Below are 57,671 nucleotides of genomic sequence, written 5' to 3'. Positions count from 1 at the left end.
GCTTGTCCCGACGCTTCCGATGTCCAGGGGAATGTTCGGTGCGCAAACTTTACCCGCCACCCGGCGTTGTGGATTGCACCAAAAAGGGTGGTCACACTCTCGCCTTGAACCACGGAATTCGTGGAAACGAAAGACCACCGGCCCGATATTCCGGTGAAGTATCGCGCCGTCTTTGCGTACCAGGCTGTGACATAGTCGAGATGGCCGACATTGGAACGCTGCCATGCTGCCCGCAACTCTTCGCCTTGCTCGGGAGTGCGTTCTTTATGGCCAAGGAAGGGAGGATTCCCTGCGATGATCACGTTCTCGGAGGGCGGGAGGATCTCCGACCACTCGACGGTGAGCGCGCTGTGGACAACGATGTGCGCAGATTTTTGGATCGGGAGGCGTTCGGGTGCAACGCCGAAGCGCTCTTTGAGCTTGAGGTCGCACTGTCGATCGATGAGAAACATTGCTGTCTCGGCGATACGTGCCGGCCACTCATCGATCTCGATGCCGTAGAAGTGGTCAAGGGACACCCGAAGTATGCTGGTCCAATCGGTCTCGAGAGTGACTGCGTCCGCTCCGACCTGGAGGGTGGCGAGAGCATCAATGATCCGAAGCTCAAGGTCACGGAGTTCGCGGTAAGCGACGATTATGAAGTTGCCGCAACCACAGGCGGGATCCATGTAGCGGATCTCACCGAGCTTCTTCCAGAGGGCGTTAAGCGCGTTGATCTTCTTTTGATCCGTCTGACGTGTGAAGGCTGCATCAAACTCTGCGCGCAGTTCGTCGAGAAACAATGGGTTCAGCGTCTTGAGGATGTTCTCTTCGGACGTGTAGTGCTCGCCGAGCTCCCGGCGGGTTTGCGCGTCGCGAACGGACTGGAACATCGAGCCGAAGATGGCAGGGCTGATCGTGGACCAGTCCACTGCTGCCGTCGCGAGGACGGCGTCGCGGAAGCTCTTGTCCAGGCTGGGCAAGGTGATGTGTTCGTTGAAGATGCCACCGTTTACGTACGGGAACGCTGCCAGTTGGGCATCGACACCATGCCTGTCGGTTGGTGCAGTGTTGAGGGTGTCAAACAGCGCGTTGAGCCGCTGCGCGATGTCGGATCCCTGACGGTCGGTGTGGTCCTTGATGAAGTCCTGGAACAGTTCCGGTAAAGGCTCGCCAGTTGGCGCCTTCCACATCTCGGTGTCATCGCCGAACAGGAGGAACAGCACGCGCGCGAGAGTCACGGAGATCTCGTGATCGCGAGTATGCCGGTCGAAATTGTCGTGGTAGCCCTTCTCGAGGGCGGCATACATTTGAGCCATGAGCTTCGACGCGCGCTTGGTCTCGTTCTTCGTCTCGACGTCGAAGGCACCACGGATCCGTTGAAGCAGGTCGTTGACGTCGATGCGAGTGTCGGTCGGCAGGCGAATCGCCTCGAGCTTGGCGACGAACTGCGGGTTATGGTCGCCGACCCGGTGGACGTGCCGCGCAGGCCGGGCCACTACACCCGTTCCGCGTGCGGTTCGAGAAGGCCACCGCCACACCTGCTTCTGGTCGTCGCGGAAGATCACCAGGCGGTTCGTCGAGTTCCGGGCGATTGCCTGGTCGACGCGAGCCTCATCTGCCGAACTGAGCAGGGAGGGGACCTCCCAGACGCGAACACCTTGGTAGGTAGAGATGTTCGTGGCGGCTATTTTGCTGCTGTCGCTCAGTTCCACCTCGACCGGTGGGTGGTTTGGCGCTCCCCAGTAGAGATCAAACAGGAACAGGTTGCGGAGTTCGCCCTGCTCGGCCTTGGCAATCAGTGAATCTGTCATCGGGTGGTGACTCCAAGTGAGCACACGATCTTGATTTCATCCTTCTCTGTCGTGCCGATCACGAGTCGTTCCTCGTCGTGGAGCTGTTTGACGAGATCGGCGAGATCCTGGTCGGAGTACTTGCTTCGCCGAGCCTGCCTGAGCCGGATGTTCGCGTACTCGGTCAGGGGGCGGTCGTTCATGGCCTCGACGGCGGCGCTCGCGTCCGCTCCAAAGATTGTCCCACCCAAGCGCTCCACCGCCCACTTCCGAATGCCCTTAAGATTGCCGGCGGTGACGATTTCCGAAGTGATCTTCTCTCGGATGAGTTTCGATTCGCGTTCGAAGTGATCGTCGCGCATTGGTGCTGTCGGGGTGGATTTCTGAGCGCGGAATATTTGAAGTGCCTCAAGTGGCGTGAGGAGTCGTTCGATCGGATCGCTAGGGGCGTTGTCAAAAGAGGCTGCGAAGGCGTCGATCCCAGACGTCGTGCTTGCGAATGTGACGACGCCGGTCCGGCGTTCGTTGCCGTATGCGTCGCGGCTGCTATGGAGCATGTCCTGCATCCGAAGGATCTTCGCGGCGAGGTTAGGGTTCTCGTCCTTGACTCCTGACCAGACGAGCCACGCCTCACTGACCGCGTCGGCCTCGCTCTCGTCGGTCTCGAGGTCGTCCTCCGCGGGGAGCGTCCCCTTGTAGAGGTCGTCGAGCAGGTTGACTTCCTTGTCGTCGCCGAAGAAGCGTTCGTCCGATCCAAACGCCGCAGCGTTGTCGCCGAGCCGTTGGCGGATCCGCTGGCGTAGACGGATCGCCTGTTCTACCTTCTCGTGAGTTATAAGGTAGATATAGACCTTGTCAGACTTCTGCCCGATTCGATCAACGCGGCCTGCACGCTGGATGATGCGGATGATGGCCCATGGAAGGTCATAGTTGACGACGATGTGCGAATCCTGGAGGTTCTGACCTTCCGAGAGGACATCCGTGGCGATGAGTACATCGACGGGGTTGTCTACCGACGTAGGGCCAGACTCACCACCGGGCAGGCGGTTGCTCACCGGCGAGAACCGCCTGGCCAGCGCTGCTGGGTCGTCGGAATCTCCGGTGGCCAGGCCCACGTTCGGGATGCCGGCTGCGTTAAGGGCGCCCGCCACGTACTTGGCTGTGTCCTTGTACTCGGTGAAGACAAGTACTTTCTCGCCAGCATGCTGGCCGCGCAACAAGTCGACGAGTGCGTTGACCTTGGAGTCCTTCGCCGCATCCCACGTACCGAAGCGGTCGAGCAGCTTGTTGATGATGTCGTTGTCGCGTTCGAGGTCCTTCTTCAGGCTCGATTTGAAGATTGTCGAATTGAGCCACTTCGTTGAGGCAGGGAGCCTGTGAACGAGTTCACGATACTGCGACTCAAGGCTGCCATATATCTCCTCGTCGGCCTCCAAGTCCTCGTCGGAGACCATGAACTGGCGGTCGTCGAAGCTACCGAGCGGAATCTGCAGACCCTGATCAATCGCGTAGATGAAGAGCTGGTTGCGTGCTCGCTGCCTCTGGAGACTGACGATGAACGAGTGGCCGGATGAAGACAATCTCTTGAAGAGACCGATGCGCACGAATCCGCTGACGTTACCGCGGCCGGATCTGACGTCGGAGAGGATCTTTGAGTCTTTGTCAGTGCGTGCTGCTCGTGGATTGTCGTATTCTGCGAGCCGGTATCGGGGGAGTGCCAGATCGCGAATCGCGTCGAGGGCGTCGTCATCCTCCATGAGTCGTGCGGGGTCGTCATCGGCGAAATCGTGGCTCAGCGGCTGGGGCACCCGGGTCGGGAAGCGGAACTTCTGACCGTTGGCGAACTGGAGGTACTCGCGCTCTTCGGTGGTGCCGTCCGGCAGCGTGACTGTCTCGGTCTTCGCCGTGCGCTTGACAAAGGACCGTGTTCGGCGCACGAGATGGTCACTCATGAGCCGCTTCCAGTCTTCCGGTTCTTCTGAGCGCCGGAAAGCGGCGAGGGTGGTGATCTTCCCGTCGACCTTGTCAATAAGGGTCGGATCCTTCGCGATTGCGGCTGTGGGTTGGATGCCTAGGTCGTCGTCATCACTAATGTACAGGCCGATCTGGTTAGCGACGTCAGTAAAGGCCAAGTTGTAGGGCGTGGCGGTAAGGAGGAGTACTTTTGAGCTGTTGCGACGCACGTAATCGTAGATTGCCTCCGACACCTTGGTGCTGTTGTTTCGGAGGTTGTGTGATTCGTCGCAGATAACCAGGTGGAAACGCTTCAGTTCGGGGAGCTTCTTGTCTGCGATTGAGTATGGGATGACTCGGGCGCCCACGAGCCCGTACTTCTCCAGGTGTTCTTCCCACATGTGCTGAAGATTCTTTGGGCACAGCACGAGCGTCGTGTAGTCCTCAGCGGCCTCCAGCATGAGTGCTGTGGCTGTCGCAGTGAGCGTCTTGCCGAGGCCTACGACGTCGCCGAGCATGGTGCCGCCCCGCCGGACGATACGCCGGGCGAGGGTCCGAACGGCAGTCTCTTGGTAGTCGAGCAGGAGGTTCTGCATTGAAGGAGGCAGGACGTAGCCCATACCTTCGCGTGCGTCTTCCGACAACGCATGACAGACCTTGAGGTAGACCTCGTACGGTGTCGGTTGGTCTTCAGCGGCCCAGGACTCCTCGATGAGTTCGATAATTTCCTCGGTGATCCGCAGCGAGAAGCGGTCTTCCCACCGATCGGCGAACCACCTCGCGAGCTTTGCGCTGGCGTCGTTGTCGGTGACATCGATGTTCAGTTCAAGATTCCTGAAGTGCCCTGCGTTCGTGAGGTTTGATGAGCCGACGTAGGCGCGGCGCTCGGCGAAGGCGTTGCCGGGCGCATGGAATATGTAGGTCTTGCCGTGCAGTGGAGCGGTCGTGAAGACCTTGATCTCCACGGCGCCGGACTTCAGCTGGGACTTCAACTGCTGGAGAGTGCGCCGTTGGGCCCTAGAGGGCAGGCCGCGCATCAGCTGGGTCCGCAGATGCTTGACGAGCTGCTCCTTAGCAGACAGCGCCTTGCCGATGTCGTTGATGTCCGAGCCGTAGGGGGGTGGCTGGACCAAGTCTTGAAGGGCCGACAGCATCAGCGCTGAGTCTGCTGGCATGACCATGCCCACCAGCACTCGCACGATGGCTGGCGAGCTGAGATTGCGGGTCTGCGTCTTCGTGTCGACGACTTCCGAGAAACCTGCCCAACCGCGCAGGTCGAAGTAACCCGTGGCGACATCGCAGGTGTCGAAGTTCGCGAGTGCGTTCTGAAGGGCCGGCCCGATGGTCGACTCCACCTTCAGGTTGTCGAAGATGTCTGGCACGGGCCCTCCGCTGCTGTCCTGTGGTCGGACTGATCCTACTGGGATGCACTCCATCGCGAGGTGCGATGCGGCCGTGTTCACCCACGTCGCGCGGGTGCGTTTTGGCAGGTAGAGCGGCAGGGTCAATGGTGGATCGGGGTTCGAGTATCGCCCCGGCGCTGACCGGCGGTTCGGCTGTCAACCGTTTGCAACCGATCTCGCGCCCATGGGCGACTGAATGTCCCCCGTCCCGGCTACCGCGGCCGTCACGTGTAGCGCCGGCCGGGCGGCTCGGGCCCGTTGGCCGGCGTGACGGCGGAGGGGGCGTGCAGTGCGAGGAGCCGGGCCTGGCGGAGATCAAGACCGCCGGACGGGGGTCATCCTGATGGTCGTGTGCGACGACCTCAAGGGCTCGGCAGAAACCGTGAACGCAGCCGGAGGCGATCGCGCCGATCCCGCATCGTGATGCACAACAGGTCCGCTGGGCTCCAGCAGCATCGGGGCGCGATCTCCGGGTCCTTAGCCGGTGTTCCAAGCCGCAACTACATTTGAGGCCGAGGAACGGTTCCTAGGATCCCATGGACCCCTCGGGCGGCAGGTTCCCCTTGACAGATCAGGGTGTGTTCCAACGCCGGGCAGAGCTCGTGCCGTTCAGCAGTTCGACCGCGAGATCGGCTGCATCGTGTGCGGTGCCTTCGGCAGCCAGCTCGCGGCCCGCGCTCACAACCAACGACCCGAGTTACACCGAAGACCGGACGGACCCGGCCGAGATGGCGCTCACTACCGGGGTGAGATAGAGACTGTTTCGTCGGCTCCGGGTAGGTACTCGTATACCGTTCCGCCTGGTGCACACACGGAGGTTTCAATGGCTAGCGGCGCGCGGGATGACAAGGCTAAGGTGCCGGTCGAGTGGCTACTTGGTCTCGTCGACAAGGCGCTCACGATCGGGAGCGATGCTGTCGTCGCGGTCCTGAAACGGGCGCGGAAGCAGTGGCCCGACGCCGATCCCGCCACGCTCCTGAAAACGCTTGAGCGCTCCTATTTGGGAAGTATGACCGGTGGCGGCGCCGCGGTTGGCGGCGCCGCTGCCGCGCGCGGTCTCGGAACGGGAGCTTCGATCGCCCTGAGCCTCGGGGAGACGGCCACATTCCTCGAAGCGAGCCTGTTGCTGTCCCTGGCGTCAGCAGAGATCCGCGGTGTCAGTTTCGACGGTCTCGACCAGCGTCGAATGCTTCTCTTTACAATCATGCTTGGCAACTCTGGTTCAAGTTTCGTCGAGTTGATGGCTGCCCGTACCGGTCGGCACTGGGGCCTGAGAATGGCTGAAGGCGTGCCATTGGAGACGATCAAGGCCATTAACAAGGTCCTCGGCCCGCGTTTCGTCACGAGGTACGGAACTCGTCAGGGCATCGTCGTTCTCGGTCGATCGCTTCCGTTCGGCGTCGGCGCCGCAATCGGCGGCGTCGGCAACTACCTCATAGCCCAGACAGTCGTCAGCGCCACGAGGAAGGCCTTCGGGCCCGCCCCGGAGAGCTGGCCCACTCGCCTGTACCTCTCGTCCGACGAACCCGGCGACACGACACCCTAATGACTTGCGGGCCCAGCAACTCTGGAGCATTCGCGGACTACGCCGAGCGTCCGCCGGCGGGTTGACCCGCGCGTCGAGATGAGTGCGGACATCTGGGAACCGGGCCCGAACTTGCCCTTGGGGCCACGGAAAGGCCTGCGTGATGCCGTGCCCTACACACGCTGGGGCTCTCCGGTCGGCGAGCGATCGCTCGTGGACGGGAGCACGTGAGGGCGCACTCGCCGCCCATGGTTGCCAGTACCGACCCACCGTTCTCGCCCGAGCTTCTGACCGTGGGTTTCTATTCACTCACGCCCGAGCTTGCCTGCCTGGTATCGCCGATCAGCTCGATGACCGTGTGCTCGGCCGGTGCCAACCTTCCAGGGGTCCTCAAGGAGTGATCCGCTAGAGCGGTCGGGCCAAGGGGATCGGCCATCGGGACAGTGCAACCCAATTACTTTCGGCCCAGAACTAGCGGCTTGAACTTCTCCCGATGTCCTCATCGTTGTCATCCGCCGACTCGTTGGTCAGTGTCATCGCTGCGTTGGAGAGGATGATCTGCCCCTTCTTGTCCATGACTATCCCGAAGGGGTCACGGAATCGGGTAATCATCGGTGCTTCGGAGTTCGCGTTGGTCACTCGGTAGATGTAGAACCGGGATCGGTGGATAGCGGCCATAACTAACTCGCCACGCGAGATTTCGAACGGGTCGGTCGGACTCGAGCCGATCGTTGCCTTGACTTCGATGTAGATCCGTTGTCCGTCCTCGACACTGGTCATGTCGTACGGCGAGAGTGCGTCGCGCTCCGACACCCAGTCGACGAGTTCGGGGTCCAGCCCGCGGCTGGCGAGGCGAGCGCGCTCGACCTTCCAGACCACCTCCTCACCCCGAGTACCGACATCACGTTTGAGTTGTTCGTTTAGCAGTGACGGGGGTGCAGAATTGCCTCCGCCCGGACGTGCGCCACCGCCCGGTGTGGGTGCCGCCGCTGCAAGGCCGACCGGTTGGGCGTCGACCAGCTCGACCCTGGAGTAGTCAACCGGGGGCAGAGCAGGGACCGAGGCAGATGCGCTCACCTCATCGACAGCTGGCCCCGCCGACGTTGCCGAGATGGAGACCGGTTCGCCAGAGGCTGGCGCCTCGGCGGTTGCACCGCCAGAGACTGACCCGTATGGGGTAGCGCCTGCCTTGCTGTAAGTCGTTTCGGTTGGCAATACCCGGGCGAGCGTGTCGAGTTCATCGTCGTCGAGTTCGGGCGATTGCAAGCGCTGTCGAGCGTCCTCGACATCGCTCCGCTCCACCGAGTGTTGGGCGAGCATGCTCCAGCGGTTCTCGGACGAGGCTGTGAACAGGGTGGCTAGCGCATCCGATAGTCCCGGCACCTCAAGGAACTCGGCTAGCTGACTCGCGAAGGCGTGCCAGTCCGGCCGGTTGCCCGTGTCGTCGGGGAGCAGGCGAAGATAGGCCGTCCCGATTCGTCGATTGGTCCTGCCTTGCCGCTCGACCCGCGAGTCGATGTAGCAGGGAGCATCCGGGCGGGGCATCTGCACGTCTCCGCGTACGTATTGGAGCTCCAACCCTTCGCAAGCGATTAGCTCCAGGGCCCGTAGGCGACTCTCAGCCAGCTCATCGACGTTCTGGTTCTCGGCGCTAATCAACGCCAGGACGAACGGCTTACGCGGTTCGATGTCGTTGCGGATGGCTCTCCACGCCTCGCTGTCGGGGTGATGGATGCCGGTCGCTTGGGGAACGGTCTTGACCGTCCGGTCCAAACTGGTCAGCGAGAGGTAGCGGGCCAGCGAGCGGGGCTGGGTATCCGAGATCAGGATCGGCTCGAGTGCCTCCCACGTGTTCCTGAGCAGGTGGTCTTCGGTGTACGCCGGTTGAGCCACGAACTTCTTGATTCCAGCGTGGCGGGCGAGCAGCCGGACACCTTGCGGCTCAGGGTGGGGATCGACATCGGCGTGGATGTGGTCGTTGAGGCGACGCTGCACCCAGCGAGCAGCGGCCGTCAGGTCGGAGTTCACCTCGCCGGCCTCGTCTGCGTCTGCCGCAAGCCGCCCGAGCAACGTCACCAGGTCGTCGATGCTGGGACGTGCAGCATCCGTAAGGTCGAGCGCCCTGGCGAGGTTGCCACCTGAGCCCTGCAGGAACTGTGCATGGATCCGCGGAATGTGTAGACGGATCTTGCGCGGTGTATCGGGCGCCTCGTACCAAGCGTCAGTAGGCCGAACCAACTCCTCCTCGCCACCACGGGTTACTGGTATCCACGCTCGACTGTGGAGGGTGTAGGCAAGGAAGGAGTCAGTGGGGCGGTCGCGCTCTCCGGTGTGGGCGCTGGCCGTGCATCGGAACATTGCTCGCATCGCGGGCTTGTAGTAGTCCCAGTGCTCGGCAAGTTGTCGCCAGAGCGCGCGCAGTCGGGCAGGGTCTTTGGAATCGAGGATCTCGGGCAGCCGATCGACCTGGTAGGACTCCTTGAGGCGTTGCGATGCCGGATGGCCCGCGGGACAGCCATTGGCGATGGCATTGACTTGAGGTTGCTTGAGCCACTCGAAGAAGAGGGGGCTGGCGTGCGGAAAGCTCCAGTCGAATGTCAGTCCGCCGGGCCGGGCCTGCGCATCGATCCAGGGGCGGCCGTCGACACCGAGCATTTCGTAGAAGCTGCGTGCGGTGGCCAACTCGTCGGGGTCTCGTGGTGGTTCAACATCCAGGAACTCGGTCTCGCCGAAGGGTCCGTAGAGAAGCTCGAGGTCGGGGGACCCGATCCAGGCTGATGGAAAGTACAGGCCACCGCCTGGCCTCAGTTCGTGTTCGCTGTGGTCCACGGTTCGTGCGGGGAGCAGTGTGTCGCCGAGCTCCGGTGGAGTCTCATCTCCACGTCGCTGCTGGTGGTACGCCCGAAGGCTGTTCAGCGCGTGTTCGCGCTGCTCTGGATCGGCACCTGGATCACGCAGGACGACCATGAGGAAGTTCTCGATGATCGGGCGCCACTGGAAGGGCTTGACGCCAAGGTCCTCAATGAACTTCTCGAGTTTGTCGACGCCTTCGGGCACAACGGCGATCGGGACGGGGATGTCGTCCGGGATGTCCACCTCTCCGCGGGTTCGAGGCAGAAACACCGTCGTCGAACCAGGTGCCACCCATTCACCGTGCGTTGTAACGACAGAGGGCACAGCCGTGAGCGCCCGCATGAACGCCTCGCCCGCCGCCTGCCGGCAGCTCATGAGGAAGCGGTAGTAGCCGACTAGGTCGTTGTGCTCCGGCTCACGCAAGCTCTCCGCGTACACGTCGAAGCTGATCTCGGCGTCGGGCGCTAGACGGGAGATCAACTCTCGAAGCGCCTTCACACGCTCAAGGTCCGGTCGAATCGTCGCGGACTGGCTGAGTTCGGCATAGCGATGCGCAAGTTCGGCATTTGACAGCCGGGCAGGCAGCATACGCAGTTCGCTCGGGCGCTGAAGGCCGCCACCGACGGTGGGGATGAAGGCCGATTTGGCCAGTGCCTCCATCCAGAGTTGGTGCAACTGCGCACCAAAACCCGGCGTGACGGCTGTGGACCAGGCGGGTACCAGCGCGTGAACGGCCTCGCGAGTGAAGGCAAAGCGCTCGACCAAATCGACCGCGAAGGTGCCGGAAACAAAGTCCGCCACTTCGGTGAGAATCGCCTGATTGAGTGGGCTGGCCTCAGGGGTGTCTGAGATGTGCTTGCGATCGAGGGTAAGTACCCACTCAGCATGGACGATCAGTCTGAGGCCGGCGAACTCATCGGTGGGGAAATAGACGCTGAGGGGGTAGGCCGTGTTGGTCCGCGGCCGACCCGCCTCGTCGCGCGGTACGGCTATGGAGACGTTAATTGTCTTGATATCGGTCCAACCGTCACCGAGGGGCGCGAGTTGCTCGCGTTCGGGTGCGAACCGGTGGGGGTAGATGAGCCACTGCTCAACCTCGCCGTTAACCTCGAGCAGCGCGTTCCATGCTGGTCCGTCCTGCTCATGGACGATCGTTGCGACGAAGTCGTGGCCTGTACCATGCAACTCGAGGTGCCCGATGCTCGGTAGAAACAGGAGAAGGTTGGGGATCAAGTGGTCACGAAGGTTGCAGGCCACGGTCTCGCGGACGACTCCCTCAGCGAACGGCAATCGAATGACGGTGGCATAGCCGCCGTCCAGCAGCTCGCGGACTGCCGTCGCGTCGTTGCCGAGTTCTTCATCCGAGAGCGGGAACGGAAAGGCGTAGACCGGAAAGCGCTGACTCGTCGGAAGCGGGCCAAGTATGTCTTCGACCTCCGCTCGGACGCGGGTCTCATCGAATTGGAACTTACTGGAACGTGAGACGATCTGCGGTCGTGCGGTGATCTCTCCAACCGACTTGAAGCCGAGCCCCTTATGCCCGATCGCAGTACCGGGGCCCTTCGTGGACGCACCGAGCGAGGAGATTGATCGGATCTGCGGATCGTGAAAGCCAGCTCCGTCGTCCGCGACAATGAGGGCTGTCTCGGTAAGCAAGAAGTAGGCGCTCCGTCCCTCCTCCAGCCCAAGTTCGTTGGCCGCGTCGTTCGCGTTCTGAAGCAACTCGAAGGGGTAGCGTCCGGTGTATTGCTGCCGGACGAGCTCTTGAGCTCGACCGCGCTCATTGAGTTGCTTGAGAGCATGCTCCACGTTCCCGTCGCGCACCGCGCTGCGAAGCGCCTGTAGCTCCTCGTTCCGAAGATGCCCCGCTACGTCCACGCCATTGCCTTCCGACCGGAGGAGTCCGGATTGCATGGTAATGCCGACCGCCGATAGCTCGTTGCTAACTACCCGTTCCAAGTAGGTGGGTGAGCACACGCGAGTCTGCTGGCTCGTCCACGCAGAGCGGGCGCTCTGCGAGTCCAAGCTCATCTCAGAACTAGTGCTGCCACTCCATCCAGCCCACCAGAACCACATGATCAACGTGCACGTCCACTGCTCGTCCGCGATGTCGAGAGAGTTGGGCGAAGGCAACTCGGGTCCTATTAGGCATCTGGACTCGCCCACCGGGATCGCCCGGGTCCGACCCTTCAGCCAGGCGATCGACGGCTTCGGTACACCGGATCGGCACCAAAGCCGGTCGGACCGCAACGCCGCGCCGTGGTGAAGTTCGCCGGCGACCGGTAACGGGACACTGAGCACGGCTAGCCGCCAAACATCGCCGGTGTAGGCGGCGACCCCATCGGCAATCTCAAGGCGTCCCAGCGTGGTGGCTTCGGTGAGGTCAGCGGCCCATGGGCGTCGTTCCGACACCTCATGGGAGATGGATTCTGAGCTGCTGGACCTCAGATTCTGTATTGGGGATGATCGCTATATGGGCAAAAACCCCGCGCAGCTGAACCAGAAGCAGGTCGACGTCCTACGTTGGATCGACGACGGATGCCCCGACGGTGTCTACGTCGACGGCTATGAGCACCGGATTGTTGCCCGGGCGCTGCAGAACCGAGGTCTGGTGACGATCAGCGGCAGGGGACCGACCTGGAGCGCTCGTGTCACCAAAACGGGGCGCCAATGGCAGGCCGCGCCGCCTGCAGCGGTCCTGCCCGATGAGTCCGAGGCCGACCGGCTGATCCGCAGGGTCTTGGATGCGGGCGGTCGACTGACGTTGCCCGAAGACCGAGAGGTCGAGTCAGCCCATGAGCGGCTTGTCCGCATGAGCCTCAAGTCGCCGGCGCGGCCCAGAGGCAAGCGGTTGGAGATGGTCTCGACCGGGCACTGGGGCCGGGGGCCGAAGGCGATCGAGTTTGTCGAGCACTTCGACGACCTGGTGGAGCCCCGGCCAGTGCCTATCCCCGAGCGGATCGGGAAGTACCACCCGGCGGTGAAGGCCTATGTGAGCAATAAGGAGTGGCAATACGTCACCACGGAATACATCGGACGGGCCGCTCGCATCCTGCAGGCCCTCGCCAATGAAGCTACCAAGCGCGGGCTCGTCGCCACAGACCCAGGCTCCGCGGCGAAGGGCCTCCCCGATCATCAAGCTCGAGAAGCGAGAGCAGGACACCTCGCTCTGCGAACGCCCGCAGGTGTCTACAGCATTCAGGTCAAGGAGATCGCTGGCAAGGGCGGGCAGAAGGCCGCCCGGCGCGGGTGGAACGAACGCAAGGTAGACCCTGCGTGGATCGAGAACCGGGGATGGGAGTTCATCAGCACTGGGAAGCTCGAACTTGTCGTCCGCGGCCCAGGAAGCGCCTACGGAGGCGACCACTACCGCGATGCCAAGATGATCACGGTCGAGGATCGACTCCCTGAGCTGATGCGCTCGTTCGAGGTCCACAAACTTCGCGCGGACTGGCAGGAGCAGGAGCGCAAGCGCGAGAAGGCTGACAGGCGCCAGCGCTGGGAGCGCGCGATGTCCTTGGCCAAGGAAGAGTACTTTGCTCACGCGCGCTGGGAGCACTTCAAAGAGCGTTCACGAGAGTGGCAGGCGATCAATCAGCATCGAGGCTTCCTCAAAGCGGCCAGAGCAGGCCTGGGCCAGTACGACGGCGAGGATCGAGACCTGATCGAACAGCAATTGGATGAAGCCGAGCAGACCATCGACACTCTCGACTCCATCCGGCACCCTGCTCGCATCGTCCCGAATGTTTCGGAACCCAAGGCCGAGGACCTAAAGCCGTTCCTCCATGGATGGAGCGTCCACGGCCCGGACGGATCTCCCTGGGGGTGAGGGTCGGAGGTGGATGAGTCTTGCTTGCGATGGGCTCGATCTTCGACCTGACGGCCTCCCCAGGCCTGGGGATGTCTTTCTCACCCAGCGGTTCACCCGGGCCGCTGTTCACTGGTGTGGCCTCGTAGCGTCCAGCCCATGACTGATGCCGGTGATGTCGATGCCGTCGAGAGGCTTTTGCGCGACCGCCTTGGGTCGACCTCATCTTGGGCTGAGCCGGATGGCTACCCCGACTCGCTGCAGTCGCACTACACCGCAGTGGCCCACGTCTTGGACCGCTATCGCGCGTACCGGCTCGAACGGGACGCTGACCCGAACAAGGATGGAGCGCCCGAGCTGCTGGCCGCGATTCAGGAAGCCGACGGCCCGACTGCGGCCGCGGACAGCCTCTTCGGTAATCGCGCGAAGGCGCCCGGTACGAAGCGACTTAAGTCGGAAGCACTCGCCGACGCCGTGCCGAGGCTAGCTAGCGTCGGCGTAGAGACCACGGCCCATCCCCGCTCCGCTGACGCTCGGAGGCGCGACGCGCCTGGAGTGTCAAGGGACTCGGGCCCGTCTCGTGGGACTACCTCCTGGTGCTCGCCGGCACTCAAGGCGTTAAGGCCGACACCAGGGTCCGGCAGTTCGTCACGACTGCGGTGGGGGAGAGCGGCATCGTCTCGAAGGGCCCCGGGGCGCGTGAGTGAAGGCTGATTTGGAACGCCTGGGATCGACACGGCGCGCTCTCGACCACGCGATCTGGCAATACCAGCGGACGGTCCGGTAGCTATGAGCTCGCTCTTCCTGCGTCCTGCGAAACCTCGCGGTGCAGTGGAGATCAGGCGATCGCAGATCACCCCGCGAGAGGGGCCATCCTGAACGGTGATCGCGCTACATTCTCGGCGTGAAGCGTAGAGGCACGATCTTGGTTGCTGGGCGCAAGGCCGACCGTGTCTGACGACGGCCGGCGTCATGAGTCCAAGTCTGTACGGGTAATTAGGGGTACCGAGTCCAGGACGATCACCAAGTGGCAGCGAGCTGGCTGGGAGCTGGGGTCCCAGAGCCAGGCCTCCTTCGTGCACTCGGAGCTCAGCTTCCACCGGGTTAGGCCGAGAGCGACACGACGCGCAGTAACGGTCGCGCTGTGCGGGCTGGTCCTGGCAGGGGTCGTGACCGCCATCATTGTTGGGATCGTCACCGAGGATGTGCCCGAGCCGGCCTTGTCTGTGCAGCCGTCCGTTCCGGTCGCACCTGTCTCGCCTGATCCCACGCCAAGCCCCAGCGAGTCGGAGAGGGAGACCAGGTGGGGTGGTGATCAGGTGGAGTTCCGGTTCGGTGAGACCGCGAGCTTCACCTCAACCGCGGGCAATGGGAAAGAGATCCCACTGACGCTCACCATATCCGGACCGAGGGAGTACGACCCGCAGGACCCCTTCGCGGTGAAGGGGACGGCCGTCTACTTCACGGTGACCATCACCAACCTGTCCGAGACCGAGACGTGGGACACGGCCTTCCTCCTCTCCCACGCGATCGTGAACGAGACGGAGGGCGAAGAGACGTGGGACTTCGACGCGGGCTGGACCGGACACGACATCCCGCCAGGTCAGTCCCTCGAGTTCAAGGACGCCTGGGACGTCGTGGACACAAAGGGTCTACGCTACGAGCTCGACATCGACGGGTTGGCCGGCTACACGATCTACTTCACCGAGTAGGGCCCGACCGGCTGGTGCCGTTCCTGCGTCGAACGAGACGACGGTCATTGCCGGGCCGACATCGGTTCACCGTCGTAGCGTTGAGCCGTGACTCCACGCTTGTCTATCGCCGTCCTGCTGGTGTGGTGGATCGCGGCAAACTTGGTTTCACTCTTGGTCTAGTTGGGATGGCTCTGGTCATGGATGCGTCCACGTCGACCGTTCCGGAACTCGCCGCCGAATTCGGTGTCAGCCCCAAGACGATGCGGGCGTGGATGCGGCAGCAGGGCTGGCGGCACTCCGCGGAACTCGGCAACCCGTGGATGCTGACCGCCGAGCAGGTGGGTCAGCTGCGGGCTCGATTCGCTGCGTCTACGGCGCCGGCATCTGAACTGGTCGTGGCTGAGGACAAGGGGTTTGAGTCGCTGACGGTCGGCGAGCTGCTGGAGATGTACGGCCGGGTGCTGGCGGAGCTTCGGCTGCGCCGCCTCGTGCGGACGAACAACGCGCCGATCGGCGACCTGGCCGAGTACTGCGCGGCTACCGTGTATGACGGGGTCCTGGCTCCGAACTCGGAGAAGTCGTTCGACCTGACCGCTGTTGATGGAGCGATGGTTCAGGTCAAGGTCCGACTGATCCGGATCGGCGCCAGCAAGGCCGCGGTCTTCTCACCGATCCGGTCGTTCGATTTCGACGCATGCCTGTTCCTGCTGGTCGATAACGAGAGGAATACCGTCCTGGCCGCTCGTGAGTGGACAACCGACCAAGTTCGAGAGCATGGCCGGCATCGAGCGCATACGAACGGGACCGTGGTCCGGGTCGCACAGGTCCTGGGGGACACGAAGATCGGGAATGACCGGACCGCAGAGTTCGATGCCGCGTGGCAGGGGCTGCTTGCCCGGCGCAGATAGCGACGGCGGTCTCACAGCGCTGGGCTGGCTCAGCCTGGCCACGCGTCACCGTCGTCAGTTCATCCTCGGGTGGATCTCGTGATCGAGGAGTGTGCCGGCGTGGCCCAGGAGGGTGGCCTGGCCGAGCCGCAAGGGCCAGCGTGGGTCCACGCCCCGAGGATCGAGGTCGCGAGGCGGGCGTTCAGTGCTGCTCGATCCGCGTCCCATGCCGCGTTGTCCGAAAGGTCCCTGGAGGCCGGGGGCGTAGGCCGGCGTGACATCGGGGGCTTCATCAGGATGGCGTCCAGGGTCTTGCCAGATGTCTCGCGGGTCATCTCCACTTGGGTGTGCCCAGATTGTCGCGTTGGGGGATGCTTGGGCTCGAGGTGTTCAGGCTGATCGAGGAGATATGGATGCACCCGCCGGCGCTGTACTACCCCTTCATCCATGTGCGGGACGAGGACTGGCTCAAGACCGCTGCCCTCTACTGGCCGGCGATCCACCGCCTGGTCCCTAGAGGCCACCAGATCCACGACACGGCAACGGCCCACGAGTTCGTTGAAGCCGGCGTGCTACTCGCTGAGGACCCGGACCTCTACGTCCACGAAACACAGTCAAGCTTCACCTCGGCCCTCCGGAGGAACATCGATCAGCTGGAGTCACGCTTTCACATCGGCGACATCCCTTACTCGGGCTATGTCGAGAAGCTGGGCTGGATCCACGTCCAAAAAATCCCGCCGATGTTGCTCGACATGTTCGTAGCCAGAAGGCTGGCAGTCCGGGGACGGCCTGACATGGGTCTTCGGACGCTCCGCTCTCACTCGCCCGGCAGCGAGTGGGTCGGGTTCCACCCTGCGGTTGCCGGTGCGTACATGACCGCGCTTGCCGGGCACGTCAGCGAGCAAGGCCGGTTCCAGCCGCTCACCGACGCTCAAGACCTTCGCCGTGCGGTCCCGGACCCAGACGCTGAAGCCGCTCTGCGGCTGCTGACCGGGGCACCGGGACCCGAGCCCGAGCTAGCCGAGGAGTACATCCTGCTGGCCCTCGAGACTGTCCTACCCACCAACCTCGCAGGGGTGCACGCCGAGTCGATCCTCCGGTGCCGAGAGAAACTGCAGGGCGAACTCGATGCATTTAGGGCATATGTCGACGATCAAGTCGAAGAGCTCAGGCAGATCGCAGCTGTGCCTGCGGAGCATCGGCGGCTCGAGGAGTTCAGTAGGCATGTGCAGGGAACGATCGAACGGCCGCTGCGCGAACTTGAGCAAGGGTTGCGGCTGCACAAGCTGGAGACAGTCCGATCGCTTCTTACGACCTCGGCCTATGCACCTCCTGCCGCCGCCGGTGCTGGCCTGGCGTATCTCGCTGAGCCGACGGCCACAGTGGCCGGGTCGGTAGCTGCCGTGATCGGCAAGGCCTGGTGGGACGTGCGGCAAGAGCGCAGCACCATCCGCAAGGACTCTCCGGTCGGGTACCTCCTCGACGTACGCCAGCGCTTGACGCCGGCCACAGCCAGCCGGCGCTTCAAACGCTTCTTCCGACGAGACAGATGAGCTCGGGCACCAGACCCGTGGTGTCAACGCGTGGCCTGCGCAAGGCGGGATGAGAACGGCGAGGCGGGCGCCTCCTCCTGGCGGGCACAGCCGCGGGGTCGCAGTCCCGCGGTCTGCTCGGTCGCGGTGTGAAAGTCCCATCCGACGCCGCACCGCGGTGAGGGCCTGCGCTGCGAGAGCTACGCCTCGGGTACACCAGGGATGGAGGCGGGTCTGGCGCTACGGTTCACCTCGTGCTCCACGCTGAAGATGTTATCCAGGTCGACGTTGTCACTGACATTTGGACCGACGCGTTGCTCCCGCTCGTCGCCATCGTGATCTCGGTCGGCACATTGGTTTGGACCATGCTCGATCGCCGCCGTGATCGTGCGCGGATCAAGATCGAGACCTCCATCGCCTACGTGGTCGGCGATCCCCAGCAATCCGGTCCGCTCGTCTCTATCGAGTGCACAAACGTCGGTCATAGCGGAAGCACCATCCTCAAGGCCATCTACTTCCTCGACCGGCGACATGGCGGCAAGCTCTGGATCCTGGAACAGCACGGTGGGATGGGCTTGACCGGTCCGAACCGTCATTCGGAGATGCCAGTTCGGCTCCAGCCTGGAGAAGGCGCCTACCTGCGGACCTCGCCTGACCGACTAGCGGCCGCATGCCTCGCAAACGGCATCCGCACCGAAGACCTGCGAGTCGTCGCCGAGACCGCACACGCCGACTTCGTCTCACGACTACACGCGGGCATTTCAGCAGAGATTCGCCGAGCTCTTGACAGCCTGCCGCCCGTTAGTCCCGGCTGACGCTCGACGGACTCCCTTGTTCACTCGCGTCTCTGTCATCTGGACCGCCCAAACCCACTGGGCTGAGGTCAGGCAACTGGTGAGCTCGGTTGATCCTGTCCGGGGCTGAGTGTGGCGAGCGGCGGTCTTTCAGTGCGACGGCCTGCGGCGCGTGCACGCAAGTGCATTCCGGTGTGGTGCATGACGATCAGGGCCGGTGCGCTCCTGCGATGTCGCTGGCGGCTTGTGGCGTCGCGATGATCTCGCTGTCTGGGTCAGGTAAGCGCGAATGTCTCGGTTCGTCCATTTGCGATTAGAGCTGTACACGTGGGACTGCCTGGACGACTGTGACGCGTCAGGGACGGGGGCGCGATTTCGGACTGTCGCATCGCTAGCAGGTGCTGCACCGGCGTGCGACTCTGTCGCCATGATTCCGCACACGAACCTCGAATGCCCGTGGGATGCCCACGAGCGTCCTTTCGAGGGGCGTCCGTGCAGGTCAGGGCAGTTTCCACGGTTTACACCGTGAAGGTGTTGGGCTGACGGCGTCGTTGTCCCCATGGTCATTTCAGTCGTCCGCTTAGTTGAAAGCAGTTCGCCCAGCAATCAGTTCGGCCCAGTGACCTTCCAGCCCGACGACTGTTGGGCTGACGTGAGACACGGCAAGGGCTGGAAGCGACGGTCGATGTAGCGACGGGCCTCCCCGGAGAGGCGGTTCACAGTCTCGATTGATTCCGGTGGAGCGGACACCTTGATGTTCGGCAGGCTCGTCATTCGTACGTTTGGTTGATAACACGGGGGTCAAGCCCTGGAGCAACTCTGTCTCGGTGAAGACCTCTCGCCAGGATCGGATCCCGTCGTAGCCGGTCCGTACACGTGCGGCGCGTGCGTTGCCTTCCTGTGACTGGGCCGCCTGGATCGTCTCGCTGATGGTCTACTTCAGGTTGCTGATGTTGTCCCAGCGAGGCCCGGCCGCGCGGGCACATGTCACCTTGGCGACCTCGTCCCACCCGCAACTATGTTCCTTGGCCCGGCCCGCACCCTCGGGGCATGGTCCCGCGTACTATCGCCGCCAACTTCTGCCGCCACCATCCGTCCGAACGTTCTTGTCGCTCACGCCCGACGCGTGCGAGGGTCGCCTTAGACTTCGCGACCCGCCTGTTCTTGGGGTTTCCGCCGAAGCCGGCCCGCAGCAGCTGTTCGAGTGCTTCGGGTTCCCCTCAAGCTCGCGCTTCCTCAGGTCCCGGCGCAGTTCCGGTAAGTTCCGGCCGGTCAACGGGTCCGTCTTCAGGCGGTCGTGTGCTTCGCGATTCTCGTCGGCCGCTATCCCGCGCGCGGGCCACACATGGTTCGGCACCGAGGCGAACCAGCGCCCGCACTCTGCGCACTGGACCTTGTCCGTCGTTTTCGCCCCGTGCGTCACCATCCCTGCCGTTTCTCCTGGCGGGAGCCGAACTGACGAGCCGGCGCGGAAGCGATCGACGAGGGCTCGGCGGGGACCGTGGACACCCGGCAATGATGGTGGGAGCAGAGAGGCCTCCACCGACTGCTCTGGATGCAGCGCGGTCGTTGCTCCGGCGCTGGATTGCCGTGAGTCTCTCTCGGAGGCTCCCCCGCTCCATCGCCAAGCCCCTGCGGGACGTGGCATGGTGTCGAACAGACGTATTCACCCGGTTTGCTACTAGTGCGAACTATGCACGATCTGGTCTGATCCTCTCTGGATTGCGTGAACGTTCCTTTGCGAGGGGTTGGGACTGTGAGTGCTGGTGGAGTGGGTCGAGGCGTGGCCCGTACGAAGGTGGGTACGGCGATCGTCGTCTCGACAACGTTGCTAGCAACTCTCAGTGTGGGCGAGGTGGCCCGTGCGGATCAGGTCTTGCCTGTGGATGGGCCGGTCGAGTGCGTGGACGTGCTTACCGAGGATGGCGTTGACCCGGTCCAGGTCGCGAGCCACTGTGGGCACGACGTCGAGGTCGCCGCCGCGCGGACACCCTGGGACACCTACATCGTCCAGCCGAACGGGCAGATCCGATGGGAGTCCAGCACCAAGGCAACACGCACCAAGGTCCACGGGCAGTGGGAGCCCATCTCGAGCGCGATCGTCGCGGACCCGGACGGCGGGCTGACGGTCGCATCCGGCGTGTACGACATCGACCTCCACGCTGCGACCCCGGGCGAGCCGTTCGCAAGCCTGTCGGACCCGTCGGGTACGGCCGGGGATGTCGGCTGGGACAACCTTGTGGGCGAGAACACCGCACAGCCCGTGGGCGACCGTCGCCTGGGCCTGACAGTTCCGTTCGGACTTGGCCAGCCGGTCGTTGATCCGGTCGTCGCTTCACGAGTCCTCTTCCCCGTCTTGAGCACCGATGGGACGCCGATCGATGGGGCCTCTGTCGTGGTCACGGTCGAGGACGACGGAACGGGCCTGCTTCCGATCCTCAAGCTGGACTCCGTCGAGGACGCGAACGCGGTGACCGATGCGTCTCAGACCGGGGAGATCGGCTTCGGGGTCGAGGCCTTCGGGGATATGGCGATCCAGCCCGCGGACACGATCGACGCCGGCGACGGCAACCTCGTCACCGATGGTGTCTTCAACGTCGTCGATCCGACAGTTGAGTCCGCCGACGGAGATGTGGGTGTGACGGTATGGTCCGGCGCGCGCAGCCTCCAATGGGACTCCTCGGCAGGCGCACCCGTTGATGCTCCCACCGCACGGTCCGCTTCCGTGGATACCGCGGGAGCCACGGAAGACGCCGACGACCGGCTGCTGGCTCCGGTCGATGGCGACCTGGTCGCGCCGATGGACGTGGCGATCGCCGCAGACGGTGACTCGGCGACAGTGACTGCGGATGAGTCGATGTTCACGGCACCGGGCGCCACTGGTCCGTTCTACGTCGATCCGCAGATCAAGGGCTCGCTCCATGAGTGGACGGCGATCAAGAGTGGCTGGCCGTCGAGCTCGTCTTCCTACAAGTTCACCGACGACGAGGGTGTGGGCCGGTGCCCGACCTCGATCAGCTGGCCGGTCTGTGACCGGACGAGTGTTCACCGGCTGATGTTCGAGTTCTCTATGTCGGGGCTGCCGGACAACGTTGATGCAGCCGACGTGTCGAGCGCGAAGTTCAGCGCTTTCGGGAGTCATGCCTACGACTGCGTGAACCGGTCGATCGATCTTTACAAGAACGGGATCAACGTCATTTCGTCCTCGACCAGCTGGGACACCCGGGGCATCTGGTCAGTGTTCCTCTCTCGCCAGACCACGACGCACCGAGCAGCATGCCCGGACGCTTCGCAGAAGCCGCGGCGGATCTACTGGACCGCGACGAGCGCCGCCAAGGATGCGGCAGCGGGCGACTACGACTACCTCACCCTTGGTCTGCGGGCGCTGGACGAGACCGACGAGGCTGCGTGGAAGCGGTACACGGCCACAACGTTGGATGGTGTGGAGCATCGGGCGATGCTCGTGGTGACGTTCAACCGGCCGCCGTTCACGCCGTCCAAGGCGTCGATGAGGACCAAGGCCTCGGCGACAGATGACGAGCTTGCATGCGTCACCGTGGCGTCGGATGCGACACCGATCCGGACCCAGAAGCCGTACTTGCAGGCGCAGGGCAGCGACCCGGACGGCGCGGACCCGTGGAACCAGACGGTTTCCATGAAGTTCATCGTGGTGGACAACGCGACCAACGACGTGCGGTGGGAGTCGGGGTGGACGAGTACTGCCGCGGGCGGATCCACTCATCGGGTACAGGTGGGCAAAGTCCTCTCGTCGCAGCGCATCTACAGGTGGCGGGCGCAGGCGCGCGACTCGACCGGGCAGGTGACCGGCTGGTCCGACGACGCATGCATGATCCGTCCCGACACGACGGCGCCGAATCCGCCGATCGTCAGCTCGAACCTCTATAAGGAGTACCCGGCAGGAGTCTTTGGCGGGATCAACCAGGGCAGTACCTTCACCTTCCGCCCGGACGGGTCGAGCGACGTGACCGCATACAAGTATTCGTTCAATGACGGTGAGAAGTCGGGTTCACCGGCAGCCACCGCGGACGGGTCTGCACAGGTGACATTCGCCCCAGGCGCACCGGGGCCGAACGCTGTGGACGTCTGGGCCAAGGATTCTGCTGGGCTCTGGTCACCAGAGCCACAGAGGTACGAGTTCTGGGTGGGCTACCCGGCGCGGGACGGGCTGTGGCACCTGGACGAGGCCACCGGCCTGACATCCCAGAATGACGTCACAACCGGCGAGACTGCTGGCGACCTGACGTTGAGCTCGACCGGTCTGTGGCAGAACGCAAACGGGACACCGGCGCTGGGCGCGATGCGTGAGCTACGCAACGATCCTGGTGACGTCAACGACCATGCGCTGGTCTTCGACCAGGACACTGATGTCGTGCGGTCGCAGGGGCCGGCGGTGGCGATCGACAAGTCGTACACGATCTCCGCGTTCATGAAGGTCCCCGCTCCCGGGGCGGTCGTCAGCGCGGGCGCTGCGGTGTCCCAGGAGGGCGAGAACCGGGGGTCTTTCCATCTGGGTTATTCGACGGACGGGAGCTGTCCGGATGGTGAGCCGTGCTGGGCGTTCTGGGTGAAGGACGCTGACACCACCGATGCGGGGCACATCGCCGTCCGGTCGGACACCAACGTGGAGCCGAACACCTGGGTCAACGTCGCAGCTCAGTACGACGCGACGACGGACAAGCTGAGCATCAGGGTGTGTGACCCGAACGCTCCGTTGGACACCCCCGAGCCCATCGTGTCCACTGCGCTCAGTCCGTTCTCATGGACCGCGACAGGACCTCTCCGGCTCGGTTCCGGCATGCGTGCGGGTGCTGTCGAGTACCCGTTCCGTGGGTACGTCGATGATGTGCGGGTCTATCGAGAGCCCTTGTTCAGCGACACCGATGCCATGAACGCGATCTGCACGGGTGCACCGGTCTCGTGAACCACGACAGAACCGACCGCCGTGCCACCCGATCGACCACTGACCGTGCGGACCTTCCAGGGGAGACCATGAACCGAGACGCAACTCGCGCGCGCCGTCAGGCCCGTGCCGCCGAGGCTGTCGCGGCAGCGCTTGCGCTTGTACTCCTGATGCCGGTGACGGCGCCGGCCGCGGAGCTGCCTGGTCCGAGCGTCGAGGAACGGCAGGCATGGAGCCCCGAGGAGGCTGCCGAGCACGACCGCGAGTTCGCCGGAGATGTCGAGCTGTCCGACCCGTTGCCGGCCGATGAAGGAGCCGGCCAGGGGCAGGGACCCGATGCTCTCGAGGTGGACGTTCCGGGACCGCGCATCGACAGTCCTCCCATCCCTGTCACTGCGGGCGAGGCGACGATGGAGATCCCGACGCAGGGCGGCGACCCCGCTCTTGCGGACGTGGGTGGGCTTCCGGTCCAGCTCGAGTCGGTTTCGACGGACGACGCCGCGACCGGCGTGCTGCAGGTTCGGACTCTCGAGCAGCCAGCTGCAACCGCTGTGGGTGTGGCAGCACTGTTCACCGTGGAGCAGGCCGCGGAGCCCGGCACAGCAACCTCCGGTGCGGTCAACCTTGGCGTGGACTACGAGGGCCTGACGGGCGGAAACACAGAGTTCGGTTCGCGGCTTCGGCTCGTGGAGCTGCCGGCCTGTGCTGTGTCGACGCCGGAGGTCGCAGACTGCCAGACCCAGGTGCCGTTGGAGGGCCAGGCGAACGACCCGACCAACGCGCAGCTTGGCGGTGTTGTCGATCTGACGGCTGAGCAGGCTCTGCTGTCACCTGACGCCGCAGAACGTGCGGCCACTACGGAAGAGGCGACCGTGCTCGCGGTCGCGGCGGGCAACAGCGGTTCGGAGGGCGACTGGGGCGCGACCTCGCTGTCGGGGGAGGCCGCCTGGGAGACATCGGGGTCCTCGGGCTCGTTCACCTGGTCCTACCCGTTCCGCATGCCGGGTACGGCTGGTGGTCTGACACCTGAGATCTCCCTGGCCTATGACTCGGGCAGCGTGGACGGGCGGGTCGCGTCGACGAACGCGCAGACGTCGACCGTCGGTGAGGGCTGGGAGCTGGACGCAGGTGGGTATGTCGAGCGCAAGTTCGTGCCATGCATCGACGACCAGGCCAACGTGGGCGGCAGCGCACCGAACAACGCGACCCACGACACGGGCGATCTGTGCTGGAAGAGCGACAACGCGACCCTCGTGCTGGGTGGCAAGGCCACCGACCTGATCAAGGACAAGACCAGCGGCCAGTGGCGTCTGGAGTCGGACGACAACACGAAGGTCGAGCACCTTAACGGCGGGTGGAACACCGACGACGACAAGGAGTACTGGAAGGTCACCACGAACGACGGGACGCAGTACTGGTTCGGGCGGGACAAGCGCAGTTCGACCGACACCGCGGAGCTGGAGTCGTCGTGGACCGTGCCGGTGTTCGGGAACCACGCGGGCGAGCCGTGCCACGACACGACGTTCTCGGGGTCGTCCTGCGACCAGACGTGGCGATGGAACCTGGACCACGTGGCCGACACCTCGGGCAACACGATGACTTACTACTGGACCCACGAGCAGAATGCGTACGGCCGCAACAACAACAGCATCGGTGACGCGTACATGCGGTCGGGGTTCCTGGACAAGATCGCATACGGCAACCGGGCGGGGAATCTGACTGCGAATGCGCCTGTGGTGGTGAACTTTACCTACGCCGAGCGTTGCATCCCGACAAGCACGTTCGACTGCACGACGTTGAACGCAGACACCCGCACGAACTGGCCGGACGTACCGCAGGACCGCCTGTGCTCGATCACGGCCGAGAAATGCGAGGGACGCACCGCACCGTCGTTCTTCACCCGCAAGCGGCTGATCACGGTCGACACGAAGATCCTGCAAGCGGACGGCACGTACCGGCCGGTGGACGAATGGGCGCTGTCTCAGTCGTTCCCCGACGCCGGTGACGGGATGGATGCCCTGTGGCTGGGGGAGGTGACGCACAAGGGTGTCGGCGGAGGGACGGACGTCCCGCTGCCGGCGACGCAGTTCGGGTCGGTGCAGAAGCCCAACCGGATCGCGACCCCGACGGCCGGGAAGACGGCGATGAACCGGATGCGGATCGGTGAGATCCGCACGGAGTCCGGGGCGATGATCACGGTGACCTACACGGGTGCCGACTGCACCGCGGGAGGGACGTTCCCGACGCCGGAGACGAACACGCGCCGGTGTATGCCGGTGTGGTGGACGCCGGAGGGCGCCGCGGCTCCGGTCATGGAGTGGTTTCACAAGTATGTGGTGACCAAGGTGTCGGAGGACCCGAGGGACGGCGCCTCGGACCCGAAGGTCACCTCCTACAACTACGCCAATGCCGCCTGGCGGTACACCGACGACGAACTGACGCTGAAGAAGCATCGGACCTGGTCCACATGGCGTGGGTACGGAATCGTCAGCGTGTACACGGGTGACACCGTGCGCAACCCGGACATCGTCCGGACCCGGACAAGGTACCGGTACTTCCAGGGCATGGACGGCGACCGGTTGAATGCCACCGGTGGCGCGAAGGATGCCACGGTCGACGGGTTCGACGACCTGGACCAGTGGGCTGGTCAGGTGCGCGAGGAAGCCGTCTACAACGACGCTGCGGTGGTGTCCTCTACCAAGACCCTGCCCTGGCGTTCGGTCTCGACGGCGGAAGACGTGGACGGGGACAAGGCGTTCCACACCGGTACCGCTGAGGTCGAGACCACCACCACCGCACCGGAGCGCGCGGGTGGAGACCTGGTCACCCGGGTGGTGACGACCAACGATCCCGAGTACGGCGTGCCTACAACGGTCAGCGACTACGGTGACACGGACGACCCGTCGGACAACACCTGCACCACCACGACCTACACCCGCAATCTCACGGAACACATCCTGGATACCGTGCGGCGGGTCGAGACGAAGGACGTCCTGTGCTCGGCCGTCGCGGCTCTCCCGCCCGACGAGGTCGTTGACCATGTGGTGTCTGACCAGAAGTACGCTTACGACGGCGGCACCATGGCCACCGCGCCGACGGCGGGGTTGGTCACCCTGACGCAAGAGGTCCGCGCGTACGACGCTGCGGGGAGTCCGTCCGACTACGTGGACGTGGAGCGCACCACATACGACGCGTTCGGGCGCCCTGAGACGTCCACCGATGCCGCGAACAACGTCACCACCACCGAGTACTCCACCGTGCAGAACCTGACCACGGGCACCAAGGTGACCACTCCCGACCCGGACGGCACCGGGGTGTTGTTGACGGCACACGAGACGAGCACGGTCATCGACCCCGCTTGGGGCACCCCGACCAAGGTCACCGCCCCGGACGGTCGAATCACCTCGGGTGCGTACGACGCTCTGGGCCGGCTCACCAGCGTGTGGGAGCCGGGCCGGGTGCAGGGCACCAACACCGCGACACGGACCTATGCCTACACGGTGCGGTCCACCGGCGTGAACGCGGTGACCACCAGCACACTGAAGTACGACGGCAGCGGGTACATCACCTCGAACGCACTGTACGACGGTCTTCTCCGTGAACGACAGAGCCAGGCCACCAGCGCCTCGGACCTGACCACCGGCCGGGTGATCACCGACACCGTCTACGACACCCGCGGGCTCGTCGTGGTGAACAACCATGAGTGGCACACCACTGGTGCGCCCTCCACGACCGTGCTGTCCACGTCCTCGGCCGTTCCCGGCCGAACCCTGACGTCCTACGACGGTGCGGGTCGGGTGACCTCGGAGCTGTTCCAGGTGGACGAGGACGCCGAGTCCACCGACAACGGGACCTACATCCCGCGGTGGACCACGACCACGCAGCACCTGGGCGACCGGGTCAAGGTCGACCCACCCACGGGCGGGACACCGACCACCACGATCACCGACGGACGTGGTCGAACGGCGGAGCTGCGTCAGCACCTCGGGGCCGATCCCTCGACTTCGTTCCAGGCCACGAAGTACACGTACGACGGGGCCGACCGGCTCCTTGGTGCGACCGACACGGCGGGTAACGCCTGGTCGTACAAGTACGACCTGCGCGGGCGCCAGGTCGAGGCTTCCGACCCGGACAAGGGCGTGACCGCGACCACGTACGACGTTCTCGGGAACGTGACCACAACCACGGACGGGCGCGGGCAGATCCTCGGATACACCTACGACAAGCTGAACCGGAAGACTGCACTCCTTGCCGGCGGCACCAGCGGCACCGTGCGGGCCAAGTGGGCCTACGACAAGCTCGCGAACGGTACCGTCGCAAAGGGGCAGCTCGCGTCTTCCACACGCGTACAGGCCGGCATAGATATCACCACGACCGTGAACGGGTACGAGATTCATGGGCAGCCGACCGGCACGACAGTCACGATCCCGTCAACGGTGGGAGGCCAGGACCTCACAGGCGTCGCCGGAACGTACACGACGTCATACACATACACCGCGGACGGCCGACCTGACCTGACGACCTTGCCGGCTGGCGGGGGGTTGCCCGCGGAGACGGTCAACATCGCATATGACGCCGCCAACCAGGCCTCCGGGCTGGACGCCGGCGTGCGCGGCCTGTACGTGCGTTCAGCCGACTACGCACCCACGGGCGAGATGGTGCGGATGTCGCTGGGGAACACGTACGCGAACGTGGAGAACCGGGACTACCAGTTCGGCACGAGGCGTCTGATCGGGTCAGCCGTGGTGGCCGAGCAGGCCGACGGCACCGCACACGATGTGCGGCATGCGGCGTTCACGTGGGATGACGCCGGGAACCTGACCAGCGCGTTCGACACCCCGGCAGCGAATCTCGGCGGACCGGCCAAGGACCGGCAGTGCTACACCTACGACGGGCTACGGCGGCTCACGACCGCGTGGACCCCGGACACCGCAGGCTGCTCGACCGCGCCGACCGTGGCAGGGCTCGGCGGAGCGGCACCCTACTGGCAGGACTACACCTATGACGCCGTGGGGAACCGGAAGGGGAAGGTGGAGCACTCGTTGCCGGATGGCACGGCGGCACGTACCAGCGCCTACACCTACCCCACCGCGCCGGCCGGTACACCCGTTGTGCGGCCGCACGCCGTGTCCCAGGTGACTGCTACGGGTCGGCAGGCCGGCACAGCGCAGTTCTCCTACGACAACGCCGGCAACATGACCGGCCGGGAAGTCGTCGGCAGCCCGGACCAGAAGCTGGTGTGGGATCCGGAAGGCGAGCTGGCCACCGCCGCAGAGGACACCAGCGGCGATGGCACCGTGTCCGACGCCGAAACCGCCGCGGGAGACAAGTACGTGTACACCGCCGACGGTGACCGACTCCTGCGAACCCAGGACGGCAAGACCACGCTCTACCTCGGCACCACGGAGCTGACGGTCAACCACTCCACCGGGGCCGTGGTCGGGCTGCGGTACTACACCTTCGCCGGCCAGGCCGTGGCGGTACGCACGGGGCTGGACTACGCCACCGTCTCCAGCATCTTCTCCGACCGGCACGGCACGGGCGAGGTCCAGATCCCCAACAGCACCAGCAGCCGCACGCACCGGTACACCGACGTGTTCGGCGCCCCCCGCGGGGCCCAGGCCGCCAGTTGGACCGGCGACCACGGGTTCCTTGACAAGTCAACCGACACCACGGGCCTAACGGCTATTGGTGCGCGTATGTACGACCCCTTGCTGGGTAAGTTCATTAGCGTGGATCCGGTGATGGACCTGGCGGACCCGCAGCAGTGGGCGCCCTACTCCTACTCGAACAACAACCCAACCACCTGGACCGACCCTACGGGCAAGCGCTACGAGGAGTGCGGAACCACCCACAACTGCACATACAACACCAGTGGAAACGTCACCAACGCGACCAAGAAGAAGCCTCAGCAGAAGGCGACGATTTGGGACACGGCGTCGCGTCTAAGGTCCTCCTGGGGCCGATACACATTTGGGTGGTGGCGGCCCCCAGTGATCGCCCGTCCGGTGGACACCAGGCAACGTGCGATTGCCGACATGAACTTCGCCAAGATGCAATTGGCCAAAGCGAACGCTGCCATGGCATTGGAACGCAAGGCTGAAGTGGAGCGGGCGGCGGCCGCGGCGCGCGCCTTGGAGGCGTGGAATTCTGGCATGAGCGGTTCAGGGCCTGGCGCTGGTTTCGCAATGGGTAGCCTGGCGGGGCAAAGCGTCAAGTCGCTGGAGCTGACGGGCGGAGTATGTGCCGGCGTTTGTATCGACGTTTCGGCGGGCATCGATGTCGACCACGGGAGGTATGTGTATGTTGGAACCGGTGTCGGAGTCGACTATGGTTGGAGCGTGGGTCTTGGAGGAACTACCGGCGTAACCCCGGGCTGGTCTTCCGGGATTTCAGGATCGGCGTCGTTTGGTCCTGGGGTGAGCGTATCCGGCGAGTTCACTAATGATCCGGGATTCAGCGTAAATTCGGCCGGCATAGCCCCAGGGCGAGGCATGCGATTTGGCGCCCACTTTACGACGGGATATACGTGGGTTGAACGCTAATGGGATCTGATTAGGGAGGTGTAATTCATGCACCCTGTGATTTTCGTCGCTGCTTCAGTGTTAATCGTTGGTGGGATACTTGGTATTCTATTCAATAGAAGGATTGACCGCTGGTCGGAACTGAAGGGGAAGAAGCCGATCCCTCGCTTCTTTCGCCAGCCCATGGAGTCGGCGTTTGGCACGCTGAGTGAAAATCGGACCACTCTGAAGGTGGCGATAGGTTTTCTATTAATGGGTTGTCTGATGATGTACTTCGGGCCGGTCGTATCGTAGTTCGATCTGCCCTATGTCGACGTAGAGCGTATGTGTGAAATCTTCCTAAGTAGAGTTCATCCACATGGCCGGAGGTCATGGCAAATCTTGCAGCGGAGGCGTTCCGTCATGTTGGGCCATGGCTATTCGAGTTCAGTGCGAGTACTCGCACTCTGGATGGTACTGCTCACCGGTCTGGTATCGGGGTGCGCGGCCAGTGGGGAGCTGCGCGCAGAGCTGGAGGAGGTTCGGAGCGCTCTCATCGACGTAGGGTTCGACGACGCGGGCGTGCATGTCGGACGCCTTGAGGGCGGTAAGGTGTCTGAAGATGTCGTTACGGTTGTGCTTGTTGGTGGTGGCATGGCTAATGAAGACGCTACCCAAGCGGCGGCACGTGTCGTTTGGGATGAGTTACCGCTGCCGTTTGATACGCTCGTCATGGACTATAATGGGCAGAGTTATCGACTCGAGTACCGCGAAATTGAGAGGCATTTCGGACCAAGGCCGGACGGCCTCGACGATATCTCGATTCGCGATGCCATTGGCGAAGAAGCGCAGCTCCTGGTTGGACTCCTTGCAGCATTCGGTCTATTCGTGCTTGCGATATTGGCGGTTCTGATCGTCTGGCGAGCCAGGCGTCATGCTGAAAGGCGTGCGAAATCACCACCCGCGTAGGTTCTAGCCTCGATCATTCACATGGTGGGTAGCCCGGCCTGACGGTTTCGTCCGATTTGGTGGTTGGCGCGTGTTGGGCATGGTTGCTGTGCGCGTGTCGCTGCGTGCGCCGGTTCCGGCCGGGGTCGTGCGGTCGCTCCCTTCCGGGGCTCGTGGGGGCGTCGTTGGCCTGGTCAGGTCACGGTGGGCAGAGCGGACAGGCGCTGCCAGGCGGTGGTGATCGCGTCGGTGTTCGGGTGGTCGCGGTCGAAACGCAGCCAACTTTTGCGGGCGTGGTGGGCCAGGCGGGCGGGCAGTCGGTAGACGAGCTCGCGCATCGTGGCTGGTTCAGCGGTCGCGAGGAGCGGGTGGTCGTGGAAGGCGAGCAGCCGGGTCCAGACGTCGAGGTCGCGGGCGATCCCGGTCAGCAGGATCCACGCGGTGTTGATCCGCCAGGACGCCGACGGCAGCAGGCCCAGGCCCGTGGTCTTCGCGGCTCGGACGTGGTCTTCGACGACGGCGTGGTGGCGGTGCAGGACGTCGAGCCACTGCGGCTGGTTCGTCCCGGGGATGCCGCGCATCCGGTTGATGTTGGTCGCGGTGACCGCGTATTTCCAGCCCGTGGCCTTCTCCAGGGCGGTGATCTTCCCCGCGGCCTGGTCACGTGGCGCGATCGGGACCCGCCGCACGATCAGCCGCATCGTGGTCGGCCAGCCGGGTCGCTTCGTCAGTCCGGTCAGCTCGGCGACATGCCCGTACTCCGACCGGGTCTCGCCGGGGGTGTCGTCGTAGTGGATCGGCGCGACGATGGCGCCGCCCTGGTCCAGGTAGGGCACCCACGCGCGCTCGGGCAGGGCCTTGATCGCTGCTTCCTCGACGCTGGTGATGGTCCAGCCGATCATCCAGGCCACCCGGCGGCGGGTCGTGCCGAGTCGTTCCAGGTGAGCGATCGTGTCGTGGGACGCGCCGGCGCCGTCGATCCCGAGCAGCAGCTTGGAGTGCTTGCCCCCGTCGGGGATCTGGGTCAGGACCTCGTCCAGGACGGTGATGTGGTCGGTGGCCGTGTTCGAGCCGGCATTGCCCGGCCTCGGCAGGATCGACAGGGTCTCGCCGGTGTTCGCGATCCACCCGCCGAGGTGGTGGTGCCCGAACCCACCCTTGTAGGTCCCCGTCGCGTGCTGCTTACGGGAGTGGCAACCCACGACCGTGGCATCCAGGTCCACCACGACCCACCCGTGAAGCCGTTTACCGCCGATTTGGAGCCAGGGGAACCCGCCCGGGCGCGCGGCCAGCATCCGCCACACCGTCCTACGGCTCCTGGCCCGAGCGCGCGACAAGCGTTTCAGGGCCCGCTCGTCGATGGAGTCCAGGGTCCGCCACAACGTCGAGTCCGACCCGCACGACCCGAACGTCCCAGCGTGATGAGCGAGCATCCGCTCGACCTGGGACAGGTTCCTGGCCCCCACGGCGATCGCCGACGCCGCACCCACCAGCACGGCCCCGCGGCAGATCCGCTCGACCCGCCCCGGCCCGAACACCTGCGCGATCCGGCCGGTCAGGCCGACGACGTCGGCGGTCTTACGCAGCAGCACCACACCCGCGTTCGCGACCAGTCCTTTACCGTCGGCGGTCAGTTCCAAACGCGCGTCCCACGCGGTAGTCTCGCCCACCAGAAAGGTGCTCCGATCCTCAGCCCGACACAGCCTTCGACAAGCCGTATCGCGCCAGGTCAGAGCACCTTTCCCATGCCAGGACCCACCTCACCCACGAAGGATCGAGGCTAGCCTCGGCCACTCACTTCAAGGAGTGTTGAACCACCCACAAAAGCATTTTGTTCAGTCGCCGGTCGCCGGTCGCCGCCGCGTCGCGATGGTGATGGTCGCTCCGGTTGCCCGAGGGGCCACTCTCCAGGACAGGCGTGTGGACCACAAGGGCCCGCGGGCCATCATCGTCGGTCGCCCCGTCAAGCGCTGAGGTCCGGCGGCAGCCGGAGGGAGCCGCGTCGGGTGCGAAGTGCTCTGGTGGGTTGCGGTTCAAGTCGGTCCACGGGTCGTCCACGCGAGAGGGTTTCAGGCCCCGGAATCCTCAGTCAGTCCTCGGGGTCGTCGACCGGCAACGCCCGCGGTTGACCGTCGTTGCCTGGTGGGCGAAGATGGCTCGGGAGGGCAAGAATCCGCAGCATTCTGCTGTTTCGAGCCGCTCACCAGTGCTATCGCACGAACCCGCCGTGATTCCCCTGGAAGGCTGGGAAGATTCGAGCCGACCTGAGAAGGCCAGGGATTCGAGACCGCTCGCCCCCCTGTGACGAACACTGCTAGCCCAAGTGAAGTCGGTGCTCGGCCCAGAGTCGCGCGCCGTGCATTGCGCCCTCCCGATGCGGACTCGGGTACTCAACAGCCAGACGCCGCCACTGGCCATATGTGGTTGCTGCGAAGGTTGTGAGCGCACCCGATGTAGCGCTGGAATGCCGCATGCCCCAGGTGCTGGACACGAAGCATTCGGCATGTTCTGGTTCGTGCCCTTCGCCGATCAGCCGGGTGACCAGCAGTGCGGCGTCGACCCAGGGTGGTCCGGTCCGGGACCAGGCCCAGTCGATGACATGCACATGGTCGCCGGTGACGAGCAGGTTGAGCTGGTGGATGTCTCCGTGGACCAGAGATTCCCCCAGCAGGGTTTTCGGCACGTCGTTGTCGAACTGGATGAGCAGGTCCAGATGCTTCTGCTCCCACGCACCCAGCTCGTCGACGTGGTGCTCCGCGAGCCATTGCCAACCGGCAAGTCGTGCGTATCTCTTGCGCAGCGGCGCCACGCCAGTGGCAGGGCTCGGAGTGAGTTGCTGGGCGAGTCGTGAAAGGGCGTCGACCACCGCCGGGACGTCGGGTGATCCGGGTGTGAGGTCGGCGTGCTCGCCGGGCACGGTCTCGTACCCGGCGAGCAGCCATCCCTCGGTGCGCACGACCCACAGCAGTCGCGGTGCCTCACGCACCGCGTCTCGCAGTCGGGCGTTGATCTGGATCTCGTGCTCGTGCACCGTCACCAGCCGGTCGTAGTCGGGGACACCCTTGACGAACACCGTCCCGCCGGCCGTGTGCAGGAACGCGGCGAACGTCGAGTTACGCCCCGCAGACGGAGCCTTTGCACGCAGCACCGTCCCGGTCTCCGCCTCGACGGCGCGGCGGAGTGCTGTGGGCAGTTCCTCCCATGAACGGCGGTGCATCATCTCTCCTTGCGGCTCTGTCCCTGCGTGGTCGGTCAGGGTGCGGTGGAGCTGGTGCAGCCCTGGTGGCACTGGGAACAGGCGACCGAGTGCGCCGTGGGCCACAGATCCGTGTCGACGTAGAACCCGGCGGCAGCGATGGCGTCCACGGTGTACTGGAGCGTCTCGTGGGCGCCCTCGCCGTAGGCGGACGGGTCTTCTGGGTCGGTGGGCACGTGGTGCAGGAACCGGCCCGCGATCTGGTCGCAGAACGCAGCGTAGTCAACCGTGTGCAGGATGAACTCGTGCCACCCCGGGTCGACTTCGTCCGACGGCGACAAGGGTCGGCCCTGGTGGGTGGCTGTGGTGCCCAGGAACGCCAGCGCCTGGTCCACGACCCGTGCAGCCATGCCCAGGTCGTGGTCGTGGTCGTGCTCGGCGGCGACACGCTTCGTGAGCTTCTGGAACAGCGCTCGGTCCACGAGCGACCTTCCCTCGCGCAGGTCATGTGCGGTGATGGTGGTCATGTGCTTCCTCCTCGTTGTGCGGGGTAGTGCTTGTACCTGCACCCGCCAGGGGCGGGCCTGCGGCCGGGCAGTGGTACGGCTGCCCAGCCGCAAGATCAGGGGCGAGCGGTTACAGGCCGCTCAGGGGTAGCTCGAACCCAGCCGGGCCGTCACCGATCACGCTGCGCCACTGCGCGCGACGGCGGCCCTCGTCGCCACGGGGATAGGGCATGCCGGCGTCCAGGGCAGCGGTTTCGATCGCCCGCATCGTGACCCCGACGCCCGACGGGATCGGGGCGTGCCTGACCCAGCGCCCGTCCTGGAGTGCCCAGGCTTCGCACTGGGCCAGGTCCGGTCCGCTGCCGTGCCACACCCGCAGCACTACCGGTCCGGGTGCGGTGCGCTCGGCGGTGACGATCTGCGCGGCCAGCGACGACAGCGTCCGGTCCACGGTCGGGACGAGCGAGGCCAGCACGGGCAGGACCCCGGCCTGGTCAATGCTGCTAGTGGTCTCACTCGCGGCGCTGCGGACGATCGCGGGCGCCTGCCCCATCGCGACCGAGCGTCCGGCCCAGGCCAGCATGTCCAGGTCATTGACACCGTCACCCACCGCAACCGTGCGACCGGCGGGGATGCCGAGGTGGGTGCGGATGACGTCGAGCGCGAGGGCCTTGTTCACACCCGGAGCGGTCACATCGAGCCAGTCCGGACCCTGCGGGCCCGCGGTGGCCCCCGTGGCACGTAGGGCGTCGGTGTAGCGACGGATACCCGGTGCGGTGAGTGCGACCCGGGTCGCGGGCTCGGCCATCAGGTCAGCCAGGAGGACTGTCTTCTGCTGACCGTTGAGTTCACCCGGCTCGAAGGTGCCGCTGGTGCGCCAGCCCCACCCAACGTCCTCCACGGCGACGCGCACGGACGGTGCCACGTCGAGAGCGCGGCGGATCACGGGCGCGGGATCGAAAGTATGGGCCTCGACCACGTCATACCCGGACGGCGCGGCATGGTCCAGGCGCACGGTGAGCGCCCCGTTGGAGCACACCGCCCACCCGTGCGTCAGGCCCAGCCTTGTCGCGATCGGCAACAGTCCGGTCAACGACCGGCCCGAAGCGAGCACGACTTTATGGCCTGCTGCACGCACCAGGTCCAGGGCCCCAACCGTGCCCGCCGGAACGCGCCCCTCACGGTCGACCAGAGTCCCGTCGATATCCAGCGCGACCATGGCGCGCGTGCACGTGGTCGTCGCCGTGCTCATCGGGCCACCACCTGACGCAGGACCGACCGCACCTGTACCTCCAGGCCGTCGCGCTCACCGGTCCATAGCGTGTGGCCGGGAACGAACATGCGGTGGTCCAGGGGCAAATCGCAGCCCAGGGCACGTGCGATCTGCTCACCGTGGTTGAGATTCACGGGTTGCAGGCAGATGCGACCTCGGGTCAGTGTCACGATCTCGATGTGATCCGAGCCCACAGTCCGTACAGCCTCGGTCGCGACGCGCATTGCGTACGCGAGCCGATCAGCATCTCCTTCGTTGCGGTGTTGGCTGTAGCTTGTCGTGGCGTCCTTCGTGGCCACGCCTGCTCTGACGTGGCCGACGTCTGTCGGGCGGCTCGTAGTCATCACGGCGATTCCTTGGGGTCGGTGGTGAGAGTTCGACCACCGTCGCACCCGGCTGGTGACCCACACACCTGTTCACCAGGCCGAGGGCCACCGGATCCGTGGGTGTGTTGACGTGTAGCAATGGCATCAAGACCGGAGATTGCCCATTGCGATGGGCAATAAGGCGCAAGATGGCTAGGGTTTCCCGGGTGGAAGGGTCATCCGTCGCGGAAACACCGTCTGGGCCACGGCCTCGCTCGAACCAACGTCAGAGGATCACGCCGCAGGCTCGGGGGCGTGAGCTCGCCGCCCAGGGGAAGCAGTTATGGACCGAGTTGAGGTCCGTGGAAGATGCTGCGGTCGAACTAATCGCCAAGTTCCCCGATGTGCCTAGTTTGCAGGCGTACCGCTACGCCGCCGGCTTGTCGCAGGACCAGGCCGCGAGCCGCTACAACGACGTGACGGGGCATCAAACAAGCCTGGGCGGCACGACCATCAACGCCTGGGAGACCTGGGCGCGAGGTCGGGGGCAAGGTTCGCCGCCTTCGATGTCGAGCCTGCTCATTCTGTGCGCGGCTTACGGTCGGGGCCCGTTGGGAGTGGCTGAAGAGAAGATCAGTCCCACGGCGCTGATTGCTGAGGCGTACGAGCGGTTGACTGCTGAGGACCAGTTAGCGCTTAAGCAATTCGACGTGACACAGCCGGCCATGGTCGACATGCCGAGGAGGGTGACTACAGCCCAACAGGACGGCGTTCAGCAATCGAGCGAACGACACGGCCAGATCGGTCAGGAGTTCATGTTGACCGTTCCGACCGTCGAGTACGGCAATCCTGAGATTCAGGTGTTCAGTCTCCCGAACCCTCAGCCAGGGCGGCTGCTCGACCTGACGTGGGAGACGTTCGGCCTCGGCGTGGCGAGCCTGTCGCAGCAGATCAAGAACCTTGGCAAGCGCCTGGACGCGGACATCTGCTTCGGGATCAATGAGGCCGGACTGGTGATGGCGACGTTCCTCGCCTCGGACCGGTTTGGCCGGTGCCCCATCGGGTACCTGCGGTGCAACAAGGTGAGCGACGGCGTGGTGCTTGACGACGCCTCCTTCTTCCCCGACGTCCGGGACGCCCCGACCATTGTGATCTGCGATTTCGAGGTCAAGCATGCTGACGTGATCGGGTACATCGCACGGCAGGTTCGCGCGAGGTATCCCGGGGCCGAGCTGTATTTCGCCGTGTTCGGTGCCATGACCAAGGACCGAGAGCTGGCCGTCGACAGCTTCGATGACCTGACGGGTGCCAAGATCATGCGCGCAGCGGACTTCGAGGCCGTGTTCATCGCTGCGACCATGAGCCCGCCGGGCATAGAGCCCCCACTTGAGTTGCGCTAGCGGACTGGAGACGCCCTGCATGAGCAGCGAGACACCCACAGCAGAGCTGGCCGAGACCATCGCCGAGCTCGTCAAGACCACGATGAGCGACATCCGCCCCCGGCTCGTTCAGGCCGCACTGACCGGACATCGTGCGGAGAACGAGAACCTGCGCCACGAGGACAACTTCCTGTCCGACTACGACCTGTGGATGCACCAGCGATACAAGGAACTGCTGTCCGAGGTACTCCCGTCATTTATCTACGCCTCGGAAGAAGACGACCCGCAGGTCATCGGCGACGATCCCGACCCCGACCTGTGCGTGCTGGTCGACCCTCTGGACACCAGCGAACTAGCCGTTCGCGCCCTGCACGGGTACACCCACCTGATTGTCTACTCGCGATCCCAGAGACGACCAGTCATCGCGATCGTCGGCGACATCTTCCACCACGTACAGCTCTACCTCGCGTTCCACGACCTCGACGGCTCGGACCGAGCATTCCTGACCACCGCAGACGGAGACCGGCACCCCCTCGAGTCCCCGTCGAACGCCCACCTCCCGCAGGCGTTGGTGACCAACTACCTCATGCGGCCAGCCGAACGCTTCCGAACCCTGGCGCAGCAGGAGCGGTTCTTCGACGCGCTGAGCGCACCAGGCGAGAACGGGAAGGCCAAGGGACGGATCGGAGTCGATTTCGGCTCCATCAGCCTGTGCCACGTCGCGGCCGGCTTCACCGACGCGACCATGGAGATCGCCAAGGGCTTCGCCGTGTGGGACCTCTCGCCCGGGCACTACATCCTGCACGCCGCAGGCGGCGTCACCATCGACCTCGACGGCAAACCCATCGACCTCGACTACGGGCTCAACACGCTGCCCGAGATCAACACGACCATGAGCACGCGACGTAAGTTCATCGCGGCGGGCAACCAGGTACTCGCCGAGGAGATCCGGGGCACCATCGAGATCTAAACCTCGGTGGTGGGAGCCCTTCGTCTGCGGGCATCGAAATGGTGCGCGCATCTGACCTGCAGGGATACGCGCGCACACCCTGGTGTGCGGACATCTTGGTGTGCGCAGAGCGTGCGCTCATTCGTCACCATCGAGGCATGGATGTGTACGTGCGTGCAGGTCGCCCGGCAGGGGCCGGCGGGTCGAGTCCGCTGAGCCAACCGCGGGGCCATGCTCATGCGCGACCGCGCGCCGATTTCCACGTTCCGCCTGTGAGCAACGCCCACGAGTTGAGGGACATCCGTTCGCCCTGTTCACTGCCATGTCCCCCACCCGGAACGTGCCTGGAAAGGCCGCATGGGGGACGTCAGCGAGTACCTCGACGGGTACAGGTGGCGTGCACAATCGCGAGCATGGGGCAGGCAGATGCAGGTGCATGCGGGCTAACTGTGACATGCGCGGTGGTGGCAAATTGCCACCACCGCGCGACCTGCGGGTTCGCTCCGGCATGGCGCGCGGGCAGAGCTGGGCTGCCGCCAGCCTCAGGGCTAATCCGGACATCAGCGGTGGTGCCAATTTGGCACCACCGCGTGACCTGGGGTTCTACCGAACCACCGACGCGCCACTGGCCCGTTCCGGCTCTGGAGAACAAGCCGGACAACAATGGTTCTGCCGAATTGGCAGAACCATATGACCTGGGCAGGCGCTCGAGCCCGATCGGGATTACTGGGCCAGGTGTCGATATAGGTGCCGATCACCGGCTACCGCACCAAGACGACCGCCGCCCGATGCGAGTTGTGGAAGGGACCCACGCAACGCCCTCGACCGATCCCGAGAACAAACGGGACAAGTACGGTCCCGCCGATTTGGCGGGACCGTACGACCTGGGCGAACGCCCCGGCGCCCAGCGCTGGATCTACCCCGTGCAGGCCTCGATATAGACCTCTACCGCAGACCGTCGCACCACGACCCGTCGGCCGACCCGAGTTCCGGGTAGCAGCCCACGCCGCACCAGCTCGCCGGCCGTCCACGACGAGACACCGAGATACGTACCGATGTCCTCGTACGTCAGGTACGGGTCCTTCGAATCGCCCGACTGCTCCGCCTGGTACCGGTCCAGCACGGACCGCCGCACCCGCAGTCGGCCACCGATCCGCGCGCACGGCCCCACGCGTCCGCGCCGCACCAGCTCGCCGAACCACCAGCGAGAGACTCCCATCACCTCGGCGGCCTCGGCCGACGTGAGCAGGGGATCGTCAACAGCAAACGGCAGCACACCCTCGGTATCCATCTCTGACTCCTGTCCGGCAACGGTCATCGACAGGTAGGTGTGCACGAACCTCCAAGCGCCCTCCGCTGCCCGGCCCCACAGAAACGGCCGGGCAGCGGCAGGCGCTCTCACCCGCTCAGCCCAGGGAACTCCACGACATTCGATGCTCGCCTCGCCGCCTGGATCTCGGCCATCCGTGCCGCCAGCCGCTCGTCACCGTCATCGGTGGCGTGCTGGTAGACCATGGCGGCGGCGACCGTCGAATGCCCGATGCGCCGCTGCAACTCGGCCAGCGTCGCCCCGGCTTCGGCGGCGCGAGTCGCCGCGAGGTGACGTAGGTCGTGCCAGCGGAGCTCAAGAGGCGCTCCAGCACGCCTCTTGGCGCGAGAGAACATCGACGAGCGATTCCCACCACGCACCGGCCGCCCGGCGGCCGTCGCGAACACCAGTGCCCGCGGACCAGGCCCGGTGTAGCGGTCCAGGTGGGCCAGGAGGACGCGGGCAGCTTCGGGCGGCAGGTGCACCTTGCGCCGTCCGGCGTCGGACTTGGGTGGTCCGAACGTGACCGGCTTGCCCGGCACGTCCACAAGCGTCTGTCGGACGTTGAGCCGTACGCCGCCCTGCGGCGTCCGCTCGACGTGCTGGCGTTCGAGCGCGAACAGCTCGCCTGCCCGGAGCCCGGAGTGGGCCGCGACGATCACCGCCGCGCGGTACCGCTCCGACGGCCCGTCGAAGGCTGCCGCGATGGCATCCACGACGGTGTCGCCGGGGACGACGCGTTCCGCCGGCCGGGTCTGGCCCGCGCCGCGGATGCTGCACGGGTTCGCCTCGATGAGCCGGTCGCGGACGGCGTCCCCGCAGATGGTCCGAAGCAACGCGTAGGCGTGCGCAGCCTGGGTGCGACCGGTCACCGTCCCGGCATGCCGCGACTCGACCGACGCGGCAGTAGGCGAACCGGCAGACCGCCACGCATCCCACAGCCGCGCCGGCATCCGCCCCGAGGCGCCGACCGGCAGGCCGGTCGAACGCGCCCACGCCCGCACGTGCGCTGCGTCGCTCGGCCCGCCGCCGCGCTCCAGCCAGGCTGAAGCGGAGTCCGCCGTCGCCACCAACAGCGCGGCGTACCACTCGCTCACCATGGTGTGCGACAGCGAACGCAGGGGGAGTGAGCCGAGGTCGAGCTGCCGCGCACCGCCCGGGCTCGGCAGCGGCGTCAGGATCCAGCGCCGCAGCAGCCGCTCGTACCCGTCGAGAGTGGAGGGCTTCAGGTCGCGCGTGGCGAGCCAGCGCTGTGCGTACTCGCGCAGCGGCACGTCACCCGTCTCGGGCTCGCGGTAGGTGCCCTGGTAGACGTCGCTGAGCACGCGAGCCAGGGCGGCGTTCGCCGCCTTCTCGGACTCGAACGTGCCGATCGGACGGCGCACACCGTCAGGCCCGGTGTACCTGGCTTCCCAGCGGCCGGGCGTGCGCTGGCGGACGTTGCCGTAGGAGCGGCGGCTGTTGCGACGGTTGCGTGGGGACATGCTTCGAGGTGCGCGCGAACCTCCACGGGCGCGCTCCTGCGGATCGGGTGAAGCGGACATCTTGGCTCCAGGTCCTGACCCCGTCGCGAGCGACTTAGGGTCAATAAGGGCCACTCGGCGCCGCTTCCAGCCCTCCAGAATGCACGAAGCCCAGGTCAGAAACACTCTCTGACCTGGGCTTCCGCACTCTGAGCGGGCGACGGGAATCGAACCCGCGTAATTAGTTTGGAAGACTAAGGCTCTACCATTGAGCTACGCCCGCAAGCCCGCGCTCGAAGCACGGTGCGGGCGTTACCTTAGCAAACCTCGCGCCCTGCCAGCGGCTCCGCCCGCGTGGCGTGCCTCCCACTCAGGCACCCGTCACCGGCAGCCACCTCACGAAGGCCGCGTCCCCTCCGGCGCCACCTGGTCGACGTCGGTCCACACCTCCGTCATCTTCACGATGACCCCGTCGCGCGCCGTGATGAACGTCGCCACCTCGAAGTGCTGCACCACGCCATCGGACATCCCGGTCACGTGCGCACGCCCGGCGGCACGCTCGCCGTCCGCCACGCAGTCCTCGAGCCGGAGGTTCTGGAAGCCCGGGTACTCCGCGTTGAGCCGCACCCACGCATCGGCGCCGTAGGTCTCGCCGGTGTGCACGTAGGTGCAGGTGAACGCCGGATCCAGCAGCCCCGGCAGCTCGTCCCACCGGTGCCCGTCGATGACGTCCGCGAGCCGTTCCATGACCTCTCGTGCTGACATCGACGCAGCATCCCACACCGTCAGGCCGCGACCTCCCGCCCCACCGTCCGGAACGCCTCCAGCGCCGTCCGCACGGCCAGCCGCTCCGCGTGATCAGGCCGCAGGATCGCCACGATCCAGCGCGCCGCATCCATCCCCTGCACCGGACGCAGCGTCAGACCAGCCCCAGGCGCCGTCGAGTACCGAGGCAGCACCGCTACCCGGTCGCTCGCCGCGACCAGCGCCTCGATGAGCCGGTTGTCCCGCAGACGCTGCGCCACGCGCACCGGCCGGCCTGCCGCCGTCTCGACGGCGATGCGCAGCCCGTCGAACGGATACCCGAGCGGCACGCCGTACCACTCGTACTCGACCAGATCCCGGGCGGTGACCCGCGCCTTGGCGGCAAGCGGGTGGTCCGCACGCAGCGCGATGTCCAGCGGCTCACGCAGCAGCGCCGCCGTCACCAGATGCTCGGCTCCGGCCGGCACGGGCCCGGTGAAGCTGTGGCCGATCACGATGTCGTGGTCCGCGACCATCCCCGAGTACTCCGACTCCGCAATGTCCATGTCACTGCATTCGAGCGAGACGGCCGTGCTCGCGAGCCGGTCCAGCACGCCGGGCAGCAGGACGGTCGCCGCGCTCGGCAGCGTCGCCACCCGCACCGTGCCCGACGGCGAGCCGACGAACTCGTCCCACCGCGCCTGCACCTGGGCGACGGTCCGGGAGAGCTCACGACCGCCGTCGGCCAGGAGGCGGCCCGCATCGGTGAGGCGCAGGCCCCGGCCGTGCGGCTCGACGAGCGGGACGCCCCGCAGCTCGCGCTGCGCGGTGCGCAGCTGCTGCGACACCGCCGACGGCGTCCGGTGGGTCGCCCGGGCCACCGCCGTGACCGTCCCGCGGTCGGCGAGCTCGCGCAGCAGGTCGAGGTGCCGCGGGTCCACCCGAGAGAGGTCATTCATGTAGGCAACCTACAACGACGTGAAGAACGTTTCGCTTGTCCTTCAGAGCCACGAGGGCGAGGCTCGGGGCACGCCGATCTCCCACCGCCTGCTCGCTGCGTCCGTCGCGGTCATGTGGGGACTCAACTTCATCGCCATCCACGCGTCGCTGGGGCAGTTCCCGCCGTTCCTCCTCGCGGCCCTGCGGTTCGCGGTCATCGCCGTGCCCACCATCCTGCTGGTGCCGCGCCCCAAGGTGCCGATGCGGTGGCTGCTGGGCTACGGGATCGGGTTCGGCACCCTGCAGTTCCTGTTCCTGTACTGGGGCATGGCGGTCGGCATGCCGACGGGCCTCGCGTCGCTGGTGCTGCAGTCGTCGGCGCCGTTCACGGTGCTGCTCGGCGCTGTGGCCTTCCGCGACCGGGTGTCCGCCCGGCAGCTCGTGGGGCTCTCGGTCGCGACGCTCGGGCTCGCCGTGGTGGGCTGGTCCCAGGCACAGGCCGCGGCGTTCGGGCCGTTCCTGCTGGTGCTGGCCGGCGGCTTCGGCTGGGCCATCGGCAACGTGTCCAGCGCGCGGGCCAAGGCACCCAACCCGCTGCACCTGACCCTGTGGATGTCCGTGGTGCCGCCGGTGCCCATGCTGGCGCTGTCGCTGGTCATCGAGGGACCCGACGCCATCGCCCGGTCGTTCGTGCCCGGGCCGCAGCTGCTGCCCGCACTGCTGGGGCTCGCGTACACGGTGCTGATCGGCACGCTGGCCGGCTCCGGCATCTGGACCTGGCTCATGGCCCGGCACCCCGCCGGCGTCGTCGCGCCGTTCTCCATGCTCGTGCCCGTGGTCGGCCTGAGCACGTCGGCGGTTCTGCTCGGCGAGGAGATCGGGATGTGGACGGCGGTGGGCGCGGTGCTCGTGATCGCCGGCGTGCTCTGGGGTGCGCGGCGGGCGCGCGGCGCGGTACCCAGATCCGCCGGGCACCGCGCCGCCGTACTCACCCCTTGACCGACCCCGACGCCAGCCCCGCCACGTAGTACCGCTGGAGCGCCACGTACAGGATCACGCACGGGATCATGGCGATGACCGACCCCGCCGCGAGCAGACCGAAGTTGACCTGGCCATACGCCCCCTGCTGCAGGTTCACCAGCGAGACGGGCAGCGTGTACAGGCTGGAGTCGGTCAGGAACGTCAGCGCCCCGAGGAACTCCGTCCAGGATGCGAGGAACGCGTACAAGGCGGCGGTAGCAGTTCCAGGTACGACCAGCGGCCGCAGCACCGACACCAGGATCCGGAGCGTGCCCGCGCCGTCGACGTGCGCGGAGTCCTCGAGCTCGGTCGGCACCGCGGCGAACGTGTTGCGCATGACGAAGATGCCGAACGGCAGGTTCACCGTTGTGTAGAACAGCACGAGCCCGAACAGGCTGTCCGTGAGCCCCATGACGTTCATCTGCAGGTAGAGCGGGGTCAGGATCGCCTGGAACGGGATCATCAGCGTGACCAGCACCAGCCCGAACAGCACCGTGCGCCCCCGGAACGGGAACCGCGCGAAGCCGTACCCGGCGAGGGTGGCGAGCACCGCGGTGAGCACCGCCGTCGACACGGACACGATCGCCGAGTTGAGGATGCCGCGCCAGACCTCCGGCTGGTCGATCACGGCCTGGAAGTTGACCCAGGACAGGTCGAAGAACCGGCCGTCGGGGGCGGCGACGATCACGTCGCCCGGCTGCCCGGCCCGCACGAACGCGACCACGAGCGGCACCAGGAAGACCAGCGCGGCCAGGGTGCCGCCCACGACGTAGAGCGTCCGCTTGACCCGGGTGTCCCGCTCGGGCCCGGAGGGGCGGGCAGCAGGCACGGAACCAGAAGAACGGCGGACGGCGGCGGCAGCGCGCCGCGGCGCCGAGGACTCGGTGACGGTAGCCATGTCAGCTCCTCTCCCGCAGCAGCCAGAACTGGGCCGCGGTGACCAGACCGGTGATGACCACGAGCACGAGCGACATGGCGGTCGCCGCGCCGAGCTGGAGCTGGACGAACGCACGGCGGTAGATGGCCATGACGATCGTCGTGGTCTCGGATCCCGGCCCGCCCTGGGTCAGGATGTAGAACTGCGTGAACGCGAGGAACGAGCCGATCACCGACAGGATCACGGTCATCGCGATGGTCCGGCGCAGCATAGGCACCGTGATCTGCAGCTCCCGCTGCCACCACGATGCGCCGTCGATCTCCGCCGACTCGTAGACCTCGCGCGGGATGCCCTGCATCCCCGACATGAGCAGCACCATCGTCAGCCCCGACACGCCCCAGACCACCATGACGCACAGCAGCCCGGTGGCCAGCGGCCCGTCGACCAGCCACGCCGTCGTCCCGTCGGTGATCCCGAGCCCCTTGAGCGCCACGTTGACCAGGCCGCTGTTGGGCTGCGCCTCCAGCAGCATGAGGAAGCTGAGCGTCGTCAGACCGATGACGAACGGGACGAAGAAGATGGTGCGCAGCAGCGTGGCGCCCCGCCGGTTGGACCGCACCAGCACGGCCAGCCCGTACCCGAGCAGCAGGATGGGCAGCGTGACGATCGCCGTGTAGAGCAGCGTGTAGCCCAGCGCGCTCCAGAACGTGGGGTCGGTGAGCACCGAGGCGTAGTTGTCGAGCCCGATGAACCGGTACGGCCCGATGAGCGGGAAGTTGGTCAGCGAGATGTAGACCGCCACGACCAGCGGCACGAACACGAACACCACCACCAGCGCGACCGCCGGCGTCACGAGCGCGAGCCCCGTGCGGTGCGGGTGCGTGAGGGTCCCGTACCTGCGGCGGCGCAGGGAGTGCGGGGCCGACGTCGCGGGCGGGCGCTCCGCCGTCTGCGCGCTCATGCCTGCGCCTGCCGCAGGATGCGGTCGTACGTGGTCTGGGCCTCCTGCATGGCGGCATCGACCTCCCCGTCGAAGACGGCAGAGCGGAACATGCGCAACCACGGTCCGTCCTGCTGGTTGTAGATCAGGTTGTAGGCGAGCGTGGTGGGCGCGTAGCCCCGGTCGAGCGACTCCAGCGGCGGCAGCACGAACGGGTTCTCCCGCGCGAACTCCGGCGTGACGACGTCGGACCGCACGGGGGAGTAGAAGCCCTCCGGCATCCGCGTCTGCTGCTCCACGGCCACGGCGAACTTCATGAACTCCCACGCCGCCGAGGGGTTCTTCGCGCCGTTGAGCATGCAGAGGTTGTCCCCGCCGTCGAAGAAGGCGCGGCCGCCGTCGGGTCCGGGCAGCAGCACCACCTGGGTGCGGTCCAGCAGCGCCTGGTCGGCGTTGGGCACCACCACGCCGAACCCCGCGGGGAACATCCCGAGGCGGCCGGCGGTGTAGTCGGCCGACCAGCGCGAGGCGTCGTCGGAGAAGCTGCCCGGCGGCACGAGCTGCTCCGCCCACAGCGTCCGTTCGAGCTCCAGCGTGCGGCGCAGCGCGTCGTTGCCGACGACGTCGCCGCGCTGGCTGCCGACGTCGCCCGCGATGAGGTCGCGGTCGGTGGCCCAGATGTGCGGCTGCACGGTGAAGCCGAGCGCGCCGGAGGCGTTGCCGGGGAACGACCAGCCGTAGACGTCGTCGTCCAGGGCGGTGATCGCACGGGCCGCGGCCAGGATCCCGTCGAAGCTCGCCGTGTGCTCCGCGACGTCCAGTCCCGCGCGGTCGAACAGCTCGGTGTTGCAGAACAGCACCGAGAAGTCGCCGATGAACGGCAGGCCGTAGTGCCGACCGTCCTTGGTGCTCAGGGCGAGGTGCCCGGGGCTCAGCGCGTCGCCGATGCCCAGGTCCTCGATGAGCGGGGTGAGGTCCGTGAACGCGCCGCGGTAGGCGAACAGGGTCGAGTAGATGTCGTCGATGTCGATGACGTCGGGCACCCGCCCGCCGCGGATCGCGGTGGCGAGCTTGGTCACGTACTGCCCGTTCTGGATGGGCGTGACCTGCACGCGGATCCGGTTCTGAGCTTTGTGGAACGCGTCGACGACGGCCTGGGTGCCGTTGACCGTGTCGGACCGGCACCACAGGTTGAGCGTGCCCGTCGCGTTCTCGCCGAAGCCTGCGGCCTCGACGTTCGCGGGTCGCAGCGTGCCGCCGCAGCCGGCCAGCGCGGCGGCGACCGTCGCCGAACCGGCCAGCGTGAGCAGCTGGCGTCTGGTGAGCTCCATCGCTCTCCTTCCTTACGCATCGTTACGCAGGGTGAGACGTACTGGGGTCGTGCTTCCCCCGAGGGGCCGGGCCGGGCCCGGCCCCTCGGGGGCGTGGGTCAGCGGGTCGGGACCCAGACCCGCATGGGCTGCGGGCCGCGGTTGGCCCACGCGTAGTAGGGGATGGCGGTCAGGGTCACGTCGCGCACGGGGTCGGGCGCCTTGTCCGACGCCGACGACGGCGCGGTGGCCGGTCCGTACGGCGATGTCGCCCCGGCGTCGGGCCCGGGGACGACGGCGCCGCGTGCGCGGACCACCGTCACGCCGCCCAGGAGCTCGGGGCGGAACTCGTCGGACAGCGCGCCGGAGACATCGATGCGCAGGTCGTCGACCACGGCGCCGGCCTCCTGGTCGGGCTGCTCCAGGGCGTAGACCAGCGGTCCGCGCTCGATGGCGACGCTGCCGCGCACGGCGTCGACCCGCGGGTCCGCGGTGGTGAGCCGCGGCGTCATCGGCAGGTCGAGCAGCACCGTGTCGCCCGCGGCGAACCGGCGGGTCACGCGGGCGTAGGTGCCGGCGGTCACGGGTGCGCCGTCGAGCGTGGCGCCGTCGGCCCAGGCGGGGACGCGCAGGGCGAGGGTCGCCTCGCCGTCGGGCGCCTCCTCGACGCGCAGCGCGATGCTGCCCTCGTCGGGGTAGCTGGTCTCCACGCGCAGGCGGAGCGTGCCGCCGTCCAGCGGCGCGGTCACCGTGCCGGGCGCGTACTGGTGCAGCTGCAGGCTCGGCCCGTCCGCCGTCGCCACGTAGCCGGTGAAGCTGGAGACCGTGCGCATGATGTTGGGCGGGCAGCACGCGCAGTCGAACCAGCCGCGGCGGCCCTGCGCCGGGCTGCGGTCCTCCTCGGCGTGCGCGTCGCTGCGCAGCTGCAGCGGGTTCACGTAGAAGTACTCGGTGCCGCTCAGGGAGACCCCGGCGAGGAACCCGTTGAGCAGCATGCGCTCGATCTGGTCGGCGTAACGGGCCTCACCCGTGGCGAGCAGCATGCGCCACGCCCACTGCACGCCGCCGATGGCGGCGCAGGTCTCGGCGTACCCGCGGTCGGTCGGCAGCTCGTACGGGTCGCCGAACGACTCGCCCTCCCAGCGCGCCCCGAGGCCGCCGGTCAGGTACTGCTTGCCGCGCTCCATGGCGCGGTACTGGGTGTCGAGCGCGGCGAGCAGTTCGGCGTCGCCGGTCTCGATGGCGACGTCGGCCGCGCCGGCGCCCAGGTAGACCGCGCGGACGGCGTGGCCCTCCACCGTGGTGGCCTCGCGCACCTTGACCCGGTCGGAGAAGTAGGTGGGCTGCTTGCCGTGGGACTCGATGATGCCGGTGCCCCGAGCCTCGACGAACCAGCTCGCCAGGTCCAGGTAGGCCCGCGTGCCGGTCTCGCGGTAGAGCTCGACCAGGGCCATCTCGATCACGGGGTGGCCGTCGACCTCACGGAGCTGCCCCGGGCCGTCGCCGAACGTGGTCACGAGGTGGTCGGCGAGCTTGACCGCGACGTCGAGCAGCTCGCGGTGGCCGGTGCCGCGCACCTGCGCGACGGCGGCCTGGAACAGGTGCCCCGCGCAGTACAGCTCGTGGCTCCACGGCAGGTCGCTGTAGCGCGGCACGTTCCGCAGGGCGGGCACGGAGTCGAGGTAGCCGTCGTCGGCCTGGGCCGCGGCGAGCAGGCCCGTGACGTGGAGCTGGTCGGCCAGGAGCTGCTCGTCGGGTTCACGGGCGTACTCCCAGGCGGCGGCCTCCAGCCACTTGTGCACGTCGGAGTCGGCGAAGATCGGGCCGATCGCCTCGCCATCCGTCACCCCCGCGGCGATCTCCAGGTTGCGCAGGTTGCCGGCCTTGGCGAGCTGTTCGAGCCCGCCCGGGATGGCGGCGGAGCGGTTGACGTCGGCGGTGCGGCGCCACAGCCCGGCGTCCACGGTGACGTGTCCAGGGGCGAGGGGGCGGAGCAGCACGCGGGCATCGCTCGTGGGGGCGGCCGGTCCGCTCGTCGTACGGCTGGGCGTCGGGGTCGTCATCGATGCTCTCCTCCGGGACGGAAACTAGGAATCCGATTTCCTGATCGTAGGGACCCGTGTGGTCAGCGTCAAAGGTCTGGGCGAAACTTCGTGCAAACTGGGCTCTGAACTGGGGTGGGAGGTACGATGACGCTGCGTTCCGCGTTTGCCGCGCAGGTGCGGCGGAAAACGCGGAAGGAAACTCGTTCGAGGAGGGGCGGTGCGGATGGACCGGGGAGCGGTCGTACGGATCACGGACGTCGCGGCGCTCGCGGGCGTGTCGCCGAGCACGGTGTCCAAGGCGCTCAACGACACCGGCTCGCTGCGGGAGAGCACCCGCGTGCGGGTGCGGGAGGCGGCCGAGCGGCTCGGCTTCGTGCCCGACGCGAGCGCGCGCTCGCTGTCGGCCCGGCGCAGCTTCACCGTCGGCCTGCTGAGCACCGACTCCGCGGGCCGGTTCTCCCTGCCGGTGGTGCTCGGCGCGGAGAACGCGCTGGTGGGCGGGGAGCTGTCGGCGCTGCTGGCGACGGCACGCCACGACCCGGTGCGCGAGCAGCACCACGTGCGCGCTCTCGTGGCCCGGCGGGTCGACGGGATCATCGTGACCGGCCGCACCACCGAGCCGCGCGAGCCGATCCGTGTGCCGATGCCGGTGGTCTACGCGTTCGCGCCGTCGTCCGACGCCGACGACGCCTCCGTGGTGCCCGACGACGCGGCCGGCATGCGGCTCCTCGTCGAGCACCTGGCCGGGCTCGGCAGGCGTCGGATCGCGTACGTGGGCGGGCGCGCCGAGCAGGCGGCGTCCTTGGTGCGGTACGAGACGCTGGCGGCGGAGCTGGCGGCGCGCGGCCTGGAGCTGGTGGGCTCGCCGCTGTACGGCGACTGGTCGGAGCAGTGGGGGCGGCGCGCGGTGGACCAGATCCTGTCCGGCGTCCCGGGCACCGGCTCTGCGGACCGCGACCTGCCCGTGGACGCCATCGTCTTCGCCTCCGACCAGCTCGCGCGGGGCGGGTGCGACCGGCTGCGGGAGCGGGGACTTCGCGTGCCGGACGACGTCGCCGTGACCGGGTACGACGACTGGGACGTCATGTCGCTGGCCAGCCGCCCGCCGCTGACCACCGTGGACATGCAGCTCGAACGGCTCGGCCAGCGCGCGGCGGAGCTCCTGATCGCGGCGATCGAGGGCGACCCGGCGCGCGGTGTCGAACGACTGGCGCCGCGGCTCGTGGTCCGCGCGTCGACGTTGGGCGACGGGTAGGGCGGCGTCTCGACGGTCGTCGCTGTCGCCGCTGCCTCCGTCGCGAGGCCGTCGCGAGGCCGACGGCGTCGCCGCGGCTGTCTCCTCTTCTTCGAGGCCCGGGTTTCTCCCTTTTCGGGGCCCGCAAAGCGGAGAAAGTCGGGCCTCAAAGAGGAGGTGCCCCCAAGGCTGCGCTGTGGGCAGGCCGCGTCTCGACGGCCTTGTCTCCGGAATTCCAGCGCTGTAAATTCCGCTCGGACCCGGGATGGCCCGGGATGCCGAGCCCCTCAGGAGAGCCACAGCCATGACACAGTCGTCGACCTCATCCGGTGCGGCCAGGAGCGGGCCTGTCGTGGGGCCAGTCCCGCTGCTCGGAGAACCGTGGGCCGTGGCCCGCGCGGACGGCAGCCTCTGGGCCAAGGACCCGTCGGTCGTGCGGTTCCAGGGTCGCTACCTCATGTACTTCACGCTGCCGCAGCCGGAGCCCGGGACGGAGCGGGACCTGTGCGTCGGCATCGCGGAGAGCCGCGACCTGCGCTCGTGGGAGCTGGTGGGACGGCTGTACCCGGGCGGCGACTACGACGCGAAGGGGCTCGCCGCCCCGGCCGCGGTCGTCATCGGGGACGTGCTGCACCTCTTCTACCAGAGCTACGGCACCGGGCCGCTGGACTCGATCTGCCATGCGACGTCCACCGACGGCGTGACGTTCGAGCGGAACGCGACCAACCCGGTGTTCCGCCCGCAGGGCGAGTGGAACTGCGGGCGGGCGATCGACGCCGACGTGATCGTCGACGGCGACCGGCTGCTGCTGGCCTACGCGACGCGTGACCCGGAGATGCGGGAGCAGATCGTGGGGGTGGCGGAGGCGCCGCTCGACAGCGGCTTCGGCCGCGACGCCTGGCGCGACCTGAGCCTGGACGCCCCGGCGCTGCGGCCCGAGCTCGACTGGGAGGGGGAGTGCATCGAGGCGCCCGCCTTCGTCCGGACGGGTGGCCACGCGGACGGTCGGCTGGTCATGTTCTACGCGGGCGCGTACAACAACAAGCCGCAGCAGATCGGGTACGCCACCAGCGAGGACGGCGTCACCTGGACGCGCGGCGTCACCGAGCCGTTCCTCCCGAACGGCGCGCCGGGCACCTGGAACGCGTCCGAGAGCGGGCACCCCGGGGTGCTGACCGACGACGACGGCCGCACCTACCTGTTCTTCCAGGGCAACGACACCGGCGGGCGCACCAACCTGCTGGCGGGTGTCGAGATCGTCTGGACGGACGGGCGCCCGGTGCTGCGCGAGGGTTAGATCTCGCACAGCCGGTGGGAGTGGTTACTGCCGGAACGCGAAGGCGACTGAGGCGTCGTCGACCCGGACGGCCCGCACCTCGTCGGCGGCGTGGTCCACCGGCAGGACGACGACCTGGCTCACCGCCAGGTGGTCGGCCGAGCACCTGGTCTCGCCGCTCGGCGCCGTCGTGACGTGCACCGTCCAGGGGTCGTACCAGACGACCGCCACGGGGTACGGCATGCAGCCGGGGGTGCCCCACATCGTCACGGTGAGGCGCGCGGGCCGGACCGTGGCGTCGACGATCGCGTTGGTCACGCCCTCGATCGGCGGCCCCGGCGGCGACTCCTCGGCCGGCTCGGCAGGAAAGCTCTCCACGACGATCGAGCGCGGCACGTCCTCGCGCGGCGCGACGGCCCCGTTCCCGGCACACGCCCCGAGGCCGACCGTGAGCACCGCCGCGGTCAGGAGGGCGAGGCCGAGCACGCGGGGGAGGGTGAGCGCGGTCGTCCGCTGCCGGAGCATGGTCGGTCCCTCCCGATACGTGTGGTGTCGCATCGACGATGGCAGGGGTGCCGGGGGAAGTTCAAAGGATTACTTCGCTGCTTGCGGCCCGGAAACACCCGGCCGTCGGACGCGCCGATCGGATACACTCGGGGCGTCCTACCGGGAGTCTCCCGGTCCGGCCCGGGAGCTTCGGGCCGTTGCGGACCCACGGGGTGTAGCGCAGCTTGGTAGCGCATCTGCTTTGGGAGCAGAGGGTCGCAGGTTCAAATCCTGTCACCCCGACCAGCGAGAACACGGTGGGGGAGTAGTTCGCTCCCCACTGTGTTCCCCACCAGACCCCGTTCGCGCCCGCCCCTGGTCAGCTGGAGAGCTGCCGCGGCGAGGCTCAGCGCATCATCGTGCGAGCGGGCGTAGAGACTGGTCACCTGCAGAGCTGGACTGCCACCGAAGACGATCTGCCAATCGGGCAGATCACGCTTACACATCTCGACCTGCTGGTCAATCGTCAATTACTACTGGTGAGGCGGTGGCACTGAGTGGCAGTGCAGATTGTGCTCTGCATGGTTGCGTTCTTCGGTGCCTTTGGCATCATCGGGAGCGCCTTGAGCGGGCGCTTCTGGGGTTGGGGCAAGCCTGCGGGCAGGTGGCTCGGGATCATCTTCAACGGGACCATGATGGCCCTTACTTTCGAGCGAGTTCTGGACGAGGGAATGCTCGTCGCCTGGGCGGTGTGCCTGTTCGCAGGTACCGGGCTCGGCCTTGCACCAGCGGCGAGAGACCTCAAGGCCGCGCGCCATTCCGGTCAGGAGTCCACGGATCGGCCGGACTGACGGTTTCGATGGCCGCAGCGCCACGTGTCACCCCGACCACAAAAGGCCGGACCTACGCATGGGTGGATCCGGCCGTTCTTCGTTCGCCAGGCCCGGGCCGCGGTACACCGCCGCCGGGCAGGCCTCGTCAGAGACCCGCGGCCAGCTCCCGGACGACGTCCGCGGCCGGGCCCGTCGGCGCCTGCCGGTAGCCCGTACCCGCCCACAGGTGCAGCCGTTCGGCGTCCCCGGACGCCGCCGCCCGGCGGCGCAGGTCGCGCGTGAGGTGGTGGATCGCGGGGTAGCCCACGGGCGCGACGGCGTCGTGCCGGTCGACGAACCCGTTGCGCACGGCGCGCGCCGGCCGGCCGGTGAACGACCTGGTCACCACGGTGTCGCGGGCGGACGTCGCCAGCGCTTCCTGGTACGTCGCCGACGCGCCGGACTCGTCCGTGCGCAGCAGCAGCGTGCCGACCGCGACGGCCTGCGCCCCGGCCGTCAGCAGCTCGCGCACGGCGTCCGGCCCGTCCACGCCGCCCGCCGCCACCAGCGGCAGGTCGACGGCGGCCGCGACGGCGCGGACCACCGACGCCGTCGGCGCGTCGGTCACGCGCCGGGCCGGGTCCCACGTGGCGCTGTGCCCGCCGGCCGCGGGTCCCTGGACCACGAGACCGTCCACGCCGCCGTCGCGAGCGGCCACTGCCTCGTCGGCGGTCGTCACCGAGGCGAGCACGATCGTGCCCGCCCGCCGCAGGGCGCGGATGTCGGCGGGGTCGGGCAGGCCGAACGTGAACGACACGACCGGCACCGGGTCGTCGAGCAGCAGGGCGAGCTTGTCCGGCCACCGGTCGTCGTCGGCCACGGGATCGGCGGAGAGCTCGACGCCCAGGGCGGCCGCCTCCGGTGCCAGCCGGCGGGCGTAGGCGGCGAACGCCGCCCGGTCCAGCTGCTCAGTCCCGGGGACGAAGAGGTTGACCCCGAACGGGCGGCCCCCTGCGCGTGCGGCGGCGACGTCGGCCGCGAGCCGCTCGGGCGCGAGGTACCCGCCCGGCAGAAAGGCGAACGCGCCCGCCCCCGTGGCCGCGGCGGCCAGCGCGGCCGTCGTCGCGCCGCCGGCCATCGGGGCCGCCACGATCGGCAGGTCGCTGCCCAGCAGGTTCGGGGTCGTCACAGTCGTGCTCCGTTCGGCGGGTCCGCGAGAGGCACCCTACTCGCCGGGACCCCGCGTCCCGCGCTCCTCCGTGCCCGCGGGCTCCCCGGTCCCCGCGAGGTCGTCGAGGAACTTCAGGACCACCTCGCGCTCCTCCGGCTTGAGCCGCGCGACGGCCTCGAACCGGTGGGCGTGGTCGCGGCCGACGCTGCGCAGCGCGATCCGCCGGGTCTCCTCCGTGACCTCGACCGCGAGGCTGCGGCGGTCCGTCGGGTGGGGGAGCCGGCGCACGTGGCCGGCGTCGGCCAGCCGGTCGAGCATCTTGGTGGTCGACGCCGACGTGATGCCCAGGTGCGCGGCGATCGCGCCCGGGGTTGCGGTCTCGCCGCGGTGCTGGGCCGCGATGACGAACCGCAGGGTGCGCATGTCTGTCTCGCCCAGCTTCATGTACCGGCGCGACGCCTCGCTCATCCGGCGCTCGGCCTCGCGCCAGCCGCGCAGTCCCTCCAGCACGCGGACCACCTGGTCGACGTCGCGGTCGTCGAGGCCCGCTCGCCGCACGATCTCCTCCTGCGGGTCCAGCACCCGGGGATCCAGCATGGACGGACCGGGTGGCTGGGTCGGCTCGGGTTCAGGAACCACGGAGGATCCCCTTCCTGCTATTACTCGCCACTCTTGAAGGTAGCCTGGCTAGCGAAAAAGTACCACGAGTGGCGCCCCGGTGTGCCTATGGTCAAGGGGGGAAGCAGGCAGTACGTCGCGAGGGGGCGGGAGTGCCATGCGGATGCGTGACGGAGAAGATCGAGGGGCGGGCGTCGCGCGCCGGCTCCTGACGGTGTCGGTGGCGGCCGCCGTCGTCGTCCTGGTGGCGGGCTGCGGCATGTTCGACCGCGGGCACGACGACGGCCCGCCGCACGGCGGGATGGGCTCCCGGTCCGCTCCGGCGGGGGCGGGGCTGCCGCAGTCGGACGAGCCGGCCGACCTGGACCCGGCGGACCTCACCACCGAGATCGACAACGAGTACTGGCCCATGGAGCCCGGCACGCAGTGGGTCTACCGCGAGACCGACGAGGAGGGCCAGGAGCTGCGCGTGGTGGTGACCGTCACCAGCGAGACCAAGGAAATCGCCGACGGGTCCATGGCCCGCGTCGTCCGGGACACCGTGACGCGGCGCGGCGAGGTGGTCGAGGACACCTTCGACTGGTACGCGCAGGACCCCGACGGCACGATCTGGTACCTCGGCGAGGACACCGCCGAGTTCGAGGACGGCCGGATCACCACCACGGAGGGCTCCTTCGAGGCGGGGCTCGACGGCGCCCTCGCGGGCGTGATCATGCCCGGCGATCCCGCCGTCGGGATGGCGTACCGGCAGGAGTTCTACCGGGGCGAGGCGGAGGACAACGGCGCCGTGCTCAGCCTGGACGAGCAGGCCGAGGTCCCGGCGGGGCACTACGACCACGCACTGCTGACCAAGGACACGATCACCATCGAGCCCGACGTGCTCGAGTACAAGCTCTACGCCCCCGGCGTCGGTCCCGTCCTCACGCTCGGGGTCTCGGGCGGGGGCGGCCGCGAGGAGCTCGTCGAGGTCGGCACGGTCCCGGCGGAGGTCGCGCAGGCGGCTGGTACCGCGCCGCTCGGCGAGCGGTACGAGTGAGCCCGGCCGGCAGGCCCGCGACGGCCGGGTCCGCGACGGCCGGGTCCGCGACGGCCGGGTCCGCGACGGCCGGTCAGATCCAGCCGCGCTCCTCCGCCATCAGCACCGCCTGCTGACGGGTGTCCACGGCGAGCTTGCCCAGCACGGCGGAGACGTGGTTGCGGACCGTGCCCGGGGCGAGCGACAGGGTGCGCGCGATCTGCCGGGTGGTCTCGCCGTGCCGGCCGGCGCGCAGCACGTCCAGCTCGCGGTCGGTCAGCGGTGACCGCTCGTCGCGCAGCGCGTCGGCCGCGACCTCCGGGTCCACGTAGCGGCCGCCCGCCGCGACGCGGCGGATGACGGCCGCGACCTCGTCGGCGGGGCGCGACTTGGGCAGGAAACCGACGGCCCCCGAGGCCAGCGCCCGGCGGAGGACGCCGGGCCGGGCGTGGCGGGTGACGATCACGCAGCGCGTGGGCAGCGTGCGGTTGAGCCGCTGAGCCACCTCGACGCCGTCCAGGTGCGGCATCTCGAGGTCCAGCAGGCAGACGTCGGGCCGCAGCCGCTCGGCCTCGGCGACCGCCTCGGCGCCGTCGGCGCACTCGGCCACGACCTCGATGTCCTCCTCCAGCCGCAGCAGCGCGGCCAGGGCGGACCGGATCATCCCCTCGTCGTCGGCGAGCAGCACACGGATCATCCGGTCAGGGTACGGGGCAGGTCGTCGCCCCCGGCGCTCGACATGTCGGCAGCGCCGTGCGCTGTCAGCATGGAGGTGCGCCGTCCCGGCGCACAGGAGGTGCGTCGTGTCGTCGTTCCTGTATCGGCTCGGCCGCGCCGTGGCCCGGCATCGCGGCCTGGTGATTCTCGCGTGGATCCTGGTGCTCCTCGTGTGCGGCACCGCGAGCGCCCTCCTGAACAAGGGCACGGACGACACCTTCGCGATCCCGGGGTCGGAGTCGCAGGACGCGATGGACCACCTCGACCATGTCTTTCCGCAGGTCAGCGGCACGTCGGCGCAGCTCGTGCTGCTGGTTCCGGAGGGGCAGCAGGTCGATACCGCCGCGACGCGGCAGGCGGTGTCGGACGCCGTGGAGCGGATCGGGGACGTGGCGCAGGTGGAGCTGGCCTCCGACCCGTTCGACCCGGACGTCAACGACGCGGTGTCCGACGACGGCCTGGCGGCGAACATCGGGGTGCAGCTCAGCGTGGTCTCGACCGATGTCCACGACAGCACGCTGACGGACCTGAGCGGCATCGCCGACGACCTCGCGGGTGAGGTCGGGACCGGCGCCACGGTCTACACGGGCGGGGACGCGTTCGCCGACCGGGTGCCGGGGCTGAGCTCCACGGAGGCCGTGGGTCTGCTCGTCGCGCTCGTGGTGCTGCTGCTGATGTTCCGGTCGCTCGTCGCGGCGGTGATGCCGCTGGCGACGGCGGTGGTGGGCGTGGGCGTGTCCGTGGCCCTGGTCTACCTGGGGACCCTCTTCGTGCCGGTCTCCTCGACCGCGCCCATGCTCGCGGTGATGATCGGCCTGGCGGTGGGCATCGACTACGCGCTCTTCCTGCTGTCCCGGCACCGGGACCAGCTCGCCGAGGGCCTGTCGGTCGAGGAGTCGATCGCCCGGGCCACCGCCACGGCGGGCTCCGCGGTGCTTTTCGCCGGGCTGACCGTGCTCATCGCGCTGCTGGGCCTGTCGGTCGCGCAGATCCCGTTCCTGACGACCATGGGTGTCGCGGCGGCGCTCGGTGTCGCCGTCGCGGTCTGCGTCGCCGTGACGCTCGTGCCGGCGCTCCTGGCGTTCGCCGGACGCCGGCTGGTGCCCAAGGTCCGGGCCCCGGCAGGAGAAGAGCGCTCCGGGCGTCGTCGCCGCCCCCGGTTCCGCAAGCCCCGGGTCGCCCGGCCGTGGGTCCGCTTCGTCACGCGCCGGCCGCTCGTCACGATCGCCGTCGTCGTCCTCGGGCTCGGGGCCCTTGCCGTGCCCGCGGCGAACCTGCGGCTCGCGCTGCCGGACAACGGCAGCCAGGAGCCCGGGTCGGCGGCGCGCGAGACATACGACGTGGTGGCGGAGCACTTCGGCCCCGGTTTCAACGGGCCGCTCCTGGTGACGGCGGACGTCATCCAGTCCACGGACCCCTCGGGACTGGTCGACGACCTCGCGGACGAGATCCGCGACCTCCCCGGCGTCGCGGCGGTGCCCCTGGCCACACCCA

The 57,671-nt window shown here is 67.1% G+C and carries 37 protein-coding genes and 2 tRNA genes (2 of these 39 only partly in view); 18 read left to right on the top strand and 21 right to left on the bottom strand.

The window, feature by feature from the left end; all coding sequences use genetic code 11:
* Together ACIPN7_RS08125 and ACIPN7_RS08120 are read right to left on the bottom strand one after the other, a co-directional pair.
* On the bottom strand, positions 1-1,793 hold the 5' portion of the coding sequence (locus ACIPN7_RS08125) for a class I SAM-dependent DNA methyltransferase (protein ID WP_400539868.1). 1,048 nt of this gene lie to the left of the window's left edge; 1,793 of the gene's 2,841 nt are visible here — the first part of the coding sequence; its start codon is at positions 1,791-1,793; the stop codon falls past the left edge of the window.
* Positions 1,790-5,107 (bottom strand): helicase-related protein, encoded by a 3,318-nt coding sequence (locus tag ACIPN7_RS08120; protein ID WP_400539866.1) that lies wholly within the window; start codon positions 5,105-5,107, stop codon positions 1,790-1,792. Before ACIPN7_RS08120 ends, ACIPN7_RS08125 begins: the two co-directional genes overlap by 4 nt.
* 844 nt (positions 5,108-5,951) lie before the next feature.
* On the opposite strand from ACIPN7_RS08120, the gene ACIPN7_RS08115 reads away from it, so the two are divergent.
* The gene (locus tag ACIPN7_RS08115; protein WP_400539864.1) at positions 5,952-6,674 is read left to right on the top strand and encodes a hypothetical protein; all 723 of its coding nucleotides are present in this window, start codon (positions 5,952-5,954) and stop codon (positions 6,672-6,674) included.
* Positions 6,675-7,124: 450 nt separating this feature from the next.
* Here the strand turns inward: ACIPN7_RS08115 and ACIPN7_RS08110 are convergent, their stop codons facing one another.
* Positions 7,125-11,384 carry a DUF3883 domain-containing protein gene (locus ACIPN7_RS08110; protein ID WP_400539862.1) on the bottom strand — a complete coding sequence of 1,420 codons (4,260 nt, stop codon included), beginning with the start codon at positions 11,382-11,384 and terminating at the stop codon, positions 7,125-7,127.
* A gap of 544 nt (positions 11,385-11,928) precedes the next feature.
* Between ACIPN7_RS08110 and ACIPN7_RS08105 the strand changes: the two genes are divergently transcribed.
* The 8 genes from ACIPN7_RS08105 to ACIPN7_RS08070 all read left to right on the top strand — a co-directional run bounded on the left by ACIPN7_RS08105 (position 11,929) and on the right by ACIPN7_RS08070 (position 30,614).
* Positions 11,929-13,335: a hypothetical protein gene (locus ACIPN7_RS08105; protein WP_400539860.1), complete on the top strand. Its 1,407-nt coding sequence runs from the start codon at positions 11,929-11,931 to the stop codon at positions 13,333-13,335.
* 929 nt (positions 13,336-14,264) lie between these two features.
* Positions 14,265-15,026: a hypothetical protein gene (locus ACIPN7_RS08100; RefSeq protein ID WP_400539858.1), complete on the top strand. Its 762-nt coding sequence runs from the start codon at positions 14,265-14,267 to the stop codon at positions 15,024-15,026.
* A gap of 80 nt (positions 15,027-15,106) precedes the next feature.
* Positions 15,107-15,916: a hypothetical protein gene (locus ACIPN7_RS08095; protein ID WP_400539856.1), complete on the top strand. Its 810-nt coding sequence runs from the start codon at positions 15,107-15,109 to the stop codon at positions 15,914-15,916.
* A gap of 350 nt (positions 15,917-16,266) precedes the next feature.
* On the top strand, positions 16,267-17,448 hold the full coding sequence (locus tag ACIPN7_RS08090) for a DUF6236 family protein (RefSeq protein WP_400539854.1): 1,182 nt from the start codon (positions 16,267-16,269) through the stop codon (positions 17,446-17,448).
* 233 nt (positions 17,449-17,681) lie between these two features.
* Complete coding sequence (locus ACIPN7_RS08085) at positions 17,682-18,242, top strand: hypothetical protein (RefSeq protein ID WP_400539852.1); 561 nt, start codon at positions 17,682-17,684, stop codon at positions 18,240-18,242.
* A 1,762-nt stretch (positions 18,243-20,004) separates the two neighbouring features.
* Entirely contained in the window at positions 20,005-23,163 is a 3,159-nt protein-coding gene (locus ACIPN7_RS08080) for a LamG-like jellyroll fold domain-containing protein (protein ID WP_400539850.1), read from the top strand.
* 68 nt (positions 23,164-23,231) lie between these two features.
* Positions 23,232-29,687: an RHS repeat domain-containing protein gene (locus ACIPN7_RS08075; RefSeq protein ID WP_400539848.1), complete on the top strand. Its 6,456-nt coding sequence runs from the start codon at positions 23,232-23,234 to the stop codon at positions 29,685-29,687.
* A gap of 429 nt (positions 29,688-30,116) precedes the next feature.
* Positions 30,117-30,614 carry a hypothetical protein gene (locus ACIPN7_RS08070; RefSeq protein ID WP_400539846.1) on the top strand — a complete coding sequence of 166 codons (498 nt, stop codon included), beginning with the start codon at positions 30,117-30,119 and terminating at the stop codon, positions 30,612-30,614.
* Between the two features lie 173 nt (positions 30,615-30,787).
* On the opposite strand, the gene ACIPN7_RS08065 is transcribed toward ACIPN7_RS08070, so the two are convergent.
* The 5 genes from ACIPN7_RS08065 to ACIPN7_RS08045 form a co-directional block, all read right to left on the bottom strand.
* Positions 30,788-32,233 carry an IS1380 family transposase gene (locus ACIPN7_RS08065; protein WP_400539844.1) on the bottom strand — a complete coding sequence of 482 codons (1,446 nt, stop codon included), beginning with the start codon at positions 32,231-32,233 and terminating at the stop codon, positions 30,788-30,790.
* A gap of 674 nt (positions 32,234-32,907) precedes the next feature.
* Positions 32,908-33,813: an aminoglycoside phosphotransferase family protein gene (locus ACIPN7_RS08060; RefSeq protein ID WP_400539842.1), complete on the bottom strand. Its 906-nt coding sequence runs from the start codon at positions 33,811-33,813 to the stop codon at positions 32,908-32,910.
* A 32-nt stretch (positions 33,814-33,845) separates the two neighbouring features.
* On the bottom strand, positions 33,846-34,316 hold the full coding sequence (locus ACIPN7_RS08055; protein ID WP_400539840.1) for a glycine-rich domain-containing protein: 471 nt from the start codon (positions 34,314-34,316) through the stop codon (positions 33,846-33,848).
* 109 nt (positions 34,317-34,425) lie between these two features.
* Entirely contained in the window at positions 34,426-35,547 is a 1,122-nt protein-coding gene (locus ACIPN7_RS08050) for an HAD family hydrolase (protein ID WP_400539838.1), read from the bottom strand.
* The gene (locus ACIPN7_RS08045) at positions 35,544-35,912 is read right to left on the bottom strand and encodes a hypothetical protein (RefSeq protein WP_400539836.1); all 369 of its coding nucleotides are present in this window, start codon (positions 35,910-35,912) and stop codon (positions 35,544-35,546) included. Before ACIPN7_RS08045 ends, ACIPN7_RS08050 begins: the two co-directional genes overlap by 4 nt.
* Positions 35,913-36,235: 323 nt before the next feature.
* Between ACIPN7_RS08045 and ACIPN7_RS08040 the strand changes: the two genes are divergently transcribed.
* Positions 36,236-37,273: a helix-turn-helix domain-containing protein gene (locus ACIPN7_RS08040; RefSeq protein WP_400539834.1), complete on the top strand. Its 1,038-nt coding sequence runs from the start codon at positions 36,236-36,238 to the stop codon at positions 37,271-37,273.
* A gap of 19 nt (positions 37,274-37,292) precedes the next feature.
* Positions 37,293-38,222 carry an inositol monophosphatase family protein gene (locus ACIPN7_RS08035; RefSeq protein WP_400539832.1) on the top strand — a complete coding sequence of 310 codons (930 nt, stop codon included), beginning with the start codon at positions 37,293-37,295 and terminating at the stop codon, positions 38,220-38,222.
* An 895-nt stretch (positions 38,223-39,117) separates the two neighbouring features.
* Here the strand turns inward: ACIPN7_RS08035 and ACIPN7_RS08030 are convergent.
* The 5 genes from ACIPN7_RS08030 to ACIPN7_RS08010 form a co-directional block, all read right to left on the bottom strand.
* Positions 39,118-39,537 (bottom strand): helix-turn-helix domain-containing protein, encoded by a 420-nt coding sequence (locus ACIPN7_RS08030; protein WP_400539830.1) that lies wholly within the window; start codon positions 39,535-39,537, stop codon positions 39,118-39,120.
* Between the two features lie 62 nt (positions 39,538-39,599).
* Positions 39,600-40,994, bottom strand: coding sequence for a tyrosine recombinase XerC (gene xerC / locus ACIPN7_RS08025; RefSeq protein ID WP_400539828.1), 1,395 nt, complete (start codon positions 40,992-40,994; stop codon positions 39,600-39,602).
* Positions 40,995-41,185: 191 nt separating this feature from the next.
* A tRNA-Gly gene (locus ACIPN7_RS08020) sits at positions 41,186-41,256 on the bottom strand.
* 113 nt (positions 41,257-41,369) lie between these two features.
* Positions 41,370-41,738, bottom strand: a complete 369-nt coding sequence (locus ACIPN7_RS08015) for a nuclear transport factor 2 family protein (RefSeq protein ID WP_400539826.1) — start codon at positions 41,736-41,738, stop codon at positions 41,370-41,372.
* Between the two features lie 20 nt (positions 41,739-41,758).
* Positions 41,759-42,676, bottom strand: a complete 918-nt coding sequence (locus ACIPN7_RS08010) for a LysR family transcriptional regulator (protein ID WP_400539824.1) — start codon at positions 42,674-42,676, stop codon at positions 41,759-41,761.
* Between the two features lie 112 nt (positions 42,677-42,788).
* Here ACIPN7_RS08010 and ACIPN7_RS08005 point away from each other — a divergent pair, with 112 nt between their 5' ends.
* Complete coding sequence (locus ACIPN7_RS08005; RefSeq protein WP_400540412.1) at positions 42,789-43,655, top strand: EamA family transporter; 867 nt, start codon at positions 42,789-42,791, stop codon at positions 43,653-43,655.
* Here the strand turns inward: ACIPN7_RS08005 and ACIPN7_RS08000 are convergent.
* From ACIPN7_RS08000 to ACIPN7_RS07985, 4 genes are all read right to left on the bottom strand, one after another.
* Positions 43,645-44,574 (bottom strand): carbohydrate ABC transporter permease, encoded by a 930-nt coding sequence (locus ACIPN7_RS08000; protein WP_400539822.1) that lies wholly within the window; start codon positions 44,572-44,574, stop codon positions 43,645-43,647. The two genes, ACIPN7_RS08005 and ACIPN7_RS08000, sit on opposite strands and share 11 nt — an antisense overlap.
* A gap of 1 nt (position 44,575) precedes the next feature.
* Positions 44,576-45,514, bottom strand: coding sequence for a carbohydrate ABC transporter permease (locus ACIPN7_RS07995; protein WP_400539820.1), 939 nt, complete (start codon positions 45,512-45,514; stop codon positions 44,576-44,578).
* On the bottom strand, positions 45,511-46,824 hold the full coding sequence (locus ACIPN7_RS07990) for an ABC transporter substrate-binding protein (protein WP_400539818.1): 1,314 nt from the start codon (positions 46,822-46,824) through the stop codon (positions 45,511-45,513). The genes ACIPN7_RS07995 and ACIPN7_RS07990 overlap by 4 nt, the downstream gene beginning before the upstream one ends.
* A gap of 98 nt (positions 46,825-46,922) precedes the next feature.
* Positions 46,923-48,866 carry a glycoside hydrolase family 127 protein gene (locus ACIPN7_RS07985; protein WP_400539816.1) on the bottom strand — a complete coding sequence of 648 codons (1,944 nt, stop codon included), beginning with the start codon at positions 48,864-48,866 and terminating at the stop codon, positions 46,923-46,925.
* 205 nt (positions 48,867-49,071) lie between these two features.
* Between ACIPN7_RS07985 and ACIPN7_RS07980 the strand changes: the two genes are divergently transcribed.
* Entirely contained in the window at positions 49,072-50,103 is a 1,032-nt protein-coding gene (locus ACIPN7_RS07980) for a LacI family DNA-binding transcriptional regulator (protein ID WP_400539814.1), read from the top strand.
* A gap of 331 nt (positions 50,104-50,434) precedes the next feature.
* Positions 50,435-51,379, top strand: a complete 945-nt coding sequence (locus ACIPN7_RS07975; protein ID WP_400539812.1) for a family 43 glycosylhydrolase — start codon at positions 50,435-50,437, stop codon at positions 51,377-51,379.
* A 24-nt stretch (positions 51,380-51,403) separates the two neighbouring features.
* On the opposite strand, the gene ACIPN7_RS07970 is transcribed toward ACIPN7_RS07975, so the two are convergent.
* Positions 51,404-51,883 (bottom strand): hypothetical protein, encoded by a 480-nt coding sequence (locus ACIPN7_RS07970; protein ID WP_400539810.1) that lies wholly within the window; start codon positions 51,881-51,883, stop codon positions 51,404-51,406.
* A 190-nt stretch (positions 51,884-52,073) separates the two neighbouring features.
* On the opposite strand from ACIPN7_RS07970, the gene ACIPN7_RS07965 reads away from it, so the two are divergent.
* Both ACIPN7_RS07965 and ACIPN7_RS07960 read left to right on the top strand, forming a co-directional pair.
* A tRNA-Pro gene (locus tag ACIPN7_RS07965) sits at positions 52,074-52,150 on the top strand.
* Positions 52,151-52,407: 257 nt separating this feature from the next.
* A complete protein-coding gene (locus ACIPN7_RS07960) occupies positions 52,408-52,695 on the top strand; it encodes a hypothetical protein (protein ID WP_400539808.1) in 288 nt (95 codons plus the stop codon).
* A 127-nt stretch (positions 52,696-52,822) separates the two neighbouring features.
* On the opposite strand, the gene ACIPN7_RS07955 is transcribed toward ACIPN7_RS07960, so the two are convergent.
* The gene (locus ACIPN7_RS07955; protein ID WP_400539806.1) at positions 52,823-53,845 is read right to left on the bottom strand and encodes an NAD(P)H-dependent flavin oxidoreductase; all 1,023 of its coding nucleotides are present in this window, start codon (positions 53,843-53,845) and stop codon (positions 52,823-52,825) included.
* A 36-nt stretch (positions 53,846-53,881) separates the two neighbouring features.
* On the bottom strand, positions 53,882-54,424 hold the full coding sequence (locus ACIPN7_RS07950; RefSeq protein ID WP_400539804.1) for a MarR family winged helix-turn-helix transcriptional regulator: 543 nt from the start codon (positions 54,422-54,424) through the stop codon (positions 53,882-53,884).
* A gap of 184 nt (positions 54,425-54,608) precedes the next feature.
* Here ACIPN7_RS07950 and ACIPN7_RS07945 point away from each other — a divergent pair, with 184 nt between their 5' ends.
* The gene (locus ACIPN7_RS07945; protein ID WP_400539802.1) at positions 54,609-55,481 is read left to right on the top strand and encodes a hypothetical protein; all 873 of its coding nucleotides are present in this window, start codon (positions 54,609-54,611) and stop codon (positions 55,479-55,481) included.
* A gap of 73 nt (positions 55,482-55,554) precedes the next feature.
* Here the strand turns inward: ACIPN7_RS07945 and ACIPN7_RS07940 are convergent, their stop codons facing one another.
* Entirely contained in the window at positions 55,555-56,157 is a 603-nt protein-coding gene (locus ACIPN7_RS07940; RefSeq protein WP_400539800.1) for a response regulator, read from the bottom strand.
* 106 nt (positions 56,158-56,263) lie between these two features.
* Between ACIPN7_RS07940 and ACIPN7_RS07935 the strand changes: the two genes are divergently transcribed.
* Positions 56,264-57,671: the 5' portion of an MMPL family transporter gene (locus ACIPN7_RS07935; RefSeq protein WP_400539798.1), read on the top strand. It continues 1,328 nt past the right edge of the window; only the first 1,408 of its 2,736 coding nucleotides appear in the window; the start codon lies at positions 56,264-56,266; its stop codon lies beyond the right edge, outside the window.

Source organism: Promicromonospora sp. NPDC090134 (genome assembly GCF_044746965.1).
Classification (GTDB): Bacteria; Actinomycetota; Actinomycetes; order Actinomycetales; family Cellulomonadaceae; genus Promicromonospora.
The sequence above is the reverse complement of the archived record's forward strand: the minus strand, read 5'-3'. Positions and strand labels throughout refer to the sequence as shown.

Bases quoted from the DNA above. Each gene is read 5' to 3' on its own strand.
- ACIPN7_RS08115 (WP_400539864.1), top strand. From the start codon at position 5,952: ATGGCTAGCGGCGCGCGGGATGACAAGGCTAAGGTGCCGGTCGAGTGG.
- ACIPN7_RS08105 (WP_400539860.1), top strand. From the start codon at position 11,929: ATGGATTCTGAGCTGCTGGACCTCAGATTCTGTATTGGGGATGATCGC.
- ACIPN7_RS08090 (WP_400539854.1), top strand. From the start codon at position 16,267: ATGCTTGGGCTCGAGGTGTTCAGGCTGATCGAGGAGATATGGATGCAC.
- ACIPN7_RS08075 (WP_400539848.1), top strand. From the start codon at position 23,232: ATGAACCGAGACGCAACTCGCGCGCGCCGTCAGGCCCGTGCCGCCGAG.
- ACIPN7_RS08070 (WP_400539846.1), top strand. From the start codon at position 30,117: ATGGTACTGCTCACCGGTCTGGTATCGGGGTGCGCGGCCAGTGGGGAG.
- ACIPN7_RS08060 (WP_400539842.1), bottom strand. From the start codon at position 33,813: ATGATGCACCGCCGTTCATGGGAGGAACTGCCCACAGCACTCCGCCGC.
- ACIPN7_RS08055 (WP_400539840.1), bottom strand. From the start codon at position 34,316: ATGACCACCATCACCGCACATGACCTGCGCGAGGGAAGGTCGCTCGTG.
- ACIPN7_RS08050 (WP_400539838.1), bottom strand. From the start codon at position 35,547: ATGAGCACGGCGACGACCACGTGCACGCGCGCCATGGTCGCGCTGGAT.
- ACIPN7_RS08045 (WP_400539836.1), bottom strand. From the start codon at position 35,912: ATGACTACGAGCCGCCCGACAGACGTCGGCCACGTCAGAGCAGGCGTG.
- ACIPN7_RS08035 (WP_400539832.1), top strand. From the start codon at position 37,293: ATGAGCAGCGAGACACCCACAGCAGAGCTGGCCGAGACCATCGCCGAG.
- xerC (WP_400539828.1), bottom strand. From the start codon at position 40,994: ATGTCCCCACGCAACCGTCGCAACAGCCGCCGCTCCTACGGCAACGTC.
- ACIPN7_RS08015 (WP_400539826.1), bottom strand. From the start codon at position 41,738: ATGTCAGCACGAGAGGTCATGGAACGGCTCGCGGACGTCATCGACGGG.
- ACIPN7_RS08010 (WP_400539824.1), bottom strand. From the start codon at position 42,676: ATGAATGACCTCTCTCGGGTGGACCCGCGGCACCTCGACCTGCTGCGC.
- ACIPN7_RS08005 (WP_400540412.1), top strand. From the start codon at position 42,789: ATGTGGGGACTCAACTTCATCGCCATCCACGCGTCGCTGGGGCAGTTC.
- ACIPN7_RS08000 (WP_400539822.1), bottom strand. From the start codon at position 44,574: ATGGCTACCGTCACCGAGTCCTCGGCGCCGCGGCGCGCTGCCGCCGCC.
- ACIPN7_RS07995 (WP_400539820.1), bottom strand. From the start codon at position 45,514: ATGAGCGCGCAGACGGCGGAGCGCCCGCCCGCGACGTCGGCCCCGCAC.
- ACIPN7_RS07990 (WP_400539818.1), bottom strand. From the start codon at position 46,824: ATGGAGCTCACCAGACGCCAGCTGCTCACGCTGGCCGGTTCGGCGACG.
- ACIPN7_RS07985 (WP_400539816.1), bottom strand. From the start codon at position 48,866: ATGACGACCCCGACGCCCAGCCGTACGACGAGCGGACCGGCCGCCCCC.
- ACIPN7_RS07980 (WP_400539814.1), top strand. From the start codon at position 49,072: ATGGACCGGGGAGCGGTCGTACGGATCACGGACGTCGCGGCGCTCGCG.
- ACIPN7_RS07970 (WP_400539810.1), bottom strand. From the start codon at position 51,883: ATGCTCCGGCAGCGGACGACCGCGCTCACCCTCCCCCGCGTGCTCGGC.
- ACIPN7_RS07950 (WP_400539804.1), bottom strand. From the start codon at position 54,424: ATGCTGGATCCCCGGGTGCTGGACCCGCAGGAGGAGATCGTGCGGCGA.
- ACIPN7_RS07945 (WP_400539802.1), top strand. From the start codon at position 54,609: ATGCGTGACGGAGAAGATCGAGGGGCGGGCGTCGCGCGCCGGCTCCTG.
- ACIPN7_RS07940 (WP_400539800.1), bottom strand. From the start codon at position 56,157: ATGATCCGTGTGCTGCTCGCCGACGACGAGGGGATGATCCGGTCCGCC.